This is a genomic window from Escherichia sp. MAL-1, assembly GCF_052948035.1.
On the sequence record NZ_CM129609.1, the window covers coordinates 863354 to 921024 of the forward strand.

At 49.6% G+C, this 57671-nt stretch carries 54 protein-coding genes, 1 tRNA gene and 2 pseudogenes (2 of these 57 running past the window's edge); 35 read left to right on the plus strand and 22 right to left on the minus strand.

Features of this window, described 5'->3' with window-relative positions:
* From ACU8XX_RS04280 to ACU8XX_RS04320, 9 genes are all read left to right on the plus strand, one after another.
* Nucleotides 1-823: the 3' portion of an HlyD family secretion protein gene (locus ACU8XX_RS04280; protein ID WP_058684985.1), read on the plus strand. The gene continues 377 nt to the left of window position 1, outside the view; 823 of the gene's 1200 nt are visible here — the last part of the coding sequence; the start codon falls outside the window, past its left edge; it ends in the stop codon at nt 821-823.
* Between the two features lie 3 nt (nt 824-826).
* The gene (locus ACU8XX_RS04285) at nt 827-2359 is read left to right on the plus strand and encodes a DHA2 family efflux MFS transporter permease subunit (protein ID WP_058684986.1); all 1533 of its coding nucleotides are present in this window, start codon (nt 827-829) and stop codon (nt 2357-2359) included.
* 102 nt (nt 2360-2461) lie between these two features.
* Complete coding sequence (cyoA, locus tag ACU8XX_RS04290; protein ID WP_058684987.1) at nt 2462-3403, plus strand: ubiquinol oxidase subunit II; 942 nt, start codon at nt 2462-2464, stop codon at nt 3401-3403.
* The gene (cyoB, locus tag ACU8XX_RS04295) at nt 3394-5391 is read left to right on the plus strand and encodes a cytochrome o ubiquinol oxidase subunit I (protein ID WP_053216416.1); all 1998 of its coding nucleotides are present in this window, start codon (nt 3394-3396) and stop codon (nt 5389-5391) included. The genes cyoA and cyoB overlap by 10 nt, the downstream gene beginning before the upstream one ends.
* Entirely contained in the window at nt 5381-5998 is a 618-nt protein-coding gene (cyoC, locus tag ACU8XX_RS04300) for a cytochrome o ubiquinol oxidase subunit III (RefSeq protein WP_058684988.1), read from the plus strand. Before cyoB ends, cyoC begins: the two co-directional genes overlap by 11 nt.
* Nucleotides 5995-6318 carry a cytochrome o ubiquinol oxidase subunit IV gene (gene cyoD / locus ACU8XX_RS04305; protein WP_058684989.1) on the plus strand — a complete coding sequence of 108 codons (324 nt, stop codon included), beginning with the start codon at nt 5995-5997 and terminating at the stop codon, nt 6316-6318. Before cyoC ends, cyoD begins: the two co-directional genes overlap by 4 nt.
* 54 nt (nt 6319-6372) lie before the next feature.
* Nucleotides 6373-6759, plus strand: coding sequence for a helix-turn-helix domain-containing protein (locus ACU8XX_RS04310; RefSeq protein ID WP_058684990.1), 387 nt, complete (start codon nt 6373-6375; stop codon nt 6757-6759).
* A 337-nt stretch (nt 6760-7096) separates the two neighbouring features.
* Nucleotides 7097-8752, plus strand: a complete 1656-nt coding sequence (locus ACU8XX_RS04315; protein WP_058684991.1) for a TraI domain-containing protein — start codon at nt 7097-7099, stop codon at nt 8750-8752.
* A gap of 56 nt (nt 8753-8808) precedes the next feature.
* Nucleotides 8809-9786 (plus strand): tyrosine-type recombinase/integrase, encoded by a 978-nt coding sequence (locus ACU8XX_RS04320; RefSeq protein ID WP_003025439.1) that lies wholly within the window; start codon nt 8809-8811, stop codon nt 9784-9786.
* A 210-nt stretch (nt 9787-9996) separates the two neighbouring features.
* Here the strand turns inward: ACU8XX_RS04320 and ACU8XX_RS04325 are convergent.
* Together ACU8XX_RS04325 and ACU8XX_RS04330 are read right to left on the minus strand one after the other, a co-directional pair.
* Nucleotides 9997-10072 (minus strand) — tRNA-Phe (locus tag ACU8XX_RS04325).
* A gap of 105 nt (nt 10073-10177) precedes the next feature.
* Nucleotides 10178-10885, minus strand: a complete 708-nt coding sequence (locus tag ACU8XX_RS04330; RefSeq protein WP_000234514.1) for a DUF554 domain-containing protein — start codon at nt 10883-10885, stop codon at nt 10178-10180.
* A 152-nt stretch (nt 10886-11037) separates the two neighbouring features.
* Between ACU8XX_RS04330 and yqgH the strand changes: the two genes are divergently transcribed.
* Nucleotides 11038-11121, plus strand: a complete 84-nt coding sequence (gene yqgH, locus ACU8XX_RS04335) for a protein YqgH (protein WP_211180506.1) — start codon at nt 11038-11040, stop codon at nt 11119-11121.
* A 161-nt stretch (nt 11122-11282) separates the two neighbouring features.
* Entirely contained in the window at nt 11283-13418 is a 2136-nt protein-coding gene (gene speC / locus ACU8XX_RS04340; protein ID WP_001326492.1) for an ornithine decarboxylase, read from the plus strand.
* 49 nt (nt 13419-13467) lie between these two features.
* Here speC and nupG read toward each other — a convergent pair whose 3' ends face one another.
* The 4 genes from nupG to mutY form a co-directional block, all read right to left on the minus strand.
* Nucleotides 13468-14724, minus strand: a complete 1257-nt coding sequence (gene nupG / locus ACU8XX_RS04345; protein ID WP_001049791.1) for a nucleoside permease NupG — start codon at nt 14722-14724, stop codon at nt 13468-13470.
* A gap of 201 nt (nt 14725-14925) precedes the next feature.
* Complete coding sequence (gene mltC / locus ACU8XX_RS04350) at nt 14926-16005, minus strand: membrane-bound lytic murein transglycosylase MltC (protein WP_000760323.1); 1080 nt, start codon at nt 16003-16005, stop codon at nt 14926-14928.
* A 64-nt stretch (nt 16006-16069) separates the two neighbouring features.
* Nucleotides 16070-16345 (minus strand): oxidative damage protection protein, encoded by a 276-nt coding sequence (locus tag ACU8XX_RS04355; protein WP_000091700.1) that lies wholly within the window; start codon nt 16343-16345, stop codon nt 16070-16072.
* A 27-nt stretch (nt 16346-16372) separates the two neighbouring features.
* Nucleotides 16373-17425: an A/G-specific adenine glycosylase gene (mutY, locus tag ACU8XX_RS04360; protein WP_001321419.1), complete on the minus strand. Its 1053-nt coding sequence runs from the start codon at nt 17423-17425 to the stop codon at nt 16373-16375.
* 160 nt (nt 17426-17585) lie between these two features.
* Between mutY and trmB the strand changes: the two genes are divergently transcribed.
* From trmB to ACU8XX_RS04385, 5 genes and pseudogenes are all read left to right on the plus strand, one after another.
* Nucleotides 17586-18305, plus strand: a complete 720-nt coding sequence (gene trmB / locus ACU8XX_RS04365; protein WP_000786913.1) for a tRNA (guanosine(46)-N7)-methyltransferase TrmB — start codon at nt 17586-17588, stop codon at nt 18303-18305.
* Nucleotides 18305-18631: a YggL family protein gene (locus tag ACU8XX_RS04370; protein WP_001107564.1), complete on the plus strand. Its 327-nt coding sequence runs from the start codon at nt 18305-18307 to the stop codon at nt 18629-18631. Before trmB ends, ACU8XX_RS04370 begins: the two co-directional genes overlap by 1 nt.
* A 183-nt stretch (nt 18632-18814) precedes the next feature.
* Entirely contained in the window at nt 18815-19534 is a 720-nt protein-coding gene (locus tag ACU8XX_RS04375) for a YggN family protein (RefSeq protein WP_000984796.1), read from the plus strand.
* 175 nt (nt 19535-19709) lie between these two features.
* Nucleotides 19710-20756, plus strand: a complete 1047-nt coding sequence (ansB, locus tag ACU8XX_RS04380; protein ID WP_000394131.1) for an L-asparaginase 2 — start codon at nt 19710-19712, stop codon at nt 20754-20756.
* A gap of 116 nt (nt 20757-20872) precedes the next feature.
* A pseudogene (locus tag ACU8XX_RS04385) lies at nt 20873-21879 on the plus strand (DUF1202 family protein).
* A 154-nt stretch (nt 21880-22033) separates the two neighbouring features.
* Here the strand turns inward: ACU8XX_RS04385 and hemW are convergent.
* From hemW to yggS, 5 genes are read right to left on the minus strand one after another with little or no spacing between them, the layout of a single operon-like run.
* Nucleotides 22034-23170: a radical SAM family heme chaperone HemW gene (gene hemW / locus ACU8XX_RS04390; protein WP_000239943.1), complete on the minus strand. Its 1137-nt coding sequence runs from the start codon at nt 23168-23170 to the stop codon at nt 22034-22036.
* Entirely contained in the window at nt 23163-23756 is a 594-nt protein-coding gene (gene rdgB / locus ACU8XX_RS04395; protein WP_001174777.1) for an RdgB/HAM1 family non-canonical purine NTP pyrophosphatase, read from the minus strand. Before rdgB ends, hemW begins: the two co-directional genes overlap by 8 nt.
* A 7-nt stretch (nt 23757-23763) precedes the next feature.
* The gene (gene yggU / locus ACU8XX_RS04400) at nt 23764-24054 is read right to left on the minus strand and encodes a DUF167 family protein YggU (protein ID WP_000994920.1); all 291 of its coding nucleotides are present in this window, start codon (nt 24052-24054) and stop codon (nt 23764-23766) included.
* Nucleotides 24051-24617: an osmotic shock tolerance protein YggT gene (gene yggT / locus ACU8XX_RS04405; protein ID WP_001094831.1), complete on the minus strand. Its 567-nt coding sequence runs from the start codon at nt 24615-24617 to the stop codon at nt 24051-24053. The genes yggU and yggT overlap by 4 nt, the downstream gene beginning before the upstream one ends.
* Before the next feature lie 17 nt (nt 24618-24634).
* Nucleotides 24635-25339, minus strand: a complete 705-nt coding sequence (yggS, locus tag ACU8XX_RS04410; RefSeq protein ID WP_000997795.1) for a pyridoxal phosphate homeostasis protein — start codon at nt 25337-25339, stop codon at nt 24635-24637.
* 17 nt (nt 25340-25356) lie between these two features.
* On the opposite strand from yggS, the gene ACU8XX_RS04415 reads away from it, so the two are divergent.
* Nucleotides 25357-26337, plus strand: a complete 981-nt coding sequence (locus ACU8XX_RS04415) for a PilT/PilU family type 4a pilus ATPase (protein ID WP_001326494.1) — start codon at nt 25357-25359, stop codon at nt 26335-26337.
* 183 nt (nt 26338-26520) lie between these two features.
* On the opposite strand, the gene ruvX is transcribed toward ACU8XX_RS04415, so the two are convergent.
* The 8 genes from ruvX to metK form a co-directional block, all read right to left on the minus strand.
* Nucleotides 26521-26937: a Holliday junction resolvase RuvX gene (gene ruvX, locus ACU8XX_RS04420; protein WP_000017106.1), complete on the minus strand. Its 417-nt coding sequence runs from the start codon at nt 26935-26937 to the stop codon at nt 26521-26523.
* Nucleotides 26937-27500 carry a YqgE/AlgH family protein gene (locus ACU8XX_RS04425; RefSeq protein WP_001053178.1) on the minus strand — a complete coding sequence of 188 codons (564 nt, stop codon included), beginning with the start codon at nt 27498-27500 and terminating at the stop codon, nt 26937-26939. Before ACU8XX_RS04425 ends, ruvX begins: the two co-directional genes overlap by 1 nt.
* Nucleotides 27501-27608: 108 nt before the next feature.
* Complete coding sequence (gene gshB, locus ACU8XX_RS04430) at nt 27609-28559, minus strand: glutathione synthase (protein WP_000593273.1); 951 nt, start codon at nt 28557-28559, stop codon at nt 27609-27611.
* A gap of 12 nt (nt 28560-28571) precedes the next feature.
* Nucleotides 28572-29303 (minus strand): 16S rRNA (uracil(1498)-N(3))-methyltransferase, encoded by a 732-nt coding sequence (rsmE, locus tag ACU8XX_RS04435; RefSeq protein ID WP_001300912.1) that lies wholly within the window; start codon nt 29301-29303, stop codon nt 28572-28574.
* A gap of 79 nt (nt 29304-29382) precedes the next feature.
* Nucleotides 29383-30090: a deoxyribonuclease I gene (gene endA, locus ACU8XX_RS04440; RefSeq protein ID WP_000286500.1), complete on the minus strand. Its 708-nt coding sequence runs from the start codon at nt 30088-30090 to the stop codon at nt 29383-29385.
* 94 nt (nt 30091-30184) lie between these two features.
* Entirely contained in the window at nt 30185-30682 is a 498-nt protein-coding gene (locus ACU8XX_RS04445; protein WP_001300769.1) for a SprT family zinc-dependent metalloprotease, read from the minus strand.
* Nucleotides 30683-30758: 76 nt separating this feature from the next.
* Nucleotides 30759-32153: a galactose/proton symporter gene (galP, locus tag ACU8XX_RS04450; RefSeq protein ID WP_001112301.1), complete on the minus strand. Its 1395-nt coding sequence runs from the start codon at nt 32151-32153 to the stop codon at nt 30759-30761.
* 435 nt (nt 32154-32588) lie between these two features.
* The gene (gene metK / locus ACU8XX_RS04455; RefSeq protein ID WP_001062128.1) at nt 32589-33743 is read right to left on the minus strand and encodes a methionine adenosyltransferase; all 1155 of its coding nucleotides are present in this window, start codon (nt 33741-33743) and stop codon (nt 32589-32591) included.
* Between the two features lie 55 nt (nt 33744-33798).
* On the opposite strand from metK, the gene yqgD reads away from it, so the two are divergent.
* The 5 genes from yqgD (at nt 33799) to speB (ending at nt 37572) form a co-directional block, all read left to right on the plus strand.
* On the plus strand, nt 33799-34050 hold the full coding sequence (yqgD, locus tag ACU8XX_RS04460; protein ID WP_001303651.1) for a protein YqgD: 252 nt from the start codon (nt 33799-33801) through the stop codon (nt 34048-34050).
* Between the two features lie 110 nt (nt 34051-34160).
* Nucleotides 34161-34304 carry a protein YqgG gene (gene yqgG, locus ACU8XX_RS04465; protein WP_001297404.1) on the plus strand — a complete coding sequence of 48 codons (144 nt, stop codon included), beginning with the start codon at nt 34161-34163 and terminating at the stop codon, nt 34302-34304.
* A gap of 93 nt (nt 34305-34397) precedes the next feature.
* Nucleotides 34398-34529, plus strand: a complete 132-nt coding sequence (gene yqgB, locus ACU8XX_RS04470) for an acid stress response protein YqgB (RefSeq protein WP_001338822.1) — start codon at nt 34398-34400, stop codon at nt 34527-34529.
* An 8-nt stretch (nt 34530-34537) separates the two neighbouring features.
* Nucleotides 34538-36514 (plus strand): biosynthetic arginine decarboxylase, encoded by a 1977-nt coding sequence (gene speA, locus ACU8XX_RS04475; protein ID WP_001295380.1) that lies wholly within the window; start codon nt 34538-34540, stop codon nt 36512-36514.
* Between the two features lie 137 nt (nt 36515-36651).
* Nucleotides 36652-37572: an agmatinase gene (speB, locus tag ACU8XX_RS04480; protein WP_000105566.1), complete on the plus strand. Its 921-nt coding sequence runs from the start codon at nt 36652-36654 to the stop codon at nt 37570-37572.
* Nucleotides 37573-37777: 205 nt separating this feature from the next.
* Here speB and loiP read toward each other — a convergent pair whose 3' ends face one another.
* A complete protein-coding gene (gene loiP / locus ACU8XX_RS04485; RefSeq protein WP_001295379.1) occupies nt 37778-38536 on the minus strand; it encodes a metalloprotease LoiP in 759 nt (252 codons plus the stop codon).
* A gap of 277 nt (nt 38537-38813) precedes the next feature.
* Between loiP and tkt the strand changes: the two genes are divergently transcribed.
* Both tkt and ACU8XX_RS04495 read left to right on the plus strand, forming a co-directional pair.
* Nucleotides 38814-40805, plus strand: a complete 1992-nt coding sequence (gene tkt / locus ACU8XX_RS04490) for a transketolase (protein ID WP_000098614.1) — start codon at nt 38814-38816, stop codon at nt 40803-40805.
* Between the two features lie 339 nt (nt 40806-41144).
* A protein-coding gene (locus tag ACU8XX_RS04495) for an IS1-like element IS1A family transposase (RefSeq protein ID WP_103215986.1) occupies nt 41145-41842 on the plus strand; the annotation gives its coding sequence in 2 pieces (ribosomal slippage) (nt 41145-41394 and nt 41394-41842; 699 coding nt in all).
* A 173-nt stretch (nt 41843-42015) separates the two neighbouring features.
* On the opposite strand, the gene ACU8XX_RS04500 is transcribed toward ACU8XX_RS04495, so the two are convergent.
* Nucleotides 42016-42996, minus strand: a complete 981-nt coding sequence (locus ACU8XX_RS04500) for an IS5-like element IS5 family transposase (protein WP_000019403.1) — start codon at nt 42994-42996, stop codon at nt 42016-42018.
* A gap of 158 nt (nt 42997-43154) precedes the next feature.
* Nucleotides 43155-43852, minus strand: a pseudogene (locus ACU8XX_RS04505) (IS1 family transposase).
* Nucleotides 43853-44239: 387 nt separating this feature from the next.
* Here ACU8XX_RS04505 and ACU8XX_RS04510 point away from each other — a divergent pair.
* The 11 genes from ACU8XX_RS04510 to ACU8XX_RS04560 all read left to right on the plus strand — a co-directional run.
* Nucleotides 44240-44614, plus strand: a complete 375-nt coding sequence (locus ACU8XX_RS04510; protein ID WP_032175551.1) for a hypothetical protein — start codon at nt 44240-44242, stop codon at nt 44612-44614.
* 17 nt (nt 44615-44631) lie between these two features.
* Nucleotides 44632-46395 (plus strand): polysaccharide biosynthesis/export family protein, encoded by a 1764-nt coding sequence (locus tag ACU8XX_RS04515; protein WP_016240555.1) that lies wholly within the window; start codon nt 44632-44634, stop codon nt 46393-46395.
* Between the two features lie 54 nt (nt 46396-46449).
* The gene (locus ACU8XX_RS04520) at nt 46450-47250 is read left to right on the plus strand and encodes an ABC transporter permease (RefSeq protein ID WP_032175631.1); all 801 of its coding nucleotides are present in this window, start codon (nt 46450-46452) and stop codon (nt 47248-47250) included.
* Nucleotides 47251-47262: 12 nt separating this feature from the next.
* Nucleotides 47263-47913, plus strand: a complete 651-nt coding sequence (locus ACU8XX_RS04525) for an ABC transporter ATP-binding protein (RefSeq protein ID WP_032175626.1) — start codon at nt 47263-47265, stop codon at nt 47911-47913.
* Nucleotides 47914-47927: 14 nt separating this feature from the next.
* A complete protein-coding gene (locus tag ACU8XX_RS04530) occupies nt 47928-49130 on the plus strand; it encodes a sugar transporter (RefSeq protein ID WP_032175625.1) in 1203 nt (400 codons plus the stop codon).
* Nucleotides 49131-49500: 370 nt separating this feature from the next.
* Nucleotides 49501-50823, plus strand: a complete 1323-nt coding sequence (locus ACU8XX_RS04535) for a hypothetical protein (protein WP_061360542.1) — start codon at nt 49501-49503, stop codon at nt 50821-50823.
* 11 nt (nt 50824-50834) lie between these two features.
* On the plus strand, nt 50835-53543 hold the full coding sequence (locus tag ACU8XX_RS04540; RefSeq protein WP_160458695.1) for a glycosyltransferase: 2709 nt from the start codon (nt 50835-50837) through the stop codon (nt 53541-53543).
* On the plus strand, nt 53536-54777 hold the full coding sequence (locus ACU8XX_RS04545) for a glycosyltransferase family 61 protein (RefSeq protein ID WP_032175622.1): 1242 nt from the start codon (nt 53536-53538) through the stop codon (nt 54775-54777). Before ACU8XX_RS04540 ends, ACU8XX_RS04545 begins: the two co-directional genes overlap by 8 nt.
* 13 nt (nt 54778-54790) lie before the next feature.
* Nucleotides 54791-55957, plus strand: coding sequence for a nucleotide sugar dehydrogenase (locus ACU8XX_RS04550; RefSeq protein WP_061360545.1), 1167 nt, complete (start codon nt 54791-54793; stop codon nt 55955-55957).
* Between the two features lie 88 nt (nt 55958-56045).
* A complete protein-coding gene (locus ACU8XX_RS04555) occupies nt 56046-56954 on the plus strand; it encodes a glycosyltransferase family 2 protein (RefSeq protein ID WP_032175620.1) in 909 nt (302 codons plus the stop codon).
* A 67-nt stretch (nt 56955-57021) separates the two neighbouring features.
* Nucleotides 57022-57671, plus strand: partial view of a glycosyltransferase family 2 protein gene (locus ACU8XX_RS04560; RefSeq protein WP_094314099.1) — the beginning only. Its footprint extends 1360 nt past the window's final position; 650 of the gene's 2010 nt are visible here — the first part of the coding sequence; it begins with the start codon at nt 57022-57024; its stop codon lies off the right edge, out of view.

Below are 57671 nucleotides of genomic sequence, written 5' to 3' on the forward strand. Positions count from 1 at the left end.
GAAGGTGATGCAGATTATGGCCAATGACACCGCTCTGGGCGGACAGCTTGATTCGCGTGAAGCGGGCATTCAGAGCGCCGAACATGATGTGGCGAGGGCACGGGCCCGGTTTGATAAGGCCACCCTTGATGAGCGACGTCGCCGGAATCTGGTGAAAGCTGGGGCCGTATCTGAGCAGGATTTTACGGATGCGCAGACAGAATTACGGGAGGCAACGGCCGCGCTGGGAGAAGCGGAAGCCAGTCTGAAAGCTGCTCGCGCTGGCAGTGTCGAAGCGAAAGGGGCCCGGCAGGCGAACGAGGCCCTGTTTCTAAACAGTACCGTTGAAACTAACCCCATTGTGGTGGCAGCCAGAACCCGTCTCGATCAGGCCCGTATAAACCTGGCGCGTATGGTTATCCGGGCCCCGGTGGATGGAGTGGTAACACAGCGCTCAGTGGATATCGGGCAGCATGTTCAGGCCGGAAACCGGCTGATGCGGGTTGTGCCCATCGAGGATATTTATGTTGATGCGAATTTCAAGGAAGGTCAGCTCAGCGACGTCAGACCGGGCCAGAAGGTAGAGCTGACTTCAGACCTGTACGGCAGCGGTGTTGTTTATCACGGCGTGGTTCAGGGATTTGACGGCGGCTCCGGTTCCGCGCTTTCACTGATACCGGCGCAGAATGCCACGGGTAACTGGATTAAGGTCGTGCAGCGACTGCCGGTGCGCGTTCGTCTGGAGCGGGAAGAACTGCGTAAAAATCCTCTGCGCATCGGGCTGTCCATGGAAGTTACGGTGGACCTGACATCGAATGCCAAAGATGACCACACGGAGAAATAAGGTATGTCTGGTTCAGCATTTCCACCTCTGTCCGGATTCAAACTGGTGGTTGCGGCAATCGCGCTCTCGCTCGGGAATTTTATGGTGGTACTCGATACCACCATTGCTAACGTCGCGATGCCCACAATATCCGGTTACCTGGGCGTGTCGACAACAGAAGGAATCTGGATCATCACCGCCTATGCGGTGGCTGAAGCCATCACGGTGCCGCTGACCGGCTGGTTGGCGATGCAGTTCGGTCAGGTGCGCGTATTCCTTTTTTCTGTTGTTGCATTTGTGATTTTTTCTGTCTGCTGCGGTCTTTCCTGGTCACTACCGAGCCTGGCCATTTTCCGTGTACTGCAGGGGCTGGCCGGTGGCCCGCTGATCCCGCTTTCTTCCACGTTGCTGCTTGCAGCCTTCCCGAAGAAACAGGCCAACATTGCCGTTGCGCTCTGGGGAATGATGACGGTGGTGGCGCCCATATTCGGTCCGATACTGGGTGGGCTTATCTCGGATAACTGGAGCTGGCAGTGGGTGTTTTACATCAATATCGGCTTTGGTCTGATCGTGGGGTTCGGGACCTGGTGGGTGCTGAAGGGGAAAGAAACCCATATCAGCCGCTCCCGGCTGGACAGCGTGGGGCTGGGTCTCCTCGTCATCTTTGTGGCGGCTTTTCAGATCATGCTGGATAAAGGACGTGAACTGGACTGGTTTTCCTCGGATATCATTATTGTCTGCGCCATAGTGGCCGCTATCGCCCTGATTTCTCTGGTTATCTGGGAGCTTACTGATGAGCAACCGGTGCTGGACCTGAGCGTGTTCAAATCACGTAACTGGGTGGTATCAACCGTCACGCTCTGCCTGATGTTCGGTATTTTCTTCGGGAATATTGTCCTGACCCCCCTCTGGTTACAGCAGTGGATGGGGTACACGGCTACCTGGGCCGGGTATGCGACGGGGCCCATGGGGATCCTGGCCGTCCTGAGCTCGCCTATTATTGGTCGTCTGCTGCCGAAGGTCGATCCCCGTCTGCTGGTGAGCTATGGCATGGGCGTACTGGCGGTCTCCTTTGTGATGCGTGCCCTGCTGACGTCGCAGGCTGACTTTATGTCGGTTGCTGTTCCCATGTTCGTCCTCGGCGCCGGGGTTCCCGCCTGCCTTATCACGCTCACCTCGCTGGGGGTGTCCGAACTGCCGCCGGAGAAAGTGGCGGCCGGTTCCGGGCTGCAAAACTTCCTGCGTGTTATGTGCATGGCGGTGGGCTCTTCCCTGACCCAGACGTACTGGGAGCATATGACAAAATTCAACCGGGCGGAGCTCGTGACGGCCATCAGTCCGGACGTGCCTGCCACCGTCAGTACCACACTGGGGGCGGCCGGTATTCCGGCAGACACGTCGGCGGCCCTGTTTTCGAGAATGATAGACAGTCAGGCCATCATGCTGGCAACGAACGATTTCTATCAGTCGGCCACCGTTCTGATGCTGGGGTCCATTGGCATTATCTGGCTCATCAAAAAACCGAAGGGGCCGCTTCAGAAGATGTCCGGCCATTAAATGACCGGGAGGATGTCAGCGGGAGTCAGTATGGAAGGCTGGTTCTCCGTAAAAAGATTAAACATACACTCTGGCTGACAGACCGTGAAATGAGGTTGTCAAATGCGACATCATAAATATAAGGCCGTCATGAAATACCTGCCGGTAATAACAGGCGTGTTATTACTGAGTGGTTGTCAGGCGGTGTTACTCGATCCTAAAGGGCAAATTGCCATTGAGCAGCGGGCACTGATAATTACGGCATTCTGCCTGATGTTAGTGGTCGTTATTCCCGTGATCCTGATGGCGGTGATATTTTCCTGGAAATACCGTGCCTCGAATACCGCGGCGAAATATACCCCTGACTGGTCTCATTCCAATAAAGTGGAGGCGGTGGTCTGGACGGTACCCGTCCTGATTATCCTGTTTCTGGCCGTGCTGACATGGAAGTCCACCCATGCGCTGGAGCCATCCAGGCCACTGACCTCTGTGGTGAAACCTGTCGAGATTGAAGTGATTTCCCTGGACTGGAAATGGTTGTTTATTTATCCCCAACAGGGTATTGCAACCGTCAATGAGATTGTATTCCCGGTAAACACCCCCGTGAATTTTCGTATCACGTCCGGTTCCGTGATGAACGGATTTTTTATTCCGGCACTTGGCAGCCAGATTTATGCGATGCCGGGCATGCAGACCCGGCTGCATCTGATCGCCGGTGAGACGGGAACCTTCAACGGCATCTCGTCCAGTTACAGCGGCAGGGGGTTTTCCGGTATGAAATTTAAAGCGACTGCCGTACCGGATAATACCGCGTTTGAACAGTGGATCGCTGATGTGAAGAAATCACCGAATATGCTGCTCGGTCCGGCTGATTTTGAAAAACTGGCTGAGCCTGACGAAAACCACCCGGTTGAGTTCTTCTCCGTCGTCGATCCGACGCTGTTCAGCTACGTGACTCAAAAATTCAAAACATTCAATAAAGGCGCTGGCATATCTGATGACCAGTTCAGGGCCCGGAACAATATCTCTCTTTCAGAGAGCAGGGGAGTTGATTTATGTTTTTAGGAAAACTGACGCTGGATGCCATACCTGAGGACCCGATTGTCAGGGTTACGATTGTTGGTATTCTGGTACTTGGGGCGGCAATCATCGCGGCCATTACGTATTTCGGTAAGTGGAAATATCTCTGGTCCGAATGGCTGACCTCTGTTGACCACAAAAAGCTCGGGATTATGTACATCATTGTCGCGTTTGTGATGTTACTGCGCGGCTTTTCCGATGCGATAATGATGCGCAGCCAGCAGGTCCTGGCCTCATCCGGTGTGGAAGGTGCCGGGTATCTGCCGCCCTGGCACTATGATCAAATTTTTACCGGTCACGGTGTGATCATGATTTTTTTCGTGGCCATGCCTTTCGTTATCGGCCTGATGAATATTGTGGTCCCCCTGCAGATTGGTGCACGTGACGTGGCTTTCCCTTTTCTGAATAACCTGAGTTTCTGGTTAACCGTGGTGGGCGTGGTACTGGTGAATCTCTGCCTGGGAGTGGGGGAGTTTGCGACAACCGGATGGCTGGCGTATCCGCCGCTTTCGGAGTTAGCGTACAGCCCCGGTGTCGGGGTGGATTACTGGATATGGACACTCCAGCTTTCCGGTATCGGGACCACGCTGACCGGCATTAACTTCTTCGTCACCATCCTGAAAATGCGTGCGCCTGGCATGACCATGTTCAAAATGCCGGTGTTTACCTGGGCGTCGTTGTGTACCAACGTGCTGATTATCGCTTCTTTCCCGGTGTTGACCGTCACGCTGACATTGCTGACCCTTGACCGCTATCTGGGTTTCCATTTCTTCACCAATGATATGGGCGGCAATATGATGATGTATGTCAACCTGATTTGGGCGTGGGGTCATCCGGAAGTCTATATTCTGGTGTTGCCGGTTTTCGGGGTCTACTCGGAAGTGGTGGCAACCTTTTCCAGGAAACGTCTGTTCGGTTATACCTCGCTGGTGTGGGCAACGGTCGCCATCACTTTGCTTTCCTTCCTGGTATGGCTGCATCACTTCTTCACCATGGGAGCCGGTGCGAACGTTAACGCCTTCTTCGGGATCATGACGATGATTATCGCTATCCCGACCGGTGTGAAAATCTTCAACTGGTTGTTCACCATGTATCAGGGGCGCATTCAGATGCACTCCGCTATGTTATGGACGGTAGGTTTTATTGTCACCTTTTCTATAGGGGGAATGACCGGCGTCCTGCTGGCCGTGCCGGGAGCTGACTTTGTCCTGCACAACAGCCTGTTCCTGATTGCCCACTTCCATAATGTCATTATCGGCGGGGTGGTGTTCGGCAGTATGGCTGGTGTGACCTACTGGTTCCCGAAAGCGACGGGGTTCACCCTGAATGAAAAATGGAACAAGAGGGCGTTCTGGTTCTGGATCATCGGATTTTATGTGGCGTTTATGCCGCTCTATGTGCTGGGGTTCATGGGGATGACCCGCCGCCTGAGTCAGAATATTGACCCCCAGTTCCATCCCCTGCTGGTCGTGGCAGCCAGCGGTGCTGCGCTGATAGCCTGCGGGATACTGTGCCAGGTCATTATGTTCTGGGTGTCGGTGCGCGACCGCCACGAAAACCGGGATATGACCGGCGACCCGTGGGGCGGACGGACACTGGAGTGGTCCACCTCTTCCCCGCCGCCATTCTATAACTTTGCTGAAGTGCCTTTTGTCCACGAACGTGATGCGTTCTGGGAAATGAAGGAAAGAGGAGAGGCATACAAGCAACCTGCTAACTATGCCGAAATCCATATGCCGAAAAACAGCGGGGCGGGGCTGATTATTGGTCTGCTCTGCATCGGGTTTGGCTTCGGGGCTATCTGGCATATCTGGTGGCTGGCGGGATTGTCATTCCTCGGGATTATCCTGACCTGGGTTATTAAAAGCTTCGATGAAGACGTGGATTATTACGTACCCGTCGCCGAGATAAAAAAAATCGAGGATCAGCACTTTGCAGAAATAAACAAAGCCGGTGTGACATATGGTAAGTGAAGCTCTGGATTCATCCTTCCGCACCCGTGCTCAGCACGGGCATCAGGGTACAGGTGCCAGTAAGGTCTTCGGCTTCTGGATCTACCTGATGAGCGACTGCATTATCTTCGCCACCCTGTTCGCGACTTACGGCGTCATGGTTCATAACATTGCAGATGGTCCGGCAGGTAAGGATATTTTCGAACCTCCGTTTGTCCTGGCGGAAACCGTGCTGCTTCTGCTTAGCTCGATTACCTATGGTTTTGCTGTTATCAGCATGGATAAAGACCGCGAGGGCGGTGTACTTGGATGGCTGACCCTGACATTTCTGTGTGGTCTGGGTTTTATCGGAATGGAAGTCTGGGAGTTCAGTCACCTGACTGCTGAGGGTTTCGGCCCACAGCGCAGTGGCTTCCTGTCAGCGCTATTTACTCTGGTGGGCACCCATGGTCTGCATGTGACATGTGGACTGATCTGGATGCTGATCCTGATGTATCAGGTTGCCCGACGAGGTCTGTCAGGATTCAGTCGCCCCCGTCTGATATGCCTGAGTCTGTTCTGGCATTTCCTCGATGTCATCTGGATTTGCGTGTTCAGTATTGTTTACCTGATGGGAGCAATGCCATGAGACATTCTGCAGACGCACAGGGCGTAGCTTACGGCAATACGATGTCTTATATAACCGGCTTTCTCCTGTCGGTCATTCTGACGGCGATCCCGTTCTGGCTGGTTACGGACAGTGGTGTTTCCGCAGGGATCATCGCAGGCGGGGTCATGACGTGTGCCGTTGTTCAGGTGCTGGTTCATCTGGTGTATTTTCTTCACCTGAATGCTTCTTCTGAAATGCGCTGGAACCTCGTGGCCATTGTCTTTTCCGCTGTCATTATCTTTATCATTATTACCGGGTCGCTGTGGATTATGTGGAATCTCAATCATCAGATGATGTGAACAGGACTTTGGCCTTTCTGTTATTCCTGTCTGCCTCATTGTGGGGGGCTATATATGGACATAAAAAAAATACGGAAGGAAAAGATAAACCGACTTGTAGTGTCTGAAATTATGCAATGGATTGATGAGCACCTGGAGGAGCCGCTCAGGGTAGATGATGTCTCTGCCAGAGCGGGTTATTCGAAATGGCATTTTCAGCGGATGTTCAAGGAGGTGGCAGGAATAAGTCTGGGGAGGTATATAAAACTGAAAAAATTAAGACGTGCATGTTTTTTACTGGAAAATACGGATATCCCCGTTATTGAAGTGTGTCTTATGCTCGGATTTACCAGTCAGCAGGTATTTACGCGGGCGATGAGAAATGAAATTCACAAGACGCCTGGTGCTGTCAGGAGAAATAAATCTGTTCAGAAAGTTATTTCGGATATGAAACCTGGGTAGTTATGAGTTTTGCTGAATAATGGTTTTTATTTTTATGGTTACACAAGGGGAGAGTTATTGATAGTTTTATCATAAATCCCATCTGGACCAAGGGAATATAAGTGTTTAATGAGATTGATGAGCTGGTTGAATGAAGCAGAGCTTTTTTACGCAAATTAATAATCCATAAGTTTGGAAGTCTAAAACGAAGCCGGTAATAAACAAGATTGTGTATCTCCGTGGATGATAGCGCTTAATCTTACAGGGGGGAAAAACTTCTCAGCGTGAATAATTGGTTTTTTATGGTGCAGAACAGGGAGTATCACAACAATGAGCAGCACTACATCAGGAGAAAATCATGCTCAACAGAATCAAAACATTCAGGGCTTTGTTTTCAAAAGAAGAGCCGACAGTAAACTCATTATCTGGTGCGGAGCCTCCCGCTGGATACTACTCACCCCATTGCCCTGACTTGCTAATGGGCAGAACACTGAGAAAACGATGTCTCCAGCAGATATGGGCGAACAACTCTCTGTCCGCTGAAGTGTACCAGCGTCTCTATCTGTTCCCGCTCAGGAATCTTCTGTCGCATGTACAGAACGTGCCTGCTGCCCGGCAAGGACACTGGTCCCTGGCGCACGGTTTTGGTGATTTGACACTGCAGTTTACTAGCTATGCAGTCAGACTTGCAAAGGGTTACATGTTTCCACCAGGTGCAGCCCCGGAGGAACAGGCAGTGCAAAACGTTATGTGGAATGCCGTTATCTACTGGTCAGCACTTTTTTGGCATTTACCTCTGTTGCTCTCTCTGGAAGGAGAATTGGTTAGCGGATTGGGTTGGCAACCAGGTATTGCCGTACCGGATGTGCCTTACCGATTTCGATTTAGGGAAAAAACTCCAGAAGGAGAAGATGCTCTGGCTTTCGCATCGTTAGTCTCGGGACAACTGATGCCCGGGGAAGCGTTTAACTGGCTGGCAGGTAACCAGTCTGCGTTGCAGAACCTTTCTGGTGCGTTGTGGAACCGACATCCAATCATGCCAGTTATGCGTAACCTGCTGAATCAGGCGGCAGAGAAAGTTGGATCACCATTGAATATGGACAATTCAATTACAGTCGAAAGCCTCCGGACCGAAGACCTCAGGATGCAATTACAGGAAAGAACTAATCCCTTAGAAAATTTTAAACTACAGCCATCAGCAGAACGTTCAGGCATGGCAACTTCTGCTGATACATCTTTTATAATACCTTCAATCCAAGGTTTTACATTTGGCACCGGAATTGAAGATACCTCTGAAGCAACGGATTTCCTTCAGAGTGGAGGTACTACAGAGGAGAAAATGTTTTTCAGTGTTGACGAACACAATTCACAGGAGTCCTTTTCAGAAACTGATGAATTATTATCACTTTTTACCCTCTCTACATCACAGGAAAACGTCAAAGAAATAGAGAAAACTATGATGGGTATTACTCCTGCTGTACGACATGGAGTAGGGGGTGTTGAAAGGGATAAGGTAGAAAATATGTCTATTCAGAAAGGTAAAGCCATGACCGCCCAGCAAGATTATAATAATCTTCATAATACAGTTGTTAATAATGGAGATAAAAAAACAGCTTCTATTCCTGTAGACATTACCGTTGCTGACATAGTGGAAGGAGAACTATTTTGGACCTGGTTTCGGGATGGAGTCAGTAGTGGAAAGATCAGTTTTAACAACAAGGAAGATAAAATCCATATTATTTCCGGCCATATATTTTTACCCATTCCTGGGGTTTTTTTTGACTATCTCAAGGCCATTGGTAAACCGGGGGAATACCGGGAAAATCTTCAGGCTTCTTTTGAGCGACTGAATTTACATAAGCGTCGTGATCACAGGCGATTTTATTTTGCTCGGCTTTACGATACACCCGACAAGGCCGGAAAGTTTAAACGAGTGAAAGGCTATCTGTTGAAAAGCAAGGATATATTCAGGAAAACGGTACCCCAGGACAGTCAGTTCCTTTCGTTCTCATGACCGCAGCGTTGTGTTGATATCCGGTGAGTTATTATTACCAAGAGAGGAGTGGAAAAATGAAAGAAAATAACGCTAACTGGCTATGGCAGGAGCTTACGGATGAATATTTTTTCTGTAAATCACTGCGTGAAGATACAGAGTGGAGTTATAATAAAGTTATTCGTGGCTTCAGGAAGCATATTGGGGACAACTGTTCACCTTATAACATAACAACCCGCGATGTGCTTGAATGGCGTAGAAATGTATTAAAGAAACAGGGGCTCTCTGCACATACCTGGAATAATAAAGTTAGCCATATGCGTGCGCTTTATAATTTTGCTATATCTACTCACCTCACAAACTTAAGTAAGAATCCTTTTAATGGTGTTTCAGTTAAACAGGACAGGAAACGCAAGAAGACCCTGACAAAAAATCAAATGACAAAAATTTGGCTTATCATGCAACAGTTCGAGACAGAGCAAGGCTCTAAGACAAAATGTGCTTTGCGCCCTACCTGGTATTGGTTGGCCGTTCTTGATACGCTACGTTATACAGGTATGCGACAGAATCAACTGCTGCATATCCGTCTGAAAGATGTTTCCCTTGAAGATGGCTGGATTGAGCTCAGAGCCGAAGGCAGTAAAACCTATCGGGAGTGGCGAGTCCCCATTGTCAGCCACTTGCGCCCGCGTCTGGAAGAGCTGTTAAAGCGTGCCAAAGACTGTGGCGCTGGAAATAATGATGCATTATTTCATTATGAACGCTTCGTCTCTTCACTAACTGAACGAGATGTTCTTTCAGAAAGGCCTTCCCTACAACCATTACGCTCTTTTTTTCGCAGGCTATCAAAAGAGTGCGGGTTTGATGTTTCTCCCCACCGGTTCAGGCACACCCTTGCCACGACACTGATGAGCTCACCAGAACGGAATCTGCAACTTGTAAAAGGACTTCTGGGACACAGTAATGTGAGCACGACAATGGAATACGTTGATATTAGTATGGATATCGTGAGTCAGGCTCTTGAGAGGGAAATGGCGCTTTACACTGACAAGTGATAAATCTGAGGGGCGATTTTACAATGGTTGACATTTTGTCACGTCATTGTAATTATTTAATGTGATCGAGAAAAGGGAGCCTGGGCCAACAGGCTCCCTTATCGAGAGGGTAAATATTGATGCATGCTGATGTGAGGATCAACATCAACAAGTACCACTCCCGTTAAACGCTCGCCAGGTTTTTCACCTATGACCAGCGGCTTCGAATAGTGGTGCCCGGAGGCGGAATCGAACCACCGACACGGGGATTTTCAATCCCCTGCTCTACCGACTGAGCTATCCGGGCAACGGGGCGCATTAAACCTGATTCGCCTCGTCTCGTCAATCAAATTTCTTCAATTTACTGCAGACTGCACAATCTATCATCACTTTGCCGCTATTGCACGCATTGTCAGGCAAACCAGGCGGTCCAGGCGGCGGAAAGCGGCATTGCCAGAAGGAGTGCTGGAAGCATGTTGACCACCGGGAACATTTTAATGCCACAGATGCGTAATCCGGTTGCCAGCAGCAATAAACCGCCTACGGCGCTGAAGTCTGCCATCATCGACGGTGTGGTCAGCGGTAATATCAGCGCGGCAGCCCACGCCAGCGTTAACTGGATGATCAGTAATGGGATACTAATTACCGACACCGCAATACCCAGCGAGCAGGCGAAGATCATCGCCGTAAAGAAATCAAGAAATGACTTGGCGATTAAAATACTCGGATCGCCGGTCATCCCTTCGTTCATCGCCCCGAAGATCCCGGTGCCGCTGGCGCAAAACAGGACAATAATCGCGACATAATTCTGAATAAAAGATTCATGCGCTGGCTTCTTACGTGAGTGACGAAACAGATTTTGTGCTTTGGCGACTGCTGTATTGACACCTTTCTCCAGCAAACAAATTTCGCCAATTAGAGCGCCAAGTAGCGTAGCTAAAACCATCGCTGGAAGGTTGGCACATTTCACCACTAGTAAAATACCAATCCCCAGCGATGCCAGACCAAAAATAGATGTCATGGAGACGCGGATACGTTCCGGTAAGCGTTGGCTGAGCAGTGCGCCGAGAACGCCACCCAGTAATACTGCACTAGCGTTGATAAAAGGGCCGATGACCACAAGAGTTCCTGTTAACTGTATTGTTTGATTTTCTTATTATGACCGTTTGGTGCCGTCGATGGCTTGTTTGTTCGCAAAGTCCTGGCTTGCACGCTTTAGCGAAAGGTGCCATGATTGCGCGAATTTTCTCCTCTCTGTACGGAGTTTGCCCGATGCACGCCATCTCCTTACATTCTCTCGCTTATCGCCGTTTCGCGCGAAACGTTTCCCTTTCTATGTTACTGCTCATGCGGTGAAGTTAACGCACGCTCACTGCAGGACAACAGTAAAATCAGAGCGTTTCTGCTTTTACTGATGTCTGGCGGTCGGAGCTGGTGACCAGTTTGACCCATATCTCATGGGGCAGGGTTTTCCACCTTGTCCGGTATTCTTACTTCCCCGAAACGGGTTTGCGCTTATGAAATCAATGAATATTGCCGCCAGTAGTGAACTGGTATCCCGACTTTCTTCTCATCGTCGCGTGGTGGCGTTGGGAGATACTGATTTTACGGACGTCGCGGCAGTCGTCATTACCGCTGCGGATAGTCGCAGTGGCATTCTTGCGTTGCTTAAGCGCACCGGTTTTCATCTACCGGTGTTTTTGTATTCCGAACATGCTGTTGAATTACCTGCGGGCGTTACGGCGGTAATCAACGGCAACGAGCAGCAGTGGCTGGAGCTGGAATCCGCAGCCTGTCAGTATGAAGAGAATTTGCTGCCACCGTTTTATGACACGCTGACGCAGTACGTTGAGATGGGCAACAGCACCTTTGCTTGCCCTGGACATCAACATGGTGCGTTTTTTAAAAAGCATCCTGCCGGACGCCATTTTTACGATTTCTTTGGTGAGAACGTCTTTCGCGCCGATATGTGTAACGCTGACGTAAAATTGGGCGATCTGCTTATTCATGAAGGATCGGCGAAAGATGCGCAGAAATTCGCAGCCAAAGTCTTTCATGCCGATAAAACCTATTTTGTGCTGAACGGCACATCGGCAGCGAATAAAGTGGTGACGAATGCGCTGTTAACGCGTGGCGATCTGGTGCTCTTCGACCGTAACAACCATAAGTCGAATCATCACGGCGCGCTGATTCAGGCGGGGGCGACGCCGGTCTATCTGGAAGCTTCACGCAACCCGTTTGGTTTCATTGGCGGTATTGATGCGCACTGTTTTAATGAAGAGTATCTGCGCCAGCAAATTCGCGACGTTGCGCCAGAAAAAGCCGACCTGCCGCGCCCGTATCGCCTGGCGATTATTCAGCTGGGAACCTATGACGGCACTGTCTATAACGCCCGTCAGGTGATCGATACCGTTGGGCATCTGTGTGATTACATTCTGTTTGATTCCGCGTGGGTCGGTTATGAACAATTTATCCCGATGATGGCGGATAGCTCGCCGCTGCTGTTAGAACTTAACGAAAACGATCCGGGGATCTTTGTGACTCAGTCGGTGCACAAACAGCAGGCAGGATTCTCACAGACGTCGCAGATCCATAAAAAAGATAACCATATCCGCGGACAGGCGCGTTTTTGCCCGCATAAGCGGTTGAATAACGCCTTTATGCTCCATGCTTCTACCAGCCCTTTCTATCCGCTGTTTGCTGCACTGGATGTTAACGCCAAAATTCATGAAGGGGAGAGTGGGCGTCGGCTGTGGGCTGAGTGTGTTGAGATAGGGATTGAAGCGCGCAAGGCTATTCTTGCGCGCTGTAAGCTGTTCCGCCCGTTTATCCCGCCCGTTGTTGATGGCAAATTGTGGCAGGATTATCCGACATCAGTGTTAGCCAGCGACCGCCGTTTTTTCAGTTTTGAGCCGGGGGCGAAGTGGCACGGCTTTGAAGGATATGCCGCGGATCAGTATTTTGTTGATCCGTGCAAGCTGTTACTCACTACACCAGGTATCGATGCCGAAACCGGCGAATATAGCGACTTTGGCGTTCCGGCGACGATTCTGGCGCACTATCTGCGTGAGAACGGCATTGTGCCGGAGAAGTGCGATCTCAACTCCATTCTGTTTTTATTAACTCCGGCGGAAAGCCACGAGAAGCTGGCACAACTGGTGGCGATGCTGGCGCAATTTGAACAGCATATTGAGGATGACTCGCCGCTGGTTGAGGTGTTGCCGAGCGTTTATAACAAGTATCCGGTGCGCTATCGCGACTACACCCTGCGCCAGTTGTGTCAGGAGATGCACGATCTGTATGTCAGTTTCGACGTCAAAGACCTACAAAAAGCGATGTTCCGCCAGCAGAGTTTCCCGTCAGTGGTGATGAACCCCCAGGATGCGCATAGCGCTTATATTCGCGGTGACGTGGAGTTGGTGCGGATTCGTGATGCCGAAGGGCGAATTGCGGCAGAAGGGGCGTTGCCTTATCCACCTGGCGTGCTTTGCGTGGTACCCGGGGAAGTCTGGGGTGGGGCGGTTCAACGTTATTTCCTTGCACTGGAAGAAGGGGTGAATTTGTTGCCGGGATTTTCGCCGGAGCTGCAAGGTGTTTATAGCGAAACCGATGCGGATGGCGTGAAGCGGTTGTACGGTTATGTGTTGAAGTAAGAATAAAAAAAACGGGTCACCTTCTGGCGACCCGTTTTTCTTTGCGTAATTAGTGGCTAACCGTCTGTGTGCCTGTCGGGACACGAACGTGTTTATATTTGAACATCGCCATGAACGCGAAGGCCAGAACCACGGAGTAACCAGCGAAAATCAACCATACGGTCTGCCAGTCGGTAATGCCGTTTTGGGTGTACATCTCAACAACTTTACCGCTCACGATGCCGCCGAGGATACAGCCGAAGCCGTTAGTCATCATCAGGAACATCCCTTGTGCACTGGCGCGAATTGCCGGGCTAACTTCTTTTTCGACAAACACCGAACCAGAGATGTTGAAGAAGTCGAATGCGCAACCGTAAACGATCATCGACAGTACCAGCAGTACAGTACCGAACGGAGTCGGGTCGCCGTAAGCAAACAGCGCAAAACGCAGGATCCACGCCACAATACTGATCATCATTACGTTCTTAATACCGTAGCGGCTTAAGAAGAACGGGATGGTCAGAATGAACAGGGTTTCAGAGATCTGCGAAATCGACATGATGATTGACGCATGCTGCACAATAAAGCTGCTGGCAAACATCGGATCTTTGTCGAAGCTGTGCAGGAAGGTATTACCGAACATGTTGGTAATCTGCAGTTCCGCGCCCAGCAGCATTGAGAAGATAAAGAAGATTGCCATACGCTTGTTTTTAAACAGCGCGAATGCATCGAGGCCCAGCAGGGTTGTCCAGCTCTGATTCGCTTGCTGTTTAGCAACCGGAATATGCGGCAGAGTCAGGGTAAACAGAACCAGAATGGCGGAAAGTGCTGCGCCAATATACAGCTGCATGTGGCTTAATTCGAAGCCAGACAGGCTCACCACCCACATTGCCATGATAAAGCCGATGGTGCCCCAGATACGGATTGGCGGGAAGTCAGTAACGATATCCATCCCGGCATTTTGCAGGCGATAGTAAGAGATGGTGTTGATTAACCCAAGCGTTGGCATATAAGCAAACGAGTTAATCAATATCACAAGGAACATCGCTTCCGGTGTCGTGACCTGTGCCGCCATGAACAGCGTGATAGCGCCAATGGTGTGGCAAATGGCATATACCCATTTCGCACTTAACCATTTGTCGGCCACAATCCCCAGCAGCGCAGGCATAAAGACCGCTGCGATACCCAGTGAGCTATAAACTGCGCCAATAGAAGCACCGTCAAACTTCAGGGTAACAAACATATAGGAGCCGAGGGTCGTCAGCCAACTTCCCCACAGACAGAACTGCAGAAAAGAGAGGATTTTCAGCTGCAGCTTAAGATTCATGTTAATTTCCTCACATCGTGATGCGGATGAGTGTTTGAAAAAGCACATTTGACCGTGCGAGATGATGGGATTCTATCAACTTCGCGGACTGGTTTTTTGTTACCTGTGGCAAATAATTGCAAACATTCCCAATTTGCAAAACGAAATTGTGATGTGGATAACATTTTTGCCCCTGAGCATCGTCAGGGGCGGTTAATGGAATTATCGGCGGCGGTAGGATTTTTGCGCGGTATTCACTTTATAAAGATAACGGCGAGATTCCGCAGAGGGATGGCGGGTCGTCAGCGTCTGATAAACATCGCCCGGCGTCATGGTGTTAATAATATTGGCAGCCTGAATCTTATCATTCGAAAAGACTCGCAGCACGCTGCCTGCGCCGCCGTTATAGGCGGTGATGACGGCATAACGCCGCGATGTTGGGTTATCAATTCCGCCGAGATAAACATTGTTCAGCATCGCCAGATACGCGGTGCCGGTATCAATATTGCTGGCAGGATCAAACAAGAAACTGCGGCTCGGCGTGCCGGATTTCCCCTGCGAGCGGAACACATCTTTCCCGGCAGTATGTTGTACCACCTGCATTAATCCCAGCGCATCGGAACGGCTGACCGCATACGGGTTAAAGGAAGATTCGGTCTGCATAATTGCCAGAATCAGCGACTCATCAACGCCATATTTCCGTGACGCCTGGCGGACCATGCCGAGATATTTGTGCGCACGTTTATCAAGGTGGTTCGGCACCATGTTAATGGTGACGCTGTAGATGATACGCAGCCCGTTGCTGCGGCTCTTCAGACGGTTTTTCAGCAGATAATCCGCGAAGTTGCTTGCGCGACCTTCCCAGCGAATCGGCTGCCCGGTGTTGTCCACCACCTGACCGTAAAGGAAAGGTTCTTTCGAAATCGTAATATCATCAACGTCGGAATAGAGATCGACCGAACTCGGATCGTCACCCATCAATAACGTTTTGATAATTGCCCGGCGCAAATGCGCGGCAGGTTCTGTCCCGGCGATGGTTTCGATAGTAATCGTACCGTCATCGAAGTTGATGTGGCTGCGGGTCTGATATTGATCGGTGTATTTCACGTAGTCCTTAGGACCAGCGATCACCACCTCTTTGAAGCCCCAGATGTTCTCAATATTGTGGGCAAATTGCCCCATCAGAATATCAAAACCGTTGGTATCTTTGACCCAGGCTTCGTTATAGGTATCGCCTTTTTTGGTCGTCGAACAGGAGATGAGCAACGGCGCAATCAAAGCCAGCGCGAGATATTTTTTCATCATTCCGGGTGCGTGTTGTGTTTGTTTTTATGCAAGTTGCCGGAGGCGTGCTCCGGCACTGTTTTTATTTTTTATCTTCCGGCGTATAGCCCTCGATATGCACCTCTTTACCCTCGAACAGGAAGTTGACCATCTCCTGCTCAAGCAGCTTGCGGTGCTCGGCATTCATCATGTTGAGTTTCTTTTCATTAATCAGCATGGTTTGCTTGTGCTGCCACTGCGCCCAGGCTTCTTTGGAGATCTCGTTATAGATGCGTTTTCCCAGCTCGCCGGGGTACAGCTGAAAATCCTGACCTTCTGCTTCACGTTGCAGGAAAGTACAAAAAATCGTTCTGCTCATAAATCATCCTCTTTATCGACTCACGCGCTAAACCGGCGCGCCAGTGCGTAACTGCTGTAACAAACGCTCCACGGGAGCCGCCAGGCCAACTGACGGCGGTTGCGCTAAGTTATACCAGAGCGCATTGCCTTCATCCATGCAGCCGGTGAATGACGACACGGGAAGCCACATAGGCACAATATCTAAGTGGAAATGGCTGAAGGTATGCCGAAACGCGGTCAGTTGCGTCAGGTTATCGGCAGCAATCTGCCGTTGCGCCAGCCACTGCCGCAAACTTTCTTCGTCGGCAAACTGCGGGAAACAGTATAAACCGCCCCACAATCCGCTCGGCGGACGCTGCGCCAGCAATACTTCATCTTCGTGCTGTAATAGCAAAAAGTAGCCGGTGCGCTCCGGCAGCGTCTGTTTCGGTTTTTTGCCCGGATAAAGCGCCCAGCTATTGTTGGCGGCGGCAATACATCCGTTTTGTAGCGGACAGAGCGAACATTTCGGTTTCGAGCGCGTACAAATCATCGCACCCAAATCCATCATCGCCTGATTAAACCGTTCCACGCCAACCGCGGGCGTCACCTGCTCGCTCAAACTCCATAATTTATTCTCGACCTCTTTTTTCCCTGGCCAGCCGCTTACAGCATAGCAGCGCGCCAGCACCCGTTTGACGTTACCGTCGAGAATCGGAAAGTGCTTACCCAGAGAAAGCGAGAGAATCGCGCCTGCGGTGGAACGCCCGACGCCCGGCAGTGCTGCAACTTCCTCAAAGGTTTCCGGGAATTTACCGCCGTGTAAGGTCGCCACTTGTTGTGCCGCTTTATGCAGATTGCGCGCGCGGGCGTAATAGCCAAGCCCGGTCCACAAGTGGAGAACTTCGTCGAGCGGCGCATTGGCGAGATCGGTCACCGTCGGGAAGCGCGCCATAAAGCGTTCAAAATAGGGGATAACGGTCGCAACCTGAGTTTGTTGCAACATCACTTCTGAGAGCCATACTTTGTAGGGCGTCTTGTCAATTTGCCAGGGCAGAGTTTTTCGCCCGTATTTATCGTACCAGTCCAGAACCTGGGCTGAAAATTGCGACGCTTGCATGGTCACCGAATTCACTGTTGTTGGGGGCAAGATTGCAGCACAGCGACGGCAGGGTGTAAACCGGAACTTTCCGCAGCCACGGCCTTATCATGCTTGCATCCGGCAACTAACTTTGGATAATGCCCGTTTTCAGAACACTTTCACAAGCGACTAAACCTTTATGAAAAACGACGTCATTTCACCGGAATTTGATGAAAACGGCCGCCCACTGCGCCGTATCCGTAGTTTTGTGCGCCGCCAGGGGCGACTGACCAAAGGCCAGGAACATGCGCTGGAAAACTACTGGCCGGTGATGGGCGTTGAGTTCAGCGAAGATATGCTGGATTTCCCCGCGCTTTTTGGCCGTGAAGCGCCGGTGACGCTTGAGATTGGTTTTGGCATGGGGGCGTCGCTGGTGGCAATGGCTAAAGATCGCCCTGAGCAGGACTTCCTCGGCATTGAAGTGCATTCACCGGGCGTTGGTGCGTGCCTGGCTTCTGCGTATGAAGAAGGTTTAAGCAACCTGCGCGTGATGTGTCACGATGCGGTTGAAGTGCTGCATAAAATGATTCCTGACAATTCATTGCGCATGGTGCAGCTCTTTTTCCCTGACCCGTGGCACAAAGCGCGCCATAATAAACGCCGTATCGTTCAGGTGCCGTTTGCCGAACTGGTAAAAAGCAAACTGCAGCTGGGGGGCGTATTCCATATGGCGACCGACTGGGAACCTTATGCGGAACATATGCTTGAAGTGATGTCTTCTATTGACGGTTATAAAAACCTGTCAGAGAGCAATGATTACGTACCGCGTCCGGCATCACGTCCGGTGACGAAATTTGAACAACGTGGTCATCGTCTTGGTCACGGAGTATGGGACTTAATGTTCGAGAGGGTGAAATAATGGCAAAGAACCGTAGCCGTCGTCTGCGTAAAAAAATGCACATCGACGAATTCCAGGAATTAGGATTTTCGGTGGCATGGCGATTCCCGGAAGGTACATCGGAAGAACAGATTGATAAAACCGTTGATGATTTTATTAACGAGGTTATCGAACCGAACAAACTGGCCTTTGACGGCAGCGGTTATCTGGCCTGGGAAGGTCTGATCTGCATGCAGGAAATCGGCAAATGCACCGAAGAACATCAGGCGATTGTGCGTAAGTGGCTGGAAGAGCGCAAACTGGATGAGGTACGCACCAGCGAACTTTTCGACGTTTGGTGGGACTAAGAAAGCATACGGGCGATGACAAATGCAAAACTGCCTGATGCGCTACGCTTATCAGGCCTGGAAAGATGCACGATCGAGTAGGCGGGATAAGGTGTTTACGCCGCATCCGGCATGGAAAACGCGTACTTTGTTATCAATCTGGGGCCAGCAAATGCTGGCCTGATTTTTTCTTGAGGGAAGACTATGATGCGCAAAATGCTGCTGGCGGCAGCACTTTCAGTGACGGCAATGACCGCTCACGCCGACTACCAGTGCAGCGTCACGCCGCGTGACGATGTGATTGTCAGCCCGCAAACCGTGCAGGTGAAGGGCGAAAACGGCAATCTGGTGATCACGCCAGACGGCAACGTGATGTATAACGGTAAGCAATATTCCCTGAATGCCGCCCAGCGCGAGCAGGCGAAGGATTATCAGGCTGAACTACGCAGCACGCTGCCGTGGATTGATGAAGGCGCGAAAAGCCGCGTCGAGAAAGCCCGTATTGCTCTGGATAAAATTATCGTTCAGGAGATGGGCGAAAGCAGCAAAATGCGCAGCCGTCTGACCAAACTTGATGCGCAGCTGAAAGAGCAGATGAACCGCATTATTGAAACGCGCAGCGATGGCCTGACGTTTCACTATAAAGCCATTGATCAGGTTCGCGCCGAAGGCCAGCAATTAGTGAATCAGGCAATGGGTGGAATTTTACAGGACAGCATTAATGAAATGGGCGCGAAAGCGGTGCTGAAAAGCGGCGGTAACCCATTACAGAATGTGCTGGGAAGCCTGGGGGGGCTGCAATCCTCAATCCAAACCGAGTGGAAAAAGCAGGAAAAAGATTTCCAGCAGTTTGGCAAAGATGTTTGTAGCCGCGTTGTGACTCTGGAAGATAGCCGCAAAGCCCTGGTCGGGAATTTAAAATAATCCTCTATTTTAAGACGGCATAATACTTTTTTATGCCGTTTAATTCTTCGTTTTGTTACCTGCCTCTAACTTTGTAGATCTCCAAAATATATTCACGTTGTAAATTGTTTAACGTCAAATTTCCCATACAGAGCTAAGGGATAATGCGTAGCGTTCACGTAACTGGAGGAATGAAATGGAGTTTTTCAAAAAGACGGCACTTGCCGCACTGGTTATGGGTTTTAGTGGTGCAGCATTGGCATTACCCAATATCACCATTTTAGCAACCGGCGGGACCATTGCCGGTGGTGGTGACTCCGCAACCAAATCTAACTACACAGCGGGTAAAGTTGGCGTAGAAAATCTGGTTAATGCGGTGCCGCAACTAAAAGACATTGCGAACGTTAAAGGCGAGCAGGTAGTGAATATCGGCTCCCAGGACATGAACGATAATGTCTGGCTGACACTGGCGAAAAAAATTAACACCGACTGCGATAAGACCGACGGCTTCGTCATTACCCACGGTACCGACACGATGGAAGAAACTGCTTACTTCCTCGACCTGACGGTGAAATGCGACAAACCGGTGGTGATGGTCGGCGCAATGCGTCCGTCCACGTCTATGAGCGCAGACGGTCCATTCAACCTGTATAACGCGGTAGTGACCGCAGCTGATAAAGCCTCCGCCAACCGTGGCGTGCTGGTAGTGATGAATGACACCGTGCTTGATGGCCGTGACGTCACCAAAACCAACACCACCGACGTAGCGACCTTCAAGTCTGTTAACTACGGTCCTCTGGGTTACATTCACAACGGTAAGATTGACTACCAGCGTACCCCGGCACGTAAGCATACCAGCGACACGCCATTCGATGTCTCTAAGCTGAATGAACTGCCGAAAGTCGGCATTGTTTATAACTACGCTAACGCATCCGATCTTCCGGCTAAAGCACTGGTAGATGCGGGCTATGATGGCATCGTTAGCGCTGGTGTGGGTAACGGCAACCTGTATAAATCTGTGTTCGACACGCTGGCGACCGCCGCGAAAACCGGTACTGCAGTCGTGCGTTCTTCCCGCGTACCGACGGGCGCTACCACTCAGGATGCCGAAGTGGATGATGCGAAATACGGCTTCGTCGCCTCTGGCACGCTGAACCCGCAAAAAGCGCGCGTTCTGCTGCAACTGGCTCTGACGCAAACCAAAGATCCGCAGCAGATCCAGCAGATCTTCAATCAGTACTAATCGCCTCGCCCCGGTATCGTGCCGGGGCTTTTTCACTTCAGACTCACGTCCATTGCCAATTTTAATTACCCTAATGATAATCACCGGAATAAATTATTCTGCGCGAGGGTTTTCGGGTGAAAAAGCAATGGATTGTTGGCACGGCGCTGCTTATGTTGATGACAGGTAATGTCTGGGCAGATGGCGAACCACCAACTGAAAATATCTTAAAAGATCAATTCAAAAAGCAGTATCACGGCATTCTCAAGCTTGATGCTATCACCTTAAAAAATCTTGATGCTAAGGGTAATCAGGCCACCTGGTCAGCGGAAGGCGATGTCTCTTCCAGTGACGATCTCTATACCTGGGTCGGTCAGTTGGCAGATTACGAACTGCTCGAACAGACCTGGACGAAAGATAAACCGGTAAAATTCTCGGCGATGTTAACCAGTAAAGGAACGCCCGCGTCTGGCTGGTCGGTGAACTTTTACTCTTTTCAGGCGGCAGCCAGCGATCGTGGGCGGGTGGTCGACGATATCAAAACGAATAATAAATATCTGATCGTGAATAGCGAAGATTTCAATTATCGCTTTAGTCAGCTTGAATCTGCGTTGAATACCCAGAAGAACTCGATTCCTGCGCTGGAAAAGGAAGTGAAAGCGCTTGATAAGCAAATGGTGGCGGCGCAGAAAGCAGCGGATGCATATTGGGGAAAAGATGCAAACGGTAAGCAAATGACCCGCGAAGACGCCTTTAAAAAAATTCACCACAGCGTGATGAGTTTAATAAACAGAACGATAGCGAGGCGTTCGCGGTTAAATATGACAAAGAGGTTTATCAACCGGCGATTGCGGCATGTCATAAACAGAGTGAAGAGTGTTATGAAGTGCCGATTCAGCAGAAACGAGATTTCGATATCAACGAACAACGGCGACAGACTTTTCTGCAATCACAAAAACTTAGCCGTAAATTGCAGGATGACTGGGTAACGCTCGAAAAAGGGCAATATCCGTTAACGATGAAAGTTTCAGAAATAAACAGTAAAAAAGTCGCGATTTTGATGAAAATTGACGATATCAACCAAGCTAATGAACGCTGGAAAAAAGATACCGAACAACTGCGGCGCAATGGGGTGATTAAGTAAGTTTGATATAGTGCACGATTTGTAGCAGGATGCGGCGTTGACCCCGCATCCGGCAATCAACGTCTGATGCGACGCTTGCGCGTCTTATCATACCTACAACCGCTGCCACATGTCGGCTGGATAAGGCGTTCACGCCGCATCCGGCAATACAAGTTTACTCAGCCAGAAAAAGCTCCAGCAGCGAATTTAAAAACAGCTTCCCATGTTCCGTTATCTGCCAGTAATCCGCACATTCGGTGAGATAACCCTGGGCAATCGCCTCGTCTAACTGTGGGCGAATCACATCTTCGCAAAGCCCGGTATACGCAATAAACTCCACGCGCGGCGCGGCCTCCAGCAGACGGAAGCGATTCATAAAGAACTCAAACGGCTTATCTGTGGCTTCGACATCACGCTGGCTTTCCAGATACCTTCCTTGCATAAAACCACGCGGATGACGCGTTTTGGTGGTACGCAGAATGCGCCCATCCGGGAAGGTCACTTTGCCGTGTGCGCCGCAGCCAATACCGATGTAGTCACCAAAGCGCCAGTAGTTGAGATTGTGCTGGCACTGATAACCGGGTTTGGCGTAAGCGGAAGTTTCATATTGCTGATAACCCGCTGCGGTTAATAACTGATGCCCCTGTTCGAATATATCCCACAACGCGTCATCGTCCGGCAGCACCGGTGGTCGCGAACCAAACAGCGTATTGGGTTCGATGGTCAGTTGATACCAGGAAAGATGCGGCGGATTCAGTTCAATGGCCTGGCGTAGATCGCCAAGCGCCTCTTCCAGTGATTGATCCGGCAGCCCATGCATCAAATCAAGGTTAAAGCTACGTAACCCTAAACCGCTCGCCAGCTTCGCCGCGCGTTTCGCTTCTTGCGGGCCATGAATACGCCCAAGTCGTTTCAGCTTTTCTTCGCTAAAACTCTGCACACCAATAGAGATGCGGTTCACACCAGCACGCTGATAATCGACAAAGCGATCGGCTTCTACCGTGCCAGGGTTCGCTTCCATAGTAATTTCTGCATCCGCTGCCAGCGGCAAACGCGCACGCACGCCGTCCAGCAGCGTTTGCATCGCCGGGCCGGAAAGCAGGCTCGGCGTACCACCGCCAATAAAGATTGTCTTTACTTCACGGCCCTGAGCGTAAGCCACATCGTTGTCCAGATCGTTAAGCAGATGCTGAACATAATCGTCGTGCGGCACTTCTCCTTTCAACGCGTGAGAGTTGAAATCGCAGTACGGGCATTTCTGCACGCACCACGGGATGTGAATGTAGAGACTCAGCGGAGGTAATTTAACCATTACGTAAAGCGTCCAGCAGCAGTTTCAACGCCTGACCACGGTGGGAAATGGCGCTCTTTTCTTCGCGGGTCAGTTCGGCGGCGGTTTTCCCTTCGGAAGGTACGAAGAAGATTGGATCATAACCAAAGCCACCAGTGCCCGCTGGTTCACGAGTAATCACGCCCGGCCAGCTACCGTGGCATACCAGCGGAGTGGGATCTTCCGCGTGACGCAGATATACCAGCACGCAGTGGAAACGCGCCTGACGTTGGTCGTCCGGTACGTCTTTCATTGTTTCCAGCAGTTTTTGCAGATTCTTTTGATCGGTCGCGTCTTCACCGGAATAACGCGCGGAGTAAATGCCCGGCGCGCCGCCAAGCACATCTACCGCCAGACCAGAGTCGTCGGCAATTGCCGGTAAAGCGGTCACTTTTGCCGCATGGCGCGCTTTCAGAATCGCGTTTTCGATAAAGGTCAGGCCGGTTTCTTCAGCGGAATCAACGCCGAGGTCTGTTTGGGCCACGATATCAAGACCGAAGTCGCTAAGCAGCGACGCCAGCTCACGCACTTTACCGACATTGCCGGTTGCGAGGACAACTTTTTGCATAGGATACCTAATTAATTAACGCCGCGATTTCTGGCGGGATTTGTTGCGGATTAATGATTTTAATTTGTTTGTGGCGGCCAAGTTCGCCTTTTTCAATCACCACCTGGCTTTTGGCAACCCGGAATTGCTTACCGAGAAACTTCACCAGATGACTGTTGGCCTGGCCGTCAACCGGCGGCGCGGTAATGGCGACTTTAACTTCGTCGCCATGTAAACCGACAATAGAATCACGGCTGGCTTTCGGCTGAATATAGAGCCGTAAAACCAGACCGTCATCATTAACTGTTACGGCATTCATAACGCCATCCACAGCCCTGGCAGCAGCATATTTCCGGTTGCCTGTAATACTTCTGCGACACCCATATTGATGACATACAGCAGCAGAACGAGGATCATCGGCGAGAAATCAATCCCACCCATTGCCGGTAGCAGGCGGCGAATCGGGCGCAGCAGCGGATCGGCCAGCTGAATCAGCACGTATTCAATCGGGCTACGCCCCTGGCTTACCCAGCTCATAATCGCCATCACCAGCAGGACCCAGAAAATCAGCAGGCCGATGGTTTTCAGCAGAATCAGTAAACCGGCAATCCAGATGATTGGCAGGAAGGTCACCACTTTAAACAGCACGATGGCTTTGATAAAACTGAGAATATAGGCAACCAGCAGCGAGGCGCTGTCAATTGGCCCCATTGCCGGAATAACGCGGCGCAGTGGCCCGATAATTGGCTGCGTTACCTTCACTACAAACTGTGAGAAGGGGTTGTAAAAATCACAATGAGCCCACTGCATCCAGATGCGTAATAACAGCACCATGGTATACAGCTCAATGACCGTTGAAAGCAGGAAAGTCAACGTATTCATGGCGTTCCTTTAATTCCTTATTTTTTAGAGTAATCACGCGCACCAAAAATTGCAGTGCCGATACGAACCATCGTGCTACCTGCCGCAATGGCGGCTTCCATATCGTCCGACATTCCCAGAGAGAGCGTGTCGATATGCGGGTAGCGCGTTTTCAGTCCGGCAAATGCTACAGCCATTTGGCGTGCAACTTCAAACTGCCTTACATATTCTGACTCAGGCGCAGGGATTGCCATCAACCCGCGCAGACGTAAACGCGGTAGTTCAGCGACCGCAGCTGCCAGCTCGTCCAGTTCAGCCAGTTGAATCCCGGACTTACTGTTTTCATCACTAATGTTAATTTGAATCAGAACGTTAAGAGGGGGAAGTTCTGCCGGGCGCTGGTCGTTGAGACGGGTAGCGATGCGCAAACGGTCGATGGTATGACACCAGTCGAAATGCTCTGCCACCAGGCGGCTTTTATTAGACTGCAACGGGCCAATAAAATGCCATTCTAATCCTGTTACGCCCAGTTCCTGAAAGTGGCGAATTTTATCTACCCCTTCCTGAACGTAGTTTTCACCAAATTGACGCTGCCCGGCATCAATGGCTTCTGCGATGGCGCTCGCAGGTTTTGTTTTACTGACTGCAAGCAGCGTAATTTCTTCTGGAGAACGGCCGCAACGCGTTGCAGCCGCTGAGATTTTGTCCCGGACCTGTGCCAGGTTATGCGCAATATCGTTCATTTTCCGAGGATCTTAGTATGAATATGGAAGAAATTGTGGCCCTTAGTGTAAAGCATAACGTCTCGGATCTACACCTGTGCAGCGCCTGGCCCGCACGATGGCGCATTCGCGGCAGAATGGAAGCTGCGCCGTTTGATACGCCGGACGTCGAAGAGCTACTGCGGGAGTGGCTGGATGACGATCAGCGGGCAATATTGCTGGAGAATGGTCAGCTGGATTTTGCCGTGTCGCTGGCGGAAAACCAGCGATTGCGTGGCAGCGCATTCGCGCAACGGCATGGCATTTCGCTGGCGTTACGGCTGTTACCTTCGCACTGCCCGCAGCTCGAACAGCTTGGCGCACCAACGGTATTGCCGGAATTACTCAAGAGCGAGAATGGCCTGATTCTGGTGACGGGGGCGACGGGGAGTGGCAAATCTACCACGCTGGCGGCGATGGTTGGCTATCTCAATCAACATGCCGATGCGCATATTCTGACGCTGGAAGATCCTGTTGAATATCTCTATGCCAGCCAGCGATGTTTGATCCAGCAGCGGGAAATTGGTTTGCACTGTATGACGTTCGCATCGGGATTGCGGGCCGCATTGCGGGAAGATCCTGATGTGATTTTGCTCGGAGAGCTGCGTGACAGCGAGACAATCCGTCTGGCACTGACGGCGGCAGAAACCGGGCATTTGGTGCTGGCAACATTACATACGCGTGGTGCCGCGCAGGCAGTTGAGCGACTGGTGGATTCATTTCCGGCGCAGGAAAAAGACCCCGTGCGTAATCAACTGGCAGGTAGTTTACGGGCAGTGCTGTCACAAAAGCTGGAAGTGGATAAACAGGAAGGACGCGTGGCGCTATTTGAATTGCTGATTAACACACCCGCGGTGGGGAATTTGATTCGCGAAGGGAAAACCCACCAGTTACCGCATGTTATTCAAACCGGGCAGCAGGTGGGGATGATAACGTTTCAGCAGAGTTATCAGCACCGGGTGGGGGAAGGGCGTTTGTGACGTTGCCATGCCCGATGCGCAAGCTTATCGGGCCTACAAAGGCAATAAATGTCTGATGCGACGCTAACGCGTCTTATCAGACCTATAGCCGCTGCCAGATGTGTGCTGGATAAGGTGTTCACGCCGCATCCGGCAATAAGACGCGATGATATTATTTACACTCCGCCAGGCGTTTAAATCGCCTTAATATCCCTGCTCGAAATAGCTTTCGAGAATAATAACCGCAGAGGCAGAGTCAACTTTGCCTTTGTTGAGCGCCCGATAGCCGCCCTGTTCAAACAGACCGGAACGGGCTTCCACAGTGCTAAGACGCTCGTCATGGAGCTTTACTTCAACACCGAAACGGCCATGAATACGGTTGGCAAATTTACGCGCTCTGGCAGTCAATGGTTGCTCGGTGCCGTCCATATTCAGCGGCAAACCGACGATGATTTCGTCCGGCTGCCACTCTTTCAGTAAACGCTCGATAATGTTCCAGTCCGGCGTACCGTCCTGTGCTTTAATTGCAGGCAAAGGGCGAGCGGTGCCGGTAATGCGTTGGCCGACCGCTACGCCAATGCTTTTGGTGCCGAAGTCGAAGGCGAGTAAGGTTCCACTCATCAGGCGTGCCCTGCCACACCAGGCATGGTGAGAATATCCACACCAATCAGTTTTGCCGCCTCGCGCCAGCGGTCGGCAATCGGCGTTTTGAACAGAATATTCAGATCTGCCGGGGCGGTTAGCCACGCGTTATCGAGAATTTCTTGTTCCAGTTGACCTTTCTCCCAGGAGGCATAGCCCAGAGCCACCAATACGTCAGACGGTTGTTTATCGGTGCCGAGCGTTTCCAGCACATCGCGGGAAGTGGTCATCACCGTGTTGTCTGAAATGCGAATGCTGGAAGCAAAATTGGAGGGCGGAGTATGCAAAATAAACCCGCGATCTTCAGCCAGTGGGCCGCCGAGCATAACCGGTTTATCCAGACGGATTGATTCATCACGCGGCTCCGGCGTGATCTTCAGCTTTTCCAGAATCCCTTCAATTTTGAGATTTTCCAGCGGCTTGTTGACGATGATCCCCATTGCACCATTGGTATTATGTTCGCAAATGTAGACCACGGAACGACGGAAAATCGGATCCTGGAGAGCAGGCATGGCAATAAGAAAGTGATGCTGTAAATTCATTGTCAGAGGTTCTGTTTCCTGGTTCAAAAAAGCAACAGCGCCCAGTATGCGTGGAAAGAAGGGCGCTGTCACTCAGAGTCTCAACGAGATCCTTCTCGCTAAGGTGGGTTACTGCTGCTGTAAACGTGCTTCGATGGCATCCATTAACATTCCGGTGATCGACACCGGAAACTCTGCTTCAATCTCACGAATACAGGTTGGGCTGGTGACGTTAATTTCAGTCAGACGGTCGCCGATGATATCCAGACCAACAAAAATCAGCCCTTTTTCTTTCAGCGTCGGCCCGATCTGACGGGCGATTTTCCAGTCACTTTCCGTCAGCGGACGAGGTTCACCGCGACCACCGGCAGCCAGATTGCCACGGGTTTCGCCCCCCTGCGGAATACGCGCCAGGCAGTACGGTACCGGCTCGCCATCCACCACCAGCACGCGTTTGTCGCCATCTTTAATGGCTGGCAGGTAATTTTGCGCCATGCAGTAGCGAGTGCCATGCTCAGTCAGGGTTTCGGCAATCACGCCGAGGTTTGGATCGCCTTCTTTCACGCGGAAAATCGACGCGCCGCCCATACCGTCCAGCGGCTTAAGAATGATGTCGCTGTGTTTCTCCCAGAACGCTTTTAGCTGCGCTTTATTGCGCGTAACCAGCGTTTCTGGCGTTAAGTCAGAGAACCAGGCGGTAAACAGTTTCTCGTTACAGTCGCGCAGGCTCTGCGGCTTGTTAACGATCAGCGTCCCTTTCTCTTCGGCACGTTCCAGAATATAGGTCGCGTAGATAAACTCGGTATCAAACGGCGGGTCTTTACGCATCAGGATCACATCGAGATCGGCCAGCGGCAGATCCTGTTCACCGACGAACGAAAACCACTCTTCGTAGTTCTGCTTCACGTTCAGCGTGCGGGTATGGGCGCGGGCTTCGCCATTGATCAGATACAGATCGCCCATCTCCATATAGTGAAGTTCGTAACCACGACGCTGTGCTTCCAGCAACATAGCGAAACTGGAATCTTTCTTGATGTTGATGTTTGCGATGGGGTCCATCACGATGCCGAGCTTGATCATTATTCTTCTCCGTTAGCCCAAATCGCCAAATCGTACTTGTAGCGCGGTAATGGCGGTGAGCGCAGTTGTCTCTGTACGCAAAACGCGAGGTCCCAACAGGATATCAGTAAATTGATAGCGGGCAGTCATGGCAATTTCATCTGCCGATAAACCGCCTTCCGGGCCAATCAGCAGGCGGACGCGTTCAACCGGTAACGGCAACGTATTGATGCTGTTACTGGCGCGCGGGTGAAGATTCAGTTTCAGTCCTTCATCCTGCTCTGCACACCAGGCTTCCAGATCCATCGCTGGACGGATTTCCGGCACCCGGTTACGACCACACTGCTCACAGGCAGCAATTGCAATCTTCTGCCACTGCTGGAGCTTCTTGTTCAGACGTTCACTATCCAGTTTAACGCCGCAGCGCTCAGAAAAAAGTGGCGTAATGAGGCTTACACCGAGTTCGATCGATTTCTGGATCGTAAATTCCATTTTTTCACCACGCGACATCACCTGACCGAGGTGAATATGCAGCGGAGATTCGCGATCGTCGAGCTGGCCTTCCAGCACCTTCACTTCCACGCTTTTTTTGCTGGCGCTGGTAATTTCGGCGTCAAAGACCTGGTTGCTACCGTCAAACAATTGCAACGCCTGCCCCGGCCCCATGCGCAGTACGCGCCCGATATGGTTGGCGGCATCTTCGCAAAGCGCGATGTGAGAATGGCTGGTCAGTGGTTCAGGATGATAAATGCGGGGGATACGCATAGTTAAAAATCCGCGTCGTCTCCCCACGCGGTTGTACGCGTGGGGTAGGGGTTAACAAAAAGAATCCCGCTAGTGTAGGTTAGCTCTTTCGCGCCTGGCAAGCGCGTTGCACATACGGGTTATGATTGCCCTGCACCTTCGCGATGCGTTCATCGCGCTCGCACTCCCAGTCGGTAACCGGATACATCTTGTTCCATGCGTTGAACAGCTGCGTTTGCTGGCGAGAGAGTGTCAGGTTGTATTGGTCGCGCATATAGAAGTAGGTGCGCGCAATGGCACCGCGTGCACGCGCTGGTGGTTCGGCAGCTTTTTCTTTGAAATCGACCTTCATGGCGCATTGACCGTACTGGCCTTCGCCGCCATTCCACTGGCTGTACATAAAGTTGCCGCGATCGCCATTCACCTCACCGACTGACGGCTGCAGGTTATGCATATCGCTTTCCATCTTGCGATAGACCGGATCTTTAGCGCAGTTTTTACGTCCACCGTCCTGCCAGCACTGGCGCTGGTGACCGAATTGCCAGGCGGGAACGACGTGTTCCCACTCTACGCGGCTGGCGCGGTTTTCATTTTTGCGCACCTGATAGCCGCACGATTGCAGATCAACAACGCCTTTTTTGCCCTGCCAGTTAATTTTACATCCGCAATAAAACGTACCGGGCGCGTCAGCGTGGACTTTTACCGCCGCGGCTTTCGCCTGAGAAAAACTATTGATACCTTCGGCCAACGCCGGGCCGGAAAATGCTGCGCTCAGTACCACCGCAGCAATAGACAAATAACGGTACATCACTTACTCCGTGTTAAAACGAGCCAGCAACGTAGCGAAAGTTGTTTTGGTATGCAATCAGCCAGATCAGGAAAGTTCCTGATAGTTCAGATGGTTATTTCGCAACCAGCTGTTCACCGCAGTGAACACAGCGATAGACGGCCTCGCCACGAACTACGCGATTATGGCGGCGTACGGTAAGCTGATGCTCCTGGCACTTGCAGCGGTAGGGGAAGGTGTTGCGACGCACGGATTGCAGTTCGAACTGATGCGTACGACGGGCGGGAACACCCAGCACGTTTTCCATCATCCACTTCCACTCTTTGCCATGTGGCGCTACGCGGCCGAAATGTTTCCATACCAGCAAATGTGCCAGTTCGTGCGGCACCACTTCTTCAATAAAGGCTTCACTGTTTTCCAACAGCAAAACGGGATTGAGGCGAATTTCATAGCTTTCCAGCCAGGCTGTTCCGGCGGAGGTTCCGCGCTGGGTGTAAGAGAGTTTTGGCTCCGGGTAGTTACGCCCTAGCTTCAGGTTGGCCTGGGCGAGTTTTTCCCGCAGGCGACGCATAACGGCCTGTTGGATGGCGATAGGGAGACGGGATGTTTTCATAGCGGCAGAGGATAGAGCGAAGAAAAGATGACTGCAAGAGGTGGCTTCCTCCGCGATGGGAGGAAGCTTGGGGAGATTAATCGTGAGCGCCTATTTCGCGCAGTTTACGACCTTTCATCAGATTACGTTCAATATGTTCCAGCGAAACGTGTTTGGTTTCCGGTACCAGCCACAATGTCAGCAGGATAAACAGTACGTTCAGAGCCGCATACACCCAGAAGGTGTTGGCGTTACCCAGCGTGTTGAGCATGGTCAGGAACGTTGCGCCAACGATCATGTTGGCAATCCAGTTGGTGGCAGTGGAGCAGGTGATGCCAAAATCGCGGCCTTTCAGCGGCTGAATTTCGGAGCACAGTACCCAAATCAGCGGACCGGCACTCATGGCAAAACCGACAATAAACATCAGCAGCATGGCGATGGCGAAATACTGCGCCGACGGAGAGTGAATACCGATATGCATCATTGTACCGAGTACGCCCATGCCAGCAGCCATCACCAGGAAGCCCAGCGTTAGCGTTGGTTTACGTCCCCAGCGGTCAACAAGGCCGATTGCGATAAAGGTGGCAAGTACGTTGGTCAGGCCGACAATCACGGTCCCCCACATTTGCTCGGTAGTGTTGGTATAACCCGCCAGTTCGAAGATTTTCGGCGCGTAATACATGATGACGTTCATCCCGGTGAATTGCTGCATTACCTGCAACAGTACGCCAAGGAACACCGCGCGGCGGAAGTTGCTGTTCTCTTTAAACAGCGCCCAGCCACTCTGTTTAACCTGCAAACTTTCACGGATTTCATCCAGTTCGCGTTTCGCTTCCGCGCTGGTGTCACGCAGGCGTAGCAGCACGCGTTCGGCATCAACAAAACGGCGTTTGGCGGCAAACCAACGTGGGCTGTCTGGCAGGAAGAAGACACCAATCAGCAGCAAAATTGCCGGGATGATAATCACACCCAGCATCCAGCGCCATGCACCGGTGTAGCTGAAGGCTGTATCAGAAAGATAAGCACCGAGGATCCCGATAGTGATCATCAACTGATACATCGAGATCATACTGCCACGAATTTTTTCCGGCGCAATTTCAGAGAGGTACAGCGGTGCGGTATAAGAGGCCACACCCACCGCCAGCCCCAGTAGAACGCGGGAAAGAATCAGTACTTCAACGTTTGGCGCAGCCGCAGAGAACAGCGAACCGGCAACAAACAAAATTGCGCCGATCATCAGGCTCTTTTTGCGCCCGAGTTTAAAGGAGAGCCAGCCGCTGCCCACCGCACCGACTGCCGCACCGAACATCATGGAGCTTACGACCCATTCTTGCGTGTGCGAAGTAATCTGGAATTCATCTGCAATAAACGGCAGTGCGCCAGCAATTACACCGATATCCAGGCCAAAGAGTAATCCCGCCAGAGCGGCAAGGAAGCAGACGAAAAACGTCATTGCCTTGTTTGACCGCCCCTGTTTTTTAGCGTCAGGCATGATGCCCTCCAATATGGTTATTTTTTATTGTGAATTAAGATAGGTGAGTACGACGTAAAAAGATGTGAAGCAAATCACATCAGTGTAATCGCTTACACTAACATTTATCTTAGTTATGGTTTAAGTGCATGAAAATAATTGAGTTATATCATCATAGATTAAACGCTGTTATCTGCAATTAAGACTTTACTGAAAAGAAATGTAACAACTGTGAAAACTGAATAATAATATGAAAATATTACAAATATTTGGCTGGTGTTATTGGTGTAATCGGTTTCAGTAGTGATGATAATTTGCGATAAAACGTGTTGAGGAAGAATGATGTTATTGTGCGGGCAGCTTTTTGCCGGATGCGGCGTGAATGCCTATCCACCGCGGTGAGGTAAAAGAAAAAGGCCAGCGCGAGGCTGGCCTTTGAAAGCAGGTGAAGAAAGATTACTTCAGACCGGCAGCATCGCGCAGCAGCTGCGCTTTGTCGGTTTTTTCCCACGGGAAATGTTCACGACCAAAGTGACCGTATGCTGCGGTTTCTTTGTAGATCGGGTGCAGCAGATCCAGCATCTGAATCAGACCGTATGGGCGCAGGTCGAAGAACTCACGTACCAGCAGAGTCAGTTGTTCAGAAGGCACTTTCTCAGTACCGAAAGTTTCTACCATGATGGAGGTCGGTTCAGCCACGCCGATTGCGTAGGAAACCTGAATTTCACAACGATCGGCCAGGCCAGCAGCAACGATGTTTTTCGCGACATAACGTGCTGCGTAGGCTGCGGAACGGTCCACTTTTGATGGATCTTTACCAGAGAATGCTCCGCCACCGTGACGTGCCATGCCGCCGTAGGTATCAACGATAATTTTACGACCAGTCAGACCGCAGTCACCCATCGGGCCACCGATAACAAAACGACCGGTCGGGTTGATGAAGAATTTGGTGGCAGAAGTCAGCCATTCAGCGGGCAGAATCGGCTTGATGATCTCTTCCATTACCGCTTCTTGCAGCGATTTCTGGTCGATCTCTTCAGAGTGCTGAGTGGAAAGCACGACAGCATCAATACCAACGATTTTGCCGTCGTCATACTGGAAAGTCACCTGGCTTTTCGCGTCCGGGCGCAGCCACGGCAGAGTACCGTTTTTACGCACTTCAGCCTGACGCTGTACCAGACGGTGTGCATAGGTGATAGGTGCTGGCATCAGCACGTCGGTTTCATTAGTTGCGTAGCCAAACATCAGACCCTGGTCACCCGCGCCCTGTTCCAGCGGATCGGCACGGTCAACGCCCTGGTTGATGTCAGGAGACTGTTTGCCGATAGCACTCAGAACCGCACAGGAGTTAGCGTCAAAGCCCATGTCGGAATGTACATAGCCAATTTCGCGAACGGTGTTACGGGTGATCTCTTCGATGTCTACCCAGGCGCTAGTGGTGATTTCGCCGCCAACTAAAACCATGCCGGTTTTTACGTAGGTTTCGCAAGCAACGCGTGCTTTCGGATCCTGTTCGAGGATCGCGTCTAAAACGGCATCAGAGATTTGGTCAGCAATTTTGTCAGGATGCCCTTCAGAGACGGACTCGGACGTAAAAAGGTGTTTTGCCATATTTAATATCACCTAAAGAGAATTTGGTTAGCTCAAACTGTTGTGTGGATTTTCTGTGGTAGCGGATCCTACCACGACTCTGCAGGTTAAAAACACTGGCAGTCTGAGTGTTAATCGGTATGGATGGATTAACATCTGGATGGCTATTTTAGGTCAATTCTTCACCCGATTTCCACTTTTTTTTGAATCGTGTCTCATTCTGTTAAAAACGTGGCTGGAAATTTTTCCTGACAATGCCGGCATTCTGCGTATTTATCTTTTGCAATTTTCTGCCATTGTGGGGTATAAAACGCGGCGCGCGGCTTAAATAAAAAGCACACGACGTTTCTTTCGTGTTGCCACTTCCAGCCGGGTTGAAATCAGAGTTTTGGCTTGTGGGTTCGTCTTAACAGGCGGCCGTGGAGGTGATACGAAATAATGAACCGTTGTCTGCTGCTTAACCTGTCTCACCGTTCTGGTGAAGATTCGTTCCCCGCACTCTGCATCTCTGCTTTGCATACCTGCCGATGTTATACCCATCTCGGCGCTTCTCAGGATTCAAGAGCTGGTTACAGTTACTGAGGACTGAACAAGGGCGCTCTTGTAAAAACAAGAGTTTTCTCGTGGTTTCGCCGAACTGTCACACTTACGTTCGGTTATGTGCTTAATAATGTTATGAAAAAGAAACCGGTTGCGCAGTCGGAGCGTCAGCATACACTGCTGGAAAATCCATGTGCTTATGGGTTGTTATCGCAGTTCCAGGCTGCGATAGTCGTTAACTGTTTTACACTTAATAAAATAATTTGAGGTTCGCTATGTCTGACGACATGTCTATGGGTTTGCCTTCGTCAGCGGGCGAACACGGTGTACTACGCTCCATGCAGGAGGTTGCAATGAGCTCCCAGGAAGCCAGCAAGATGCTGCGTACTTACAATATTGCCTGGTGGGGCAATAACTACTATGACGTTAACGAGCTGGGCCACATCAGCGTGTGCCCGGACCCGGACGTCCCGGAAGCTCGCGTCGATCTCGCGCAGTTAGTGAAAACTCGTGAAGCACAGGGTCAGCGTCTGCCTGCACTGTTCTGTTTCCCACAGATCCTGCAGCACCGTTTGCGTTCCATTAACGCCGCGTTCAAACGTGCGCGGGAATCCTACGGCTATAACGGCGATTACTTCCTTGTTTATCCGATCAAAGTTAACCAGCACCGCCGCGTGATTGAGTCCCTGATTCATTCGGGCGAACCGCTGGGACTGGAAGCAGGCTCGAAAGCAGAGTTGATGGCGGTGCTGGCACATGCTGGCATGACCCGTAGCGTCATCGTCTGCAACGGTTATAAAGACCGCGAATATATCCGCCTGGCATTAATTGGCGAGAAGATGGGCCACAAGGTCTACCTGGTCATTGAGAAGATGTCAGAAATCGCCATTGTGCTGGATGAAGCAGAACGTCTGAATGTCGTTCCTCGTCTGGGCGTGCGTGCACGTCTGGCTTCGCAGGGCTCGGGTAAATGGCAGTCCTCCGGCGGGGAAAAATCGAAGTTCGGCCTGGCTGCGACTCAGGTACTGCAACTGGTTGAAACCCTGCGTGAAGCCGGGCGTCTCGACAGCCTGCAACTACTGCACTTCCACCTCGGTTCGCAGATGGCGAATATTCGCGATATCGCCACAGGCGTTCGTGAATCGGCGCGTTTCTATGTGGAACTGCACAAGCTGGGCGTCAATATTCAGTGCTTCGACGTCGGCGGCGGTCTGGGCGTGGACTATGAAGGCACCCGTTCGCAGTCTGACTGCTCCGTAAACTACGGCCTCAATGAATATGCCAACAACATCATCTGGGCGATTGGTGATGCGTGTGAAGAAAACGGTCTGCCGCATCCGACGGTAATCACCGAATCGGGTCGTGCGGTGACTGCGCATCACACCGTGCTGGTGTCTAATATCATCGGCGTGGAACGTAACGAATACACGGTGCCGACCGCGCCTGCAGAAGATGCGCCGCGCGCGCTGCAAAGCATGTGGGAAACCTGGCAGGAGATGCACGAACCGGGAACTCGCCGTTCTCTGCGTGAATGGTTACACGACAGTCAGATGGATCTGCACGACATTCATATCGGCTACTCTTCCGGCACCTTTAGCCTGCAAGAACGTGCATGGGCAGAACAACTCTATCTGAGCATGTGCCATGAAGTGCAGAAGCAACTGGATCCGCAAAACCGTGCGCATCGTCCGATAATCGACGAACTGCAGGAACGTATGGCGGACAAAATGTACGTCAATTTCTCGCTGTTCCAGTCAATGCCGGACGCATGGGGGATCGACCAGTTGTTCCCGGTTCTGCCGCTGGAAGGGCTGGATCAAGTGCCGGAACGTCGCGCTGTGCTGCTGGATATTACCTGTGACTCTGACGGTGCTATCGACCACTATATTGATGGTGATGGTATTGCCACGACAATGCCAATGCCGGAGTACGATCCAGAGAATCCGCCGATGCTCGGTTTCTTTATGGTCGGCGCATATCAGGAGATCCTTGGCAATATGCACAACCTGTTCGGTGATACCGAAGCGGTTGACGTGTTCGTGTTCCCTGACGGTAGCGTAGAAGTAGAACTGTCTGACGAAGGCGATACCGTGGCGGACATGCTGCAATATGTACAGCTCGATCCGAAAACGCTGTTAACCCAGTTCCGCGATCAAGTGAAGAAAACCGATCTTGATGCTGAACTGCAACAACAGTTCCTTGAAGAGTTCGAGGCAGGTTTGTACGGTTATACTTATCTTGAAGATGAGTAAGTCCTGTGTTACTTGAATCCGCTTAATTTAGCGGTGATAATCCGCCACAATTTATTGTGACAAATCCAACCCTTCCTCGTCGGGCCTAACGACGCGGAAGGGTTTTTTTATATCGACTTTGTAATAGGAGTCCATCCATGAGCACCTTAGGTCATCAATACGATAACTCACTGGTTTCCAACGCCTTTGGTTTTTTACGCCTGCCGATGAACTTCCAGCCGTATGACAGCGATGCCGACTGGGTGATCACCGGCGTGCCGTTCGACATGGCCACCTCTGGCCGTGCGGGTGGTCGCCACGGTCCGGCAGCGATCCGTCAGGTTTCGACGAATCTGGCCTGGGAACACAACCGCTTCCCGTGGAATTTCGACATGCGTGAGCGTCTGAACGTCGTGGACTGCGGCGATCTGGTATATGCCTTTGGCGATGCCCGTGAGATGAGCGAGAAGCTGCAGGCGCACGCCGAGAAGCTGCTGGCTGCCGGTAAGCGTATGCTCTCCTTCGGTGGTGACCACTTTGTTACGCTGCCGCTGCTGCGTGCTCATGCGAAGCATTTCGGCAAAATGGCGCTGGTACACTTTGACGCCCACACCGATACCTACGCGAACGGTTGTGAATTTGACCACGGCACCATGTTCTATACCGCGCCGAAAGAAGGTCTGATCGACCCGAATCATTCCGTGCAGATTGGTATTCGTACCGAGTTTGATAAAGACAACGGTTTTACCGTGCTGGACGCCTGCCAGGTGAACGATCGCAGCGTGGATGACGTTATCGCCCAAGTGAAACAGATTGTGGGTGATATGCCGGTTTACCTGACCTTTGATATCGACTGCCTGGATCCTGCTTTCGCGCCGGGAACCGGTACGCCAGTGATTGGCGGCCTGACCTCCGATCGCGCCATTAAACTGGTACGCGGCCTGAAAGATCTCAACATCGTTGGGATGGACGTAGTGGAAGTGGCTCCGGCATACGATCAGTCGGAAATCACCGCTCTGGCTGCGGCGACGCTGGCGCTGGAGATGCTCTATATTCAGGCGGCGAAAAAGGGCGAGTAAGCACCAGATGCGATGCGCACGGGTAAAACGTGCCATTAATGTCGGATGCGGCGTGAACGCCTTATCCGACCTACGTTCGGCACCCGTAGGCCGGATAAGATGCGCCAGCATCGCATCCGGCAATGCGCACAGGGTAACAAATGTGCCATTCATGTCAGAAGGGGCGTGAACGCCTTATCTGACCTACGTTCGACACCACCAGGCTTTACTTAATCCCATCTGCGCTCATACGATCGCGAATATGCTGGGCGCGTTCGGCGGATGCAGGATGGTCGTCAAACATTGAGCTTTGGCGACCTTCTTCCAGTTTTGCCAGTTTTTCAAAGCTGGTGGCAAGACCTGCCGGGCTGATGCCGCGTTGGCGCAGAAGATCGTAAGAATAATCATCGGCTTCTGCTTCCTGGCGCTGGGAGAATTGCGAATTGACTAATTTCTCGCCCAGATCACCGAGTTGTGATTGAGATAAACTGCCGACAATCCCGCCCGCAGAGGCCGCAGCTACTCGCACGGCATTTGTACCAAGTGCCACCTGCATTCCTTTTTTCACATGGCCTAATGCCACGTGCCCCATTTCGTGACCGATCACCGCTTCGACTTCGTTATCCGTCATCATATCCATCAGCCCGCTATAGACACGGATACAGCCGTTAGCCATTGCAAAGGCGTTCACATCCTTCGCCATATACACTTTGTAATTTACCGGCTGACCGTTGATATTGTTGCCTAGCGCATTGGCAATAGTTGTCAGACGTTTAGCGTATTCGCTATTGGCTGGCGCAATCGTCGCCTTGCTGTCCATCTCCTGACATGCCTGATCGCTCAGGGTTTTCACCTGCTCATCACTCAAACTGTAAGCCTGAAAAGCTTCCGCTCCTGATGAGAGCAGTCCGTTGGAGTCCATATTCTGGCAACCGGTCAGTACCGTTGCCACGCTCATTGCTACCAATAAGGCGCGAATTTTCATGTTTTCTCTTCCGCACAAGGTCAGGATTATTCTAAAAATGCGCCGTTTGCAGGTGAATCGACGCTCAGTCTCAGTATAAGGAAAAGCGCAACGGACGGGCGAGTAGATTGCGCAACATGCGAGCATGATCCAGATATTTCTGAAGCAGCAAAAGGATGTTCCATGTACATGACGCGCGGCTTGCGGTAAATTGTTGGCAAATTTTCCGGCGTAGCCCAAAACGCGCTGTCGTCAAGTCGTTAAGGGCGTGCCCTTCATCATCCGATCTGGAGTCAAAATGTCCTCACGTAAAGAGCTTGCCAATGCTATTCGTGCGCTGAGCATGGACGCAGTACAGAAAGCCAAATCCGGTCACCCGGGTGCCCCTATGGGTATGGCTGACATTGCCGAAGTCCTGTGGCGTGATTTCCTGAAACACAACCCGCAGAATCCGTCCTGGGCTGACCGTGACCGCTTCGTGCTGTCCAACGGCCACGGCTCCATGCTGATCTACAGCCTGCTGCACCTCACCGGTTACGATCTGCCGATGGAAGAACTGAAAAACTTCCGTCAGCTGCACTCTAAAACTCCGGGCCACCCGGAAGTAGGTTATACCGCTGGTGTGGAAACCACCACCGGTCCGCTGGGTCAGGGTATTGCCAACGCAGTCGGTATGGCGATTGCAGAAAAAACGCTGGCGGCGCAGTTTAACCGTCCAGGTCACGACATTGTCGACCACTACACCTACGCCTTCATGGGCGACGGCTGCATGATGGAAGGCATCTCCCACGAAGTTTGCTCTCTGGCGGGTACGCTGAAGCTGGGTAAACTGATTGCGTTCTACGATGACAACGGTATCTCAATCGATGGTCACGTTGAAGGCTGGTTCACTGACGACACCGCAATGCGTTTCGAAGCTTACGGCTGGCACGTTATTCGCGACATCGACGGTCATGACGCGGCATCCATCAAACGCGCAGTAGAAGAAGCGCGCGCAGTGACTGACAAACCGTCCCTGCTGATGTGCAAAACCATCATCGGTTTCGGTTCCCCGAACAAAGCCGGTACCCACGACTCCCACGGTGCGCCGCTGGGCGACGCTGAAATTGCCCTGACCCGCGAACAGCTGGGCTGGAAATACGCGCCGTTCGAAATCCCGTCTGAAATCTATGCTCAGTGGGATGCGAAAGAAGCAGGCCAGGCGAAAGAATCTGCATGGAATGAGAAGTTTGCGGCTTACGCGAAAGCTTATCCGCAGGAAGCGGCTGAATTTACCCGCCGTATGAAAGGCGAAATGCCGTCTGACTTCGACGCCAAAGCGAAAGAGTTTATCGCTAAACTGCAGGCTAATCCGGCGAAAATCGCCAGCCGTAAAGCGTCGCAGAATGCTATCGAAGCGTTCGGCCCGCTGTTGCCTGAATTCCTCGGCGGCTCTGCTGACCTGGCACCGTCTAACCTGACCCTGTGGTCTGGTTCTAAAGCAATCAACGAAGATGCTGCAGGTAACTACATCCACTACGGTGTTCGCGAGTTCGGTATGACCGCGATTGCTAACGGTATCTCCCTGCACGGTGGTTTCCTGCCGTACACCTCCACCTTCCTGATGTTCGTGGAATACGCACGTAACGCCGTACGTATGGCTGCGCTGATGAAACAGCGTCAGGTGATGGTTTACACCCACGACTCCATCGGTCTGGGCGAAGATGGCCCGACTCACCAGCCGGTTGAGCAGGTCGCTTCTCTGCGCGTGACCCCGAACATGTCTACATGGCGTCCGTGTGACCAGGTTGAATCCGCGGTCGCGTGGAAATACGGCGTTGAGCGTCAGGACGGCCCGACTGCGCTTATCCTCTCCCGTCAGAACCTGGCGCAGCAGGAACGAACTGAAGAGCAACTGGCAAACATCGCGCGCGGTGGTTATGTGCTGAAAGACTGCGCCGGTCAGCCGGAACTGATTTTCATCGCTACCGGTTCAGAAGTTGAACTGGCTGTTGCTGCCTACGAAAAACTGACTGCCGAAGGCGTGAAAGCGCGCGTGGTGTCCATGCCGTCTACCGACGCATTTGACAAGCAGGATGCTGCTTACCGTGAATCCGTACTGCCGAAAGCGGTTACTGCACGCGTTGCTGTAGAAGCGGGTATTGCTGACTACTGGTACAAGTATGTTGGCCTGAACGGTGCTATCGTCGGTATGACCACCTTCGGTGAATCTGCTCCGGCAGAGCTGCTGTTTGAAGAGTTCGGCTTCACTGTTGATAACGTTGTTGCGAAAGCAAAAGAACTGCTGTAATTAGCATTTCGGGTAAAAAGGTCGCTTCGGCGACCTTTTTTATTACCTTGATATGTCCGTTTGCGGACAAGCAATAGATAAAGCGTGTTGTAGATCACAAATATTTATATGCAATAAATATCAATTATGTAATATGCATCACGATATGCGTATTGACATTTGTTGTTATAACTATAACTCAATGTTATATAAGAAATTAATAATTAACTGTTTTCAAAACACCGGTTTCCCTGCTCAATTGCTTTCATTAAACCGCACGAGTATTTTATTTTTACCGCCGGACGGGTGATGCTGCCAACTTACTGATTTAGTGTATGATGGTGTTTTTGAGGTGCTCCAGTGGCTTCTGTTTCTATCAGCTGTCCCTCCTGTTCAGCTACTGACGGGGTGGTGCGTAACGGCAAAAGCACCGCCGGACATCAGCGCTATCTCTGCTCTCACTGCCGTAAAACATGGCAACTGCAGTTCACTTACACCGCTTCTCAACCCGGTACGCACCAGAAAATCATTGATATGGCCATGAATGGCGTTGGATGCCGGGCAACAGCCCGCATTATGGGCGTTGGCCTCAACACGATTTTACGTCACTTAAAAAACTCAGGCCGCAGTCGGTAACCTCGCGCATACAGCCGGGCAGTGACGTCATCGTCTGCGCGGAAATGGACGAACAGTGGGGCTATGTCGGGGCTAAATCGCGCCAGCGCTGGCTGTTTTACGCGTATGACAGGCTCCGGAAGACGGTTGTTGCGCACGTATTCGGTGAACGCACTATGGCGACGCTGGGGCGTCTTATGAGCCTGCTGTCACCCTTTGACGTGGTGATATGGATGACGGATGGCTGGCCGCTGTATGAATCCCGCCTGAAGGGAAAGCTGCACGTAATCAGCAAGCGATATACGCAGCGAATTGAGCGGCATAACCTGAATCTGAGGCAGCACCTGGCACGGCTGGGACGGAAGTCGCTGTCGTTCTCAAAATCGGTGGAGCTGCATGACAAAGTCATCGGGCATTATCTGAACATAAAACACTATCAATAAGTTAGAGTCATTACCAGATACGTTTAGGGAAGGTGCGAATAAGCGGGGAAATTCTTCTCGGCTGACTCAGTCATTTCATTTCTTCATGTTTGAGCCGATTTTTTCTCCCGTAAATGCCTTGAATCAGCCTATTTAGACCGTTTCTTCGCCATTTAAGGCGTTATCCACAGTTTTTAGTGAGATCTCTCCCACTGACGTATCATTTGGTCCGCCCGAAACAGGTTGGCCAGCGTGAATAACATCGCCAGTTGGTTATCGTTTTTCAGCAACCCCTTGTATCTGGCTTTCACGAAGCCGAACTGTCGCTTGATGATGCGAAATGGGTGCTCCACCCTGGCCCGGATGCTGGCTTTCATGTATTCGATGTTGATGGCCGTTTTGTTCTTGCGTGGATGCTGTTTCAAGGTTCTTACCTTGCCGGGGCGCTCGGCGATCAGCCAGTCCACATCCACCTCGGCCAGCTCCTCGCGCTGTGGCGCCCCTTGGTAGCCGGCATCGGCTGAGACAAATTGCTCCTCTCCATGCAGCAGATTACCCAGCTGATTGAGGTCATGCTCGTTGGCCGCGGTGGTGACTAGGCTGTGGGTCAGGCCACTCTTGGCATCGACACCAATGTGGGCCTTCATGCCAAAGTGCCACTGATTGCCTTTCTTGGTCTGATGCATCTCCGGATCGCGTTGCTGCTCTTTGTTCTTGGTCGAGCTGGGTGCCTCAATGATGGTGGCATCGACCAAGGTGCCTTGAGTCATCATGACGCCTGCTTCGGCCAGCCAGCGATTGATGGTCTTGAACAATTGGCGGGCCAGTTGATGCTGCTCCAGCAGGTGGCGGAAATTCATGATGGTGGTGCGGTCCGGCAAGGCGCTATCCAGGGATAACCGGGCAAACAGACGCATGGAGGCGATTTCGTACAGAGCATCTTCCATCGCGCCATCGCTCAGGTTGTACCAATGCTGCATGCAGTGAATGCGTAGCATGGTTTCCAGCGGATAAGGTCGCCGGCCATTACCAGCCTTGGGGTAAAACGGCTCGATGACTTCCACCATGTTTTGCCATGGCAGAATCTGCTCCATGCGGGACAAGAAAATCTCTTTTCTGGTCTGACGGCGCTTACTGCTGAATTCACTGTCGGCGAAGGTAAGTTGATGACTCATGATGAACCCTGTTCCATGGCTCCAGATGACAAACATGATCTCATATCAGGGACTTGTTCGCACCTTCCCTAACGATATACTGATTGGGAATATCCGCCCATATTTGAAAAAAATTTGGCAAGCAGATTGTATCGGTGGAACAAGGTAATGACTCTAACTTATTGATAGTGTTTTATGTTCAGATAATGCCCGATGACCTTGTCATGCAACTCCACCGATTTTGAGAACGACAGTAACTTCCGTCCCAGCCTTGCCAGATGTTGTCTCAGATTCAGATTATGTCGCTCAATGCGCTGAGTGTAACGCTTGCTGATAACGTGCAGCTTTCCCTTCAGGCGTGATTCATACAGCGGCCAGCCATCCGTCATCTATACCACGACCTCAAAGGCCGACAGCAGGCTCAGAAGACGCTCCAGTGTGGCCAGAGTGCGTTCACCGAAGATGTGCGCCACAACTGTCCTCCGTATCCTGTCATACGCGTAAAACAGCCAGCGCTGACGTGATTTAGCACCGACGTAGCCCCACTGTTCGTCCATTTCAGCGCAGACAATCACATCACTGCCCGGTTGTATGCGCGAGGTTACCGACTGCGGCCTGAGTTTTTTAAGTGACGTAAAACCGTGTTGAGGCCAACGCCCATAATGCGTGCACTGGCGCGACATCCGACGCCATTCATGGCCATATCAATGATTTTCTGGTGCTTACCGGGCTGAGAGGCGGTGTAAGTGAACTGTAGTTGCCATGTTTTACGGCAATGAGAGCAGAGATAGCGCTGATGTCCGGCAGTGCTTTTGCCGTTACGCACCACGCCTTCAGTAGCGGAGCAGGAAGGACATTTGATGGAAATGGAAGCCACGCAAGCACCTTAAAATCACCATCATACACTAAATCAGTAAGTTGGCAGCATTACCCAAAATTCTTAAATTTGAAATGACACAAACTGCAAACTTGTGTAATCTTCGCCACATAAAAGCACTTTCATGAATAATAAAAAACGATTTAGTTGTTTACTGAATAGTTTTTTTATGGCAGCGCCCTAAAGCAAATCGCACACATTTTAACCGGAATTGTCCATTTCCGTGCGGTAGCCTACCCTTTTTTTGGATTTTCTTACTTAACACCTGCGTTTTTGTTGCTCCTGCACCTGCAAGATTTCTCAACTGCTTCGCTATTAAAATCAGTTGAATACCATCAAAGTTTTATTTCACATTCCAGTTATTGCATTGTTGGAAAATATTGATCTATGAAGAACGCAACTCGCCTTCTGGTGATTTCGCTCGCCCTCATGTTGAGCGGCTGTGCATATTCCCCGAAGCAGGTTGAAGCATCCCGACCGCTTGTGAATCAGACTGCTTCTATCGACCTCCAGGCTATGGCAGCCAATCTGCAACAACCTCTGAACACCCTGCCGCAGGGCGCCGCGCTCAGCGTCAATGGCAATACCTATATTCTGGGCCAGCGTTATGTCTCCGCCCTGGGGCTGGAATGCATAGAACTGCTGCGTAATCGCAACTACAACCAGTCGCAGCACGGTGTGACCTGTAAGAACGGTGACACCTGGTATCTGGTACCGCAGCTGGAACAGGCTTCCGCCAGTAACCTGTTTGCCGTGCAATAATTTTGAAGAGAAATGTTGTGAAGATAACGAATTTTCGGCAATTGAGTGCCGTCCTGTTGCTGGCCTGCGTCTCCTGCGCCTCTTTCGCCGCCCCCACCCAGCAAGAAGCCCAGGCATTTGGGATGAACACCCCGGCAGACAACGGCGATGGCCGACTGCAGCTTGGCGGCGAGCAAGCGATGAGCGGCCAGGCAAACACCTCCTCCACCACCGGGACTTTCGCACAGCAAAACCGCCAGGGCATGTTATTGCCGGGCGAGTCTGATGTGCGTAAATTACTGCCGCAGTCCGAGTCCGGCCTCCCCCCTCCATACGGTGCCAACCTGTTTGCCGGTGGTTATGAAACCGAGCGCAGCGACGGCTTAAACGATAATTACCTGATCGCCCCCGGCGATAAGCTGAATATCTGGATCTGGGGCGCGGTCAATTTTTCCAACGTCGTGACCGTCGATAATCAGGGCAATATTTTTATTCCCGATGTCGGGCCGATTAATGTCAAGAATGTGGCGGCCAGTAAGGTTAATAACCTGGTTACCAGCCATATCAGCGAAGTTTTCACCAATAACGTTAATGTTTACGTTAATTTACTTACCGCGACGCCGGTCAGTGTATATGTCACCGGACCCGTCATTCGTCCGGGACAATATGCCGGACAATCCTCCGACAGCGTTTTATATTTCCTGAAACGCGCTGGCGGCATCGACTCCGACCGCGGAAGCTATCGTCATATTAAAGTATTGCGCCAGAACCGCGTGATCCAGCAGATCGACCTGTATGAGTTTATGCAGCAGGGCAAAATGCCGAAGCTGTCCCTCAAAGATCAGGATGTGATTCTGGTTGAACCCCAGGGGCCGATGATCAACGTGGCGGGTAAAGTGCGTAACCCGTTCCGCTTCGAGCTGAAGAACAGCACCGCGCTCGGCTCAGAGCTGATCGACTACGCCCTGCCCCTCGCCAAGGTGAGCCACGTGGGCGTGATTGGCGATCGCGCCAGTGGCCCGTTCTCGGTCTATATGCCCTATAAAGATTTCGACCGCATTCAGCTGAGCGACGGCGATAAAGTGCTGTTCAACGACGACATGCATGCGCAGGTGTACGATGTGCAGGTGATGGGCAGCTATCGCGGGCCATCCTACTTCACCGTGCGTAAAGAGACCCGTCTGCACGATCTGCTGAACCACATCCCGATTGACCCGAACATGGCGGATTACGGCTCGATCTACATCATGCGTAAGAGCGTGGCCGCGCGGCAGAAAGAGATGCTGGAAGACTCCCTCAACCGTCTGGAGCGCAGCGTCTTTACCGCGCCTGCCAGCTCTGACGGCGAGGCCTCCATTCGCACCAAAGAGGCCGAACTGGTGATGCGCTTTGTGGAAAAAGCCCGCAAGATCCAGCCACTGGGTAAAGTGGTGGTGTCGGATAAAGGCGTGATCGCCAACATCCTGCTGGAACAGGGCGACCAGATTGTGATCCCGAACAAAACCGACCTGATTCAGGTGGGTGGCGAAGTGATGATGCCGCAGGCGGTGGTCTACAACAAAAACGCCAGTCTGGAAGACTACGTAGCCTGGGCGGGTGGCTATACCGACCGTGCGAACGACAAGCGCATTGCCGTGGTGCATGCCAACGGGCTGATGGAGTTTAAAGACGGTGGCGATGTGATGCCGGGCGATCAGATTCTGGTCATGCCGAAAGTGGACAGCAAAATGATGCAGTCCATCAAGGATATCACCCAGGTCATCTATCAGGTTGCTGTGGCGGCCAACGTGGTCCTGAACTAACCCTCAATGCGGGCTCGCCCCATCGCGGGCCCGTTCTGTGATATCGGCCTTCTTATGCTTAAACCTGTTCTCAACCAGACGCCCCGCAGCTCGTTCCAGGTGCTGAGGGATGTGACGTTTGGCCTGCTTATTCGTGAACTGAAAACAAGATTTGGCAGTTATCGGCTGGGGTATACCTGGGCGCTGCTGGATCCGCTGTTGATGATTGGTGCTTTTAGTTTGATTTTTGGCATGCGCGGGCATAGCGGATTTGGTGGAGCTCCGGCACCACTGTTTATTACTGCAAGTTATCTGCCTTTCCTCTTTTTCAGGAATGTGGTCAGCAAACTGCAATCTGCCGTTAATGCGAACAAGGGCTTGTTTTGCTACAGACAAGTTACCCCCTTCGCGACCTTTGTTTCCCGTTTTATCCTCGAAACAGTTATTGGCATGGTTGTGGGCTGCGTACTGGTACTAGGATTGCTGTGGTTTGGTTTTGATGCCATCCCCAGCGACCCTTTAGAGGTCGTTCTTATCTATTTCATTTTAATGATCTTTTCGTTTTCGCTGGGCATTATTTTTTGTGTACTGGGTAATTTATTTAAAGAAGCTGATAAGTTCCTTAGCCTGCTGATGATGCCCTTGATGTTTATCTCCTGCGTGATGTACCCCCTCGCGACCATACCCTCAAATTATCAACACTGGTTTTTGTGGAACCCGTTGGTTCATGCCGTTGAGCTAATCCGAAGCAGCTGGATCTCCGGCTATGCCAGCCCGAATGTAAGCGGGATGTATTTTTCGGCTGTAACGTTGGTACTGCTGACGTTCGCGATGAGCTGTTACCGCCTGAGTCATCGTCGCTTGATTGCCAGCTAAAGTAGAATAAGCATGATCATTCTGGAAAACGTCTCGAAGTATTACCCCACCAAATTTGGTCGCAACTACGTTCTGCGTGACGTGAGCATCACGTTACCCCGCGACCGCAATATCGGTATCTTAGGCGTCAACGGAGCAGGAAAATCTACTCTGTTGCGTCTGCTGGGCGGGATGGATATGCCCAGTAAGGGAAAACTGACACGTCACTGTCGTGTATCTTGGCCTCTGGCGCTAAACGGAGGTTTTCAGGGCAGCATGACCGGGCGTGAAAATACACGTTTTGTCTGCCGGATTCATGGCGTTCGCGATACGCGGGCTATCGAAGAGTGGGTAAAAGAGTTCTCGGAAATTGGTCAACATTTTGAACTGCCGATTAAAGGCTACTCCAGTGGAATGAGATCAAAATTTTCCTTTGCTGTCAGTATGGCCTTTGACTTTGATATCTACCTGACCGACGAAATTATGTCAGTGGGTGACGCCCGCTTTAAACAAAAATGTATTGATGTTTTTAACCAAAAACGCGAGACCGCCAGTTTGATCATGGTCTCGCACGATATGAAAAACTTACGCCAACAATGCGATATGGGTATTTTGCTGCGCAACAGCACCCTTGAGTTGTTCGACGATATCGAAGATGCCATCCGTATTTATCAGAAACTATAACAAGCCCAAAAATCATGATTCAGCCAGCCCGCTCTAACAAATCCTCCGGTTTGATGCGCAAGCTAAATAAATTAAAGACCAAACCCAAACATTTCATTGTTGACTCCAGCGGTTTCAAGCTTGCCCACCGCTCATGGAAAAAGAGCCTTAAACTCGGCAGTTTTTTATGGGTAGTAGTATGTTTTGCTATTGCTGCGCTTTATTTCTGCGTCATTGTTTCGGATCGCTATGTCAGCCGGGCAGAGCTGGTAGTTAAGCAGGCCGACCAGATCAAAATGTTGCCCGATGCTCTGTCGATGCTGGGAATTGGTGGCAGTAATCATGAAGACATACTGATCATTCAGGATTACCTTAAATCCCCCGATCTGCTCGACAAACTGGATAAAGAGCTGGGTTTGAAAGCCCATTATCAAAGTTCTAAAGTCGATTACTTTTCCCGCCTACCTGATAATGTCAGTCGGGAAGAGTTTATTAAATATTATCGTCAGCACCTGTCATTACATCTGGATGAGTTATCTGGCGTGCTGACGATTGAGCTACAGGCATTTGATCCTGCCTATGGGCAGCGCGTTGTTGCATTGATGCTCCAGGAATCTGACCGATTTATTAATAAACTGGGGCATCAGGTAGCGTTGGAACAGCTGGCCTTCGTCGAGAAAGAAGTCGATCGCGCCTATCAGCGTGTGCAGACTGAGAAAGCTAAAGTCCTCGATTTCCAGAATAGCCATCACCTTATCAGCCCGGAGTCGACCAGCAGTGCACGTCTTGGTGTAGTAAGTCAGATTGAAGCTCAACTGGCACAACAACAGGCCCAGTTAAAACAGCTGCAAAGCTATATGAAAGAAACCGCCCCAGCTGTTGTTTCCGTGCAGGCCAGGGTTGATGCCTTAACGCAGCAACTGGCTCAGGAGCAATCCAGACTTACCGGTGCTGATAAAGATGCGATGAACGAAGTGACGGCTCGCTATATGGATGTGCAAACCCAAGCGACCCTGGCGGCAGATCTGTATAAAACCGGACTGATTAGCCTGGAACAAGCTCGCGTGGAGGCGTACCGCAAACTTAAGCACCTGCTGGTTATCAGCCAGCCAACGCTGGCAGAAGACGCAGAGTATCCACGTCGTCTCTACAACCTTCTGACCACAGGGGTTCTACTCTGCTTGCTATATGGTCTGATTGTGATGGGTATTGCGACTCTGCGTGAGCATCAGGACTGATTATGTCGAACAACCTTTAAGTTCTACATCACATCCCTACATAAAAGTATTTTGTAATATAAACTTTAGAAAAAATTAAAAGGGGGGGGTGATAAATCATCATAAAACCACATACCCTTTTTTCAACATTAGGATTCAAAGAGCAAAGCAAATAATATAGCAGAAATCATTTAACCATTAAAGGATATTCAACGCATAAGGAGATTATAACTTGCATGATAATTATAGCTTATTTTATAAATTAATAATTACATAAAATTAGCAAATACAATAGACATCATATATGAATTACTATTCCATTAAAATCAATTTGCATATTAGCGAACATACATAGATATCTAATAACATTATTTAAGAATGAGGAAATCTGGTGAACATATATATATATGGCTCTTCAGAGACTGAATTAGAGCAGCACGGCGATTATACAATACAATTTTCTACTGCCAAGGAATTATCATCACAAATTAAGTTAGCACTAGAGTGTGATATATTTATATGGCAATATGATTATCCATGGAATGACAACGACATTAATAAAAATGTCAGCCTCAGTAAATTCGATAGCTGGAATGAAAATCAACAAAATTTTTTATCAACGATAAAAAAAGCAAAAAGAAAATCCATTGCTTTCAATAAAAGCATCATCACCCTCCCTGCAGTAATTGACTATATTACAAAACCAGAACAAACTTTAAAGATTCAAGCCGAGAGCAATTCCAAAAAGAATGAAATGCTTAATGTATATTTAGGAATGTTATTCTTATGGGGCAAGAAATATTGGCATACATTAGAGTGTATGGATAATATCTCTCTGCGACCAATTGGTTATAAACCGCTCAAAAAGAGCACATTTACATCAGCGCCTGATGAAAAATTATTATTAGCAGTAAATTTTTTATTAAGTTTAGAGAGTAACAAAAATAAAATCATATCATTAGAAGAGAGCATTAATCTAAGATTCAATGAAATTGCTTCTCTTACATTAATGTTACACAAAAGTCAAAAGCAACAGGAAACTGAAGTATCAAAAAATAACAAACTTAATAAAATCATTACAACCAATAATACTGAGCTCAAACAGAATATCCAAGTACTAGAAGAACAAAATAAAAATTTAGAAAAGCTTAAAAAGGAAGTTGACTCAAAAACCATTACCAACAACAAATATCAGAAAAAAATTAGTGAATTAAATTCAGAACTGATTGAAACTAAAAACTCGCTTAGTTGCAGATTTAATGAACTCGCAGTGATCACTGATATGCTTGAGAAAGCAAACAGAAATATATCTAAACTTCAAGAAAAACTTATTGCTGCCAATGAGAAACATGAAAAAATAAAAAATAGTTTTTCATGGAAAGCTACAGCTCCTATACGCGCTTTAAGCCATCTAGTTAAAACCAAAAAACAAAAAAATACTAAAAAACTAAACGAGACCATTCAATTAATTAGAGAGTCGATTTATTTTGATTCTGATTGGTATCTATCACAGAATCCAGATGTTAAAAATTCAGGAATAGACCCCGCCAGACACTATTTATTATTTGGTGGATTTGAAAATAGAAATCCATCAACAAAATTCTCTAATGAGATATACTTCGAACTTCATCCTGACGTAAAGGAAAAAGGTATTAATCCGTTAGAGCATTACATTATTTTTGGTATTAAAGAAAACCGAAGAACTAGTTATTAATGGGCGAGACAATGATTCATTCAAATTTATTAAACGAAGTAGCTTCCATCGGTTTAGTTGATCCACTCTGGTACGCCAAAGAATATCCTGATGTAGTTAAAACTGGTATTGATCCTGTTGAGCACTATATTAAATATGGTTTCTATCTTAAAAGAAAACCTTCATCGACATTTAACATCGATAATTATAAAGAAATAACAAATTTAACAGAACTGTGTAAAATTGTAGCCAATAACAATCTTAAAAATAATCCCATAAAAATTAATAATATCCCACAGTTAAAGAATACTACCAGCTGCCGAGGTTATTTTGATTCTCTTTCGACCACGGAATTACGCGGTTGGGCTATAGATGAGATGCATCCGGGAAAACCTGTATCTATTGATATTTACGTTGATAGCAATTTCCTTATGCAAATCAAAACGGATAAAAGCCGAGGCGATCTTATCAGGAAAGGGCTTCCCGGACAATGCGCTGGATTCGTACTGTCATTCCAGGAGGGTATTTTAAAAAATGGTTCTGTCATTGATTTAAAGTTTTCCGGGACTAATATATCCCTCAACAAAAGTAATAGAATATATAAAAGTGAGTTTCGCAAAAACGTTTATAACTCGCGATACATAGACTTTTTTAACTCTCGACAGATAAGAAATGTTACCGTTATAGTTCCTATTTACAATGCTTATGAAGCGGTCAAAGATTGTTTAAATTCGCTAGTCAAAACATTAAGTCGCGACGTGCAAGTATTGATGATTGATGATTGCAGCCCTGATAAAAAAATATCAGAATTGCTTCATGAATTTAATAAAGAATATGGTTTCACCCATGTTACCAATCCTGTTAACCTTGGTTATACAAAAACAGTAAATAAAGCAATACAATTGAGTAATGATAATGATGTTGTGTTACTCAATAGTGATACTGTGACAACACACCGCTGGTTAGATTCATTAAAATACGTTGCATATACTAGAAATCAAGTAGCAACCGTCACCGCTCTTTCCGATAATTCTGGTGCATTTTCCGTACCAGAGATTGGTAAATACAATGAGATAAAAACGGGTTTAACTCAGGAAGAGCATGCTCGTCTGGTCACACAAAATACTTTTGGCAATCATATTACTGTTCCAACAGGAAATGGTTTTTGCTTTTATATCAGAAGGGACTTCCTGAATAAATTTGGCCTGTTTGATGAAGAAAAGTACCCAATAGGCTATGGGGAAGAAAATGATTTATGCATGAGAGCATTTCGCGCAGGGTGGAGTAATCTCATTTGTGATAAATCCTTTGTATATCATAAAAGAAGCCAGAGTTTTAAAGACGATAAAATTAAACTTATGGAAGATGGAGCCAAACAATTACGCTCTGACTATCCAGAATATAAAAAATTAATAACAAGATTCCATGATGTTGAATTCCAGCTTTTACGCTCGAATATAAGAGCAGCGCTGGCAAAAGATAACGTGGTTTTGCCACGAGCTTTATTTGTTATATCTACAACCACAGGCGGAACTCCACAAACCAACCTGGATTTAATGCGTGCAATTTCAGACAAATATAGCTGCTTCTTATTAAGATGCGATAAATCAACTATTTACCTCTCTAAACTGGTAAATGGGGAGTTACAAACCCTCGAGGAAACTCACTTAGGCGTTTCTATTAATGCCTTAGAACATCGCTCTGAAGAATACGATATCATCGTCGCCGAAATATTATTCAAATACAAAATAGAGTTGCTACATATTAGGCATATTGCCTGGCATAGTTTAAATCTCTCGTCCATCGCAAAATCAATGAATGTGCCCGTCATTTATTCAATGCATGACTTTTATTCTCTTTGCCCAACAGTCACATTGAGCAATGAGTCAGGAAAGTATTGCGCTGGCACATGTAACAATAAGAGTAAAGACTGTAAGGCCGCCCTTTGGGAAGAAGGCGAAATAATCAACCTAAAAAATAATTATATTTATAGATGGCGCGAGCAGTTTAATGATTTCTTATCATATTGTGATTCCATCATCACAACAGATGACTCAGCAAAACAACAAATATGTGAAATATTTCCACAGCTTGAGAAAAAGTTTGCAGTCATTCCCCATGGCCGAGATTTTCCTATAATGCATCCCGGGAAAAGGCTTGATTCCACTCCTGGGAAAATAAAAGTGATTGTTCCTGGAAATATATCAGTAGCCAAAGGAGCATTACTCATAAAAAAAATGATAGAAGAAGACAAAGAAAACACTCTTGAATTTCATTTTTTAGGTAAGGTAGCTCCAGAACTCAATGGGTTAGGCATTCACCACGGAACTTATACACGCGATGATGTTGTCGAAAAAATAAAAGAAATTCAACCTCATATTGGTATAGTACTGTCTTTATGGCCAGAAACTTTCTGTCATACCCTTACTGAAATGTGGGCTGCTGGCATTCCAGTATTAGGTGTAGACTTAGGGGCTGTAGGTCATAGAATTAAACAATCTGGAGCAGGTTGGCTTGTGAGTAGCGATATCAATTCTAATGAATGTAAAATCCAACTAATTAGGGCAGTTACTAACTATAAAATTTATAATGAAAAAATTGCAAAGCTAAACAAATGGCAAGCAAGCACTGGAAAAACTAATACTACGGAGTGGATGAGCGAACAGTATCTATCTCTATATAAAAAATATGCACATCACCAGAATATAAGCAATATCACTTCAATGGTGGCTTATGAATAAAATTGTTTGTAACAGAATCAATAATCTGCCATCAGTTAATACATTAGATGAATTTTTCTCAAGTAGCTGGGACGTGTCTTTTCACTTTGGGTTGCCTTTGGCTACGAACCCCTCTGAATGTCACTTTATAAAAACTATTCCTCTCGTGCCTGATGAGTTTAAAAAAAACACACTAGCCATAATGATTCCTCATGTCTGGTCTCAGAGTAATGTCTGGAATAAAATTCACACGAGTAGATTTCAGCCAATAGCTTTAAACAAATTACACAATGCTCACATTTTTGGCGGAAGGATTGAAAATAGAGACTCAATATATCACGACAACGGTCAGCTCTTACTTACAGGTAATTATTCAATATTAAATTCTTCGCTCGGTGTTTTGGATGGTTCAAATACTCTTCCTAGGAATTTAGTTGATTATGAGGATGGTAAGTATTACTACTCCAACGAAACATCAGTTCCTCCGATTATATTACACGGAGACTATTATTTCATTGGCAGTATTCATCATCATTTTGGTCATTTTCTAGTAGAAGGACTTTCAAGATTATGGGCTATTAAGTACATACCAGAAGAAATAAAAAAAAACCTCAAATACATTATTTATGAGGATTCTATCAAACCTTACGCCCTCAATTTACTAAATAAATTTGGTATCAATCAGGATAACATTGTCTTCGCACCAAAACATGCTATTCTGGAAAAAGTTTTTGTTCCTGATATTTCATATAAAACCCATCATTGGGGCTCACAGCATCAAGCTGAGGTTTACGAAAAATTAAGAAACCAAGTGGCCTCTGATAACGACATTAAAAGTTATGTGTACTTAAGCCGAAGCAACGTTCCAGATAGGCCGTTATCCAATGAAAAAGAACTAGAAAGCAGATTAAAAAACCTAGGTTTCGAAATTGTATCTCCAGAGTTATTGGATATTGATGCTCAACTAGCTGTTATAAAAAACGCACAAATCATCGTTGGCCCGGTCGGTAGTCAATTGTACCTTTCAGCATTTTCAGAATCTTCTACAAATGTTGTTGTATGTGCGCCTTCAAATTTCTACCTTCCTGATGACTTGTTAATTGCATCAATGAAAGGTTTGAACTTAAGTGTTTTACTTGGAAGCGCTATTGATTTTGCAAAACCTAAAAGACATAGGGCATGGGAAATTAACATTGAAGAATTATGTGAATTTATACAATCTTTAATACATTCAAAAAATAGACATTCATATTAAAAGAAGTAATTTAATGAAAATCACCATTACTGGAACTGGTTATGTCGGCCTTTCAAATGCCGTATTATTATCCCAGCATCATCAAGTGATTGCACTTGATGTAGTACCCGAAAAAGTCGAAAAGATTAACCAATGCCAATCCCCCATAGCCGATAAAGAACTTGAAGACTACTTAGCCAACAAGCCTCTTAATCTGCGGGCCACGTTGGATAAAGTCGAAGCCTACCAGGACGCCGAGTTTGTCATTATCGCCACGCCGACTGATTACGATCCTAAGACGAATTACTTCAATACCAGTACCGTCGAAGCCGTCATTCGCGATGTGATCAGCATTAACTCGCATGCGATTATGGTCATCAAGTCCACCATCCCTGTGGGCTTTACCGAACGCATGCGCCAGGAGTTTGGCACCGAGAACCTGATCTTCTCCCCGGAATTCCTGCGCGAAGGGCGTGCGCTTTATGACAACCTGTATCCATCACGTATTGTCGTGGGTGAGTGCAGCGAACGTGCGCAACGTTTTGCCGATCTGCTGAAAGAAGGTGCCATTAAGCAGGATGTGCAGGTGCTGTTAACCGGCAGTACCGAAGCCGAGGCGATCAAGCTGTTTGCCAATACCTATCTCGCCATGCGCGTTGCCTATTTCAACGAGCTGGATACCTACGCTCAGTCGCATGGGTTAGACAGCCGTCAGATTATCGAAGGCATTGGTCTGGACCCGCGTATTGGCACGCACTATAACAATCCTTCGTTTGGCTATGGCGGTTACTGTCTGCCTAAAGACACCAAACAGCTGTTAGCCAACTATCAGGAGGTGCCAAACAATCTGATCCGCGCTATCGTCGATGCGAATACCACCCGTAAGGATTTTATTGCCGACAGCGTGATTGCCCGCAAGCCTAAGGTAGTAGGTATCCACCGTCTGGTGATGAAGGCCGGTTCCGATAACTTCCGCTCCTCCGCTATCCAGGGGATCATGAAGCGGATTAAAGCCAAAGGGATCGAAGTCGTCGTCTTTGAGCCAACCATCAAAGAGGATAGCTTCTTTCATTCCCGGGTCATTCGTGACCTCGGTGAATTTAAAGCCATCAGTGATGTGATTCTTTGCAACCGGATGGCTCGCGAGCTAGCTGATGTCACTGACAAAGTTTATACCCGTGATCTTTTTGGCTCAGATTGAAATGCCCTGAAAAAGAGGGGATATTCCCCTCTTTATTAGCAATGCGTACAGTTAATACTGTCACACATTTTTTAATTGAGAATTCATTTTGAAATTATTTGTCGCCGCAATTATTAAAAACGAAATGGATGCCCTGCTTGAGTGGATTGCATACCACAGGGTCGTAGGGGTTAGCGGATTTATTATTGCGGATAATGGCAGTAATGATGGTTCGCGTGCTTTTCTTGATGGGCTGGAAAAACTGGGCATCGTAAGCGTGCTGGATTTTCCTGATGTCGAGGGGCAAAAACCGCAGTTACCCGCTTACGAACGTATTTTACGCACTTGTAGCACAGATATCGATTTACTGGCCTTTATTGATGCCGACGAATTCCTGGTACCACTCGATCCTGAACAAAGCATTGCCGCCAGCCTGGACAAATGGTTTAGCGATCCCTCCGTCAGTGCTGTCGCCCTGAACTGGTCGAACTTTGGCTCAAACGGGGAATTGTTTGCTGAAGAGGGTTTAGTGACCGAACGCTTCACCCAGCGTGCCCCTCAGCTGTTTAATGCCAATAAGAATTTTAAGAGCATCGTCAGGCCTAACAGCGTGATTCACTTTAACAATCCTCATCACGCCGAACTGCGCTATGGTCGCTATATCGATACGCTGGGCAACGATCTGGTCTTACATCCAAAACATGGCAGCGGCGTCAGCGAGGAAGTCATCTGGGGAAAGATGCGGGTTAACCACTATGTGGTTAAGTCTCTGGAAGAGTTCCTGCTCGGTAAGCATCTGCGTGGCAGCGCCGCCACGGCCAGGCGCGTCAAACACAAAGCCTATTTCAAAGCCCACGATCGCAACGACGAAACCTGCCTGCTGGCGGCGGCTCTGGCCCCTAAAGTCAAAGCCGAAATGGCAGCAATACAGGCGCAGCTGGATGCCTTACCCGCAGAAGAGAGTCCACAGAAAAGCGACTCCTGGCTGGCGACCCGCGTTAAAAAGTTAATCGGCTAATCTACGTTTTTTATTTCGACAGGAGTCAGATGCGGGCTTCACCCGCTTCCGGGTAGTGAATCCACTCATGCAAAGCGATTACCATTGGCACCCTCTGGCGCTGCCAGATTCTTCTTTATCCCGTGCGGGCTGGTTTTTGATCCAGGGCACCCTGCGTGCCCGTCAGCCGCGGGGTGAAACCCGCCTGCGCTGGCAGTGTCAGGGCATCTGGCATGAGCAGATCCTGCCTATCACCCGCCGCGGAACCCTGCAGGAGCTGGTCTGGTTGCCGGTGGGCGCCACTCAGGTGGGGCTGCTCGCCAGCAGCGAAGGGGCGGAATGTGAGCTTAACATTGCCCGTTTTGCCCAGGTGTCGGCAGCAAACAGCCTCTGGCGCCGTCTGCGCCGGGTGTGGCCTTTTTATCAGCGCCTGAATGCACAAAAGCGCAAGCGTCTGGGGCTGTCGTGGCACCTGTGGTTTACCGATTTACAGCAGGCTTACACGCTGGTGGGCAAAATCCGCGACGACAGGCCGCTGCACGCCTATGAACACTGGCTGGCGAATTTCGATATCGTGCAGCCCGGTGAACGCCGTCTGATCGATCGCCTGCTGGCCCGCTGGGGCAACCTGCCCCGCGTCTGCCTGCATCTGGTAAACGGCGGCGATGAGGCATCACGCCAGCGCACGCTCGAAAGCATCGCGGCGCTCTGTTACCCGGCCACGCATATCACCGTGCT

Coding starts and splice junctions, on each gene's coding strand:
- yggU (WP_000994920.1), bottom strand. CDS start 24,054: ATGAATGCCGTAACAGTTAATGATGACGGTCTGGTTTTACGGCTCTAT.
- galP (WP_001112301.1), bottom strand. CDS start 32,153: ATGCCTGACGCTAAAAAACAGGGGCGGTCAAACAAGGCAATGACGTTT.
- cyoB (WP_053216416.1), top strand. CDS start 3,394: ATGTTTTTAGGAAAACTGACGCTGGATGCCATACCTGAGGACCCGATT.
- endA (WP_000286500.1), bottom strand. CDS start 30,090: ATGTACCGTTATTTGTCTATTGCTGCGGTGGTACTGAGCGCAGCATTT.
- nupG (WP_001049791.1), bottom strand. CDS start 14,724: ATGAATCTTAAGCTGCAGCTGAAAATCCTCTCTTTTCTGCAGTTCTGT.
- speA (WP_001295380.1), top strand. CDS start 34,538: ATGTCTGACGACATGTCTATGGGTTTGCCTTCGTCAGCGGGCGAACAC.
- ACU8XX_RS04510 (WP_032175551.1), top strand. CDS start 44,240: ATGAAGAACGCAACTCGCCTTCTGGTGATTTCGCTCGCCCTCATGTTG.
- ACU8XX_RS04545 (WP_032175622.1), top strand. CDS start 53,536: ATGAATAAAATTGTTTGTAACAGAATCAATAATCTGCCATCAGTTAAT.
- rsmE (WP_001300912.1), bottom strand. CDS start 29,303: ATGCGTATCCCCCGCATTTATCATCCTGAACCACTGACCAGCCATTCT.
- ACU8XX_RS04445 (WP_001300769.1), bottom strand. CDS start 30,682: ATGAAAACATCCCGTCTCCCTATCGCCATCCAACAGGCCGTTATGCGT.
- mutY (WP_001321419.1), bottom strand. CDS start 17,425: ATGCAAGCGTCGCAATTTTCAGCCCAGGTTCTGGACTGGTACGATAAA.
- ACU8XX_RS04550 (WP_061360545.1), top strand. CDS start 54,791: ATGAAAATCACCATTACTGGAACTGGTTATGTCGGCCTTTCAAATGCC.
- ruvX (WP_000017106.1), bottom strand. CDS start 26,937: ATGAGTGGAACCTTACTCGCCTTCGACTTCGGCACCAAAAGCATTGGC.
- ACU8XX_RS04375 (WP_000984796.1), top strand. CDS start 18,815: ATGATGCGCAAAATGCTGCTGGCGGCAGCACTTTCAGTGACGGCAATG.
- ACU8XX_RS04500 (WP_000019403.1), bottom strand. CDS start 42,996: ATGAGTCATCAACTTACCTTCGCCGACAGTGAATTCAGCAGTAAGCGC.
- yggS (WP_000997795.1), bottom strand. CDS start 25,339: ATGAACGATATTGCGCATAACCTGGCACAGGTCCGGGACAAAATCTCA.
- ACU8XX_RS04540 (WP_160458695.1), top strand. CDS start 50,835: ATGATTCATTCAAATTTATTAAACGAAGTAGCTTCCATCGGTTTAGTT.
- loiP (WP_001295379.1), bottom strand. CDS start 38,536: ATGAAAATTCGCGCCTTATTGGTAGCAATGAGCGTGGCAACGGTACTG.
- speC (WP_001326492.1), top strand. CDS start 11,283: ATGAAATCAATGAATATTGCCGCCAGTAGTGAACTGGTATCCCGACTT.
- ACU8XX_RS04310 (WP_058684990.1), top strand. CDS start 6,373: ATGGACATAAAAAAAATACGGAAGGAAAAGATAAACCGACTTGTAGTG.
- cyoC (WP_058684988.1), top strand. CDS start 5,381: ATGGTAAGTGAAGCTCTGGATTCATCCTTCCGCACCCGTGCTCAGCAC.
- ACU8XX_RS04315 (WP_058684991.1), top strand. CDS start 7,097: ATGCTCAACAGAATCAAAACATTCAGGGCTTTGTTTTCAAAAGAAGAG.
- cyoA (WP_058684987.1), top strand. CDS start 2,462: ATGCGACATCATAAATATAAGGCCGTCATGAAATACCTGCCGGTAATA.
- yqgB (WP_001338822.1), top strand. CDS start 34,398: ATGAAAAAGAAACCGGTTGCGCAGTCGGAGCGTCAGCATACACTGCTG.
- ACU8XX_RS04530 (WP_032175625.1), top strand. CDS start 47,928: ATGATTCAGCCAGCCCGCTCTAACAAATCCTCCGGTTTGATGCGCAAG.
- yqgH (WP_211180506.1), top strand. CDS start 11,038: ATGCACGCCATCTCCTTACATTCTCTCGCTTATCGCCGTTTCGCGCGA.
- yqgG (WP_001297404.1), top strand. CDS start 34,161: ATGAACCGTTGTCTGCTGCTTAACCTGTCTCACCGTTCTGGTGAAGAT.
- tkt (WP_000098614.1), top strand. CDS start 38,814: ATGTCCTCACGTAAAGAGCTTGCCAATGCTATTCGTGCGCTGAGCATG.
- hemW (WP_000239943.1), bottom strand. CDS start 23,170: ATGGTTAAATTACCTCCGCTGAGTCTCTACATTCACATCCCGTGGTGC.
- mltC (WP_000760323.1), bottom strand. CDS start 16,005: ATGAAAAAATATCTCGCGCTGGCTTTGATTGCGCCGTTGCTCATCTCC.
- speB (WP_000105566.1), top strand. CDS start 36,652: ATGAGCACCTTAGGTCATCAATACGATAACTCACTGGTTTCCAACGCC.
- trmB (WP_000786913.1), top strand. CDS start 17,586: ATGAAAAACGACGTCATTTCACCGGAATTTGATGAAAACGGCCGCCCA.
- gshB (WP_000593273.1), bottom strand. CDS start 28,559: ATGATCAAGCTCGGCATCGTGATGGACCCCATCGCAAACATCAACATC.
- metK (WP_001062128.1), bottom strand. CDS start 33,743: ATGGCAAAACACCTTTTTACGTCCGAGTCCGTCTCTGAAGGGCATCCT.
- ansB (WP_000394131.1), top strand. CDS start 19,710: ATGGAGTTTTTCAAAAAGACGGCACTTGCCGCACTGGTTATGGGTTTT.
- rdgB (WP_001174777.1), bottom strand. CDS start 23,756: ATGCAAAAAGTTGTCCTCGCAACCGGCAATGTCGGTAAAGTGCGTGAG.
- ACU8XX_RS04355 (WP_000091700.1), bottom strand. CDS start 16,345: ATGAGCAGAACGATTTTTTGTACTTTCCTGCAACGTGAAGCAGAAGGT.
- ACU8XX_RS04285 (WP_058684986.1), top strand. CDS start 827: ATGTCTGGTTCAGCATTTCCACCTCTGTCCGGATTCAAACTGGTGGTT.
- ACU8XX_RS04525 (WP_032175626.1), top strand. CDS start 47,263: ATGATCATTCTGGAAAACGTCTCGAAGTATTACCCCACCAAATTTGGT.
- ACU8XX_RS04425 (WP_001053178.1), bottom strand. CDS start 27,500: ATGAATTTACAGCATCACTTTCTTATTGCCATGCCTGCTCTCCAGGAT.
- cyoD (WP_058684989.1), top strand. CDS start 5,995: ATGAGACATTCTGCAGACGCACAGGGCGTAGCTTACGGCAATACGATG.
- yggT (WP_001094831.1), bottom strand. CDS start 24,617: ATGAATACGTTGACTTTCCTGCTTTCAACGGTCATTGAGCTGTATACC.
- ACU8XX_RS04370 (WP_001107564.1), top strand. CDS start 18,305: ATGGCAAAGAACCGTAGCCGTCGTCTGCGTAAAAAAATGCACATCGAC.
- ACU8XX_RS04415 (WP_001326494.1), top strand. CDS start 25,357: ATGAATATGGAAGAAATTGTGGCCCTTAGTGTAAAGCATAACGTCTCG.
- ACU8XX_RS04520 (WP_032175631.1), top strand. CDS start 46,450: ATGCTTAAACCTGTTCTCAACCAGACGCCCCGCAGCTCGTTCCAGGTG.
- ACU8XX_RS04320 (WP_003025439.1), top strand. CDS start 8,809: ATGAAAGAAAATAACGCTAACTGGCTATGGCAGGAGCTTACGGATGAA.